Source organism: Mycobacterium sp. GA-1285 (genome assembly GCF_001499905.1).
Taxonomy (GTDB): Bacteria; Actinomycetota; Actinomycetes; order Mycobacteriales; family Mycobacteriaceae; genus Mycobacterium.
This window is the reverse complement of record NZ_LQIS01000053.1, coordinates 1-56,938: the sequence shown is the minus strand read 5'-3', so window position 1 is coordinate 56,938 and position 56,938 is coordinate 1. Positions and strand designations below refer to the sequence as shown.

Sequence of the window (56,938 nt, the reverse complement as noted above, 5' to 3'; positions counted from 1 at the left end):
CGCACGACCAGATCGCGGGCTGCCAACAATCCTTCCGCCAGAGGCGTCCTGCCGCCGGTGTCGAAGCGGGCGAGGCGCCGGCCTGCGATGTGCACCGACGACGTCGGGGGCAGCAGGACGTGCGCGTCGCGCTGGCGGAACGTGATGACGGCTACCTTGTCGCGCCGCTGATATGCATCGCGCAACAGCGACAGCGCCGCGCCGCCGACCGCGGACATCCGGTCGCGCGCGGCCATCGAACCCGACGCGTCGACGACGAAGATCACCAGATTTCCCTCGCGGCCCTCCCGGATCGCCCGGCGCACATCGCCGTGCCGCGGCCGGGGCGCCCCAGGCCTGCGTTGCCGTTCCACGGCCGCCAGCAGGGTGCCGAACACGTGCACGCCGTGACCGATCCGACCGTCGGACGTGGCCGAAATAGTCTTGCCGGTGCGGTTACGCGCCCGCGACCGGCGACCCGGCGACCCCTCCCCCACACCCGGCACCACCAGGGAGCGGGTGCGAAACACCGCCGAGGGCGCGGCGCTGGGACGCGAGGCGCCACCCGAATCCCGTTGCGACGGTTGCCCGTCACGGCCGTCTCCGTCCGGGGACGACGCGCCACCGCCGGGTGGGTCCGGCTCGGGTTCGGGGTCGGGGTTCTCCTCGCTGGCCTCGTCGGCCTGCGCCATCGCGTCGTCGAGTTGGCCGGGATCCAGGCCGGGGTCGTCGAACGGGTCGCGGCGTCGGCGGTGCGGCAGCGCGAGTTCGGCGGCCACCCGGATGTCCTCCTCGGACACCACCTCGACCCCGCGCCACGCGGCGTGCGCGACGGCGGTTCTGGCGACCACCAGGTCCGCACGCATACCGTCGACGTCGAACGCCGCGCACAGCGCCGCTATCCGACGTAATTCACTGTCGGGCAACGAAACCGAGTCGACCAAAGCACGGGCCGCCGCGACCCGACGCGCCAGCTCGGCATCGGCCTCGGCATAGCGCTGCGCGAACACGGCGGGATCGGCCTCGTACGCCATGCGCTGACGGATCACCTCGACGCGCACGTCGACGTCGCGTGACGCCCGCACGTCGACGGTCAGGCCGAACCGGTCGAGCAGCTGCGGACGCAGTTCACCCTCTTCGGGATTCATCGTGCCGATCAGAACGAAGCGTGCCTCGTGGCTGTGCGACACCCCGTCGCGCTCGACGTGGACCCGGCCCATCGCGGCGGCGTCGAGCAGCACGTCGACCAGATGGTCGTGCAGCAGGTTGACCTCGTCGACGTAGAGCACACCGCCGTGCGCACGGGCGAGCAGTCCCGGCGAGAACGCGTGCTCACCGTCGCGCAGCACCTTCTGCAGGTCCAGTGACCCGACCACCCGGTCCTCGGTGGCGCCTATGGGCAGTTCGACCAGCTGACCGACGGCGCCCGGCGGCCCGTCCGCAGCAGCGGCCGCTTCCAGCACCTTGGCCAGCCCGCGCACCGCCGTCGACTTCGCGGTGCCCTTCTCCCCGCGGATCAAGACCCCTCCGATATCGGGGCGGATCGCGCACAGCAGCAGCGCCAACCGCAGGCGGTCATGCCCGACGATGGCGCTGAAGGGATAGGTCACGGCTTCAGCATAGGGACGTGCGGAATGCCGTCCTGCATGAACTCCTGTCCGTCGCGGACGAAGCCGAGGCGGGCATACATATCGGCCAGGTACGTCTGCGCGTCGATGCGACAGGGGTAGTCGCCCACCTCGGCCAGCGCGGCCTGCAGCAGCCGGGTGCTGTGTCCCCGTCCGCGCACCTCACGCTTGGTGCACACCCGCCCGATGCGAAAACCCTTATGCCCGCCGGGATGCTCCTCCATCAGACGCAGCGTCGAAATGACTTCACCGGTGGAGGTTTCCAGCCAGAAATGCCGCGTCTCGGACAGAAGATCGCGACCGTCGAGTTCGGGGTACGGAATGGCCTGCTCCACAACGAAGACCTCGACCCGCAGCTTGAGCAGTTCGTAGAGCGTTGCGGCGTCGAGGTCTCGAGACCAACTGCGGCGCAGCGCAACCGTCATCCCGTGGCCACCGCCGAGGGCTCGTCCAGACGCAGGACCCGCGTTCCGTACGACCACACCTCGTCCAAGAGCGCCGGCTCGGAGGACAACTCGCGTCCCAGCGAAGGCACCATGTCCTTGATCTTGGACTCCCACGCCGGATAGCGCTCGGCGAAACAGCGTTGCAGCACGTCGATCATCGCGGGCACGGCGGTTGACGCACCCGGGGATGCGCCGAGCAGCCCGGCGATGGTGCCGTCGCCGGAGGTGAGCACGGTGGTGCCGAAGTCCAGCACGCCCTTGCCGCTCTTACCGCAGATGACCTGGACCCGCTGCCCCGCCACGTTGAGCTCCCAGTCCGATTCCCTTGCGCCGGGCACGAATTCGCGCAACGCGTCTATCCGCTCGGCGTCCGACAGCATCAGCTGGCCCACCAGGTACCTCAGCAGTCCGAACTGGGTGAGTGCGACGTTCGCCATCGACGCGACGTTGTTGAGCGTGATGGATTCGGGCAGGTCGAACACGTCGCCCTGTTTGAGGAATTTCGGTGACCAGCCCGCGAACGGCCCGAACAGCAACCAGGACCGGCCGTTGATGACGCGCGCGTCCAGGTGCGGAACCGACATCGGCGGCGCACCCACCGGAGGCTGTCCGTACACTTTGGCCCGATGCGCTTCGGTCAGGCGCGAGACATCTGTACGCAGGAACTTGCCGCTGACCGGAAAGCCGCCGAAGTTCTTGGCCTCCTTCATGCCTGCCTTCTGCAACAGATTCAACGCCCCGCCACCCGCGCCGACGAACACGAAACCGGCCCCGAGCTTGCTGGTGCGCCCGGTGCGGAGATTGACCACCTTCAAGGTCCACGAACCGTCGGACTCCTGGCGCAGATCGCGCGCCTCGTGCCCGAAGTATGTGGTCATACCGCGCTGGGCGACGTAGCCCAGCAGCTGGCGTGACAGGGCACCGAAGTCGACGTCGGTGCCCTGGTCGGTCCAGTTGAGCGCGACCGGTTCGGAGAAGTCGCGCTTCTCGGCCATCAGCGGCAGCCGCCGCGCGAACTCGTCCGCGTCCTCGATGTACTCCATCGAGGAGAAGAGCGGATTGACGACCAGCGTGTCGTAGCGGCGGCGCAGATACTTCACGCCGGCCTCGCCGTGCACAAAACTCACATGCGGAATCGGGTTGAGGAAGCTACGTGGATCGCTGATCAACCCGTTCTCCACCGCGTACGCCCAGAACTGGCGCGTCACCTGGAACTGCTCGTTGACGCGCACCGCCTTCGAGATGTCGATGGACCCGTCGGGCTGTTGCGGGGTGTAGTTCAGCTCGCACAGGGCCGAGTGACCGGTACCCGCGTTGTTCCACGCGTCGCTGCTCTCGGCGGCCGCCGCGTCGAGGCGCTCGATGAGGGTGATCGACCAGTCCGGCTCCAGCAGCCGCAGCAGTGCGCCCAACGTTGCGCTCATGATGCCGGCCCCGATGAGCACGACGTCTGTTTTTCTCGGTTCGTCAGACACTCTCAGTCCCCCGGGGCTGAACTCGGTTTCGGCGTGATCGCGCCATGGTCGATCATCAGAGTCGATCATCAGCGTCGATCATCAGGGTCGATCATCAGGTTAGCCCGCAGCGGGCGTTCTCAATCTCATGCGATCGCCGCGCGGAACCCTGTTCGGCCCCGCTTCACCCGGCGCCACGGGCTGTCGCGGCTATCGTTGCTGTCGTGCCCGACTGGAAGGCGGACGTGCTGCCGGGCTACTGGCAACACACGATGGCCCTCGGCTCGGACCCCGACGGGGAGGGTGAGCTCGTCGCCACCCTGGTGCGCCGCGGCGAACCGGATCGGTCGGCCACGCGCGCGGTGCTGTTGGTGCACGGATTCACCGACTACTTCTTCAACACCGAGCTCGCCGACCACTTCGCCGGCCGCGGATTCGCCTTTTACGCGATCGACCTGCACAAATGCGGACGTTCGTGGCGCGAGGGCCAGACCCCTCACTTCACCACCGACCTGGCCCGCTACGACGTCGAACTCGGCCGCGCCCTCGACATCATCGATTCGGTGGCCCCGACCGAGAACCTGGTGTACGGGCACTCGGCCGGTGGGCTCATCGTGTCGCTGTGGCTGGACCGGTTGCGTCGCCAAGGGCGTACCGGGCGCAGACGCGTCGGCGGCCTCGTGCTCAACAGCCCGTGGCTCGACCTGCAGGGACCGTCGATCCTGCGGGCCGCGCCGACGCGCGCCGCGCTGGGCGCCGTCTCGCGGGTGAGCAAGCGGCTGGTGGTGCGTCCGCCGACCGAGGGCGGATACGGGTCGTCACTGCACCGCGACTACCACGGCGACTTCGACTACGACCTGAGGTGGAAGCCTGTCGGCGGCTTCCCCGTCACGACCGGCTGGATCGCCGCGATCCGCCGGGGCCACGCCAGACTTCACCGCGGTCTCGACGTCGGTGTGCCCAACCTCATCCTGCGCTCGGACCGCAGCGTCCGTGAGGTGAATGACCCTGACGCGATTCAGCGGGGCGATGCAGTGCTCGACGTCAGGCAGATCGCCCGATGGGCCGGATGCATCGGGAACCGCACCACGATCGTGCCCATCGCCGATGCCAAGCACGACGTGTTCCTGTCGGTGCCCGACGCGCGGCAGGCTGCCTACGGCGAACTCGACCGGTGGCTGGACTGGTACCTCGACCCGGCCGCCCGCGGCTCCGCCGTCACCCGATCCCCAGGAGGCCGGTCATCATGACGCACTTCGACATCGCGATCATCGGGGCCGGTTCGGGCAACTCCATTCTCGACGAGCGCTACATCGACAAGAAGATCGCGATCTGCGAGCAGAGTGTGTTCGGCGGAACCTGCCTCAATGTCGGTTGCATCCCGACGAAGATGTTCGTCTACGCGGCGGGCATCGCCGACAACGTCAGGGAGGCGGCGCGATACGGCATTGACGCGCATATCGACGGGGTGCGGTGGCCCGACATCGTCTCACGAGTGTTCGGACGGATCGACCCGCTGGCCGTCGCGGGAGAGAACTACCGCCGCTCCTCACCGAATGTGCAGGTGTTCTCCGGCCACACCAGATTCGCGCCCACCAGACCCGACGGCCGGTACGCGTTGCGCACCGACGACGGCGACGAGTTCACCGCGGACCGGGTGGTCATCGCCGCCGGGTCCCGGGTGGTGGTTCCCGAGGCGGTCACCCAATGCGGTGCGCCGTATCACACCAGCGACACGATCATGCGGATCACCGATCTGCCCGAACACCTCATCATCGTCGGCGGCGGTTATGTCGCTTGCGAGTTCGCCCACATCTTCTCGTCGCTCGGCAGCCGGATCACGCTGCTGATCCGCGGCAGCACCCTGCTGCGCGGCCACGACGACGACATCGCGATGCGCTTCACCGACATCGCCGCAAAGAAGTGGGAAGTGCGCAACCACCACGAACTGGCCGACGCCCGCGAAGTCGGCGAGGGTGTCGAGATCACCTGTCACGACGGCTCACAACTGCGCGGCGACGCGCTGTTGGTGGCGACCGGGCGCGTCCCCAACGGTGACCTGCTCGACGCGGAGCACGCCGGTGTGAAGGTGACCTCGAGCGGACACGTCGTCGTCGACGAATACCAACGCACCACCGCCCGCGGCGTTTTCGCGCTCGGCGATGTGTCGTCGGACTTCCAACTCAAGCATGTGGCCAACCACGAAGCGCGCGTCGTCAAACACAACCTTGTTCAGGACTGGGATGACACGGACGCGCTGATGTCGGCCAACCACCGCCACGTGCCGTCGGCTGTCTTCACAGACCCCCAGATCGCCAGCGTCGGGCTGACCGAAAACGAGGCGCGCGCACAGGGTTTCCGGATCAAGGTCAAGATTCAGGACTACGCCGACGTGGCCTACGGATGGGCGATGGAGGACACCGCCGGTATCGCCAAACTCATCGTCGACGACGACACGGGACTGCTCCTCGGCGCACACATCATGGGCCATCAGGCGTCATCGCTGATCCAACCGGTCGTTCAGGCGATGGCGTTCGACCTGCCTGCACAGGAGATGGCGCGCGGCCAATACTGGATCCACCCCGCCCTGCCGGAGGTCATCGAGAACGCGTTGCTGGCGCTGTGCGGCGAGCCGCCGTGGCCGCCGTCGCGACGGCACTAGTTCCCGGCCGGGCCGGCACCTCGAAGCCCCAGGGCAGCTCCAGCCGGTGTGCGGCAAGCAGTTCGGTGTCGGCGAGGATGTCCCGGATGGGCCCGTCGGCCACGATCACGCCGCGGTCCATCACGACCGCCCGCTCGCACAGTTGAGCGGCGTAGGGCAGATCGTGGGTGACGATCAACATCGTGGAGCCCAACCTCGAGAGCGTTTCGGCCAGTTCGCGGCGCGCGACGGGATCGAGGTTGGCCGACGGTTCGTCGAGCACGAGGATGTCGGGCTGGCAGGCCAGCACGGTCGCCAGCGCCGCGCGGCGACGTTGGCCCGCCGACAGGTGGGTGGGGCTGCGGTCGGCCTCTTCGATGAGAGACACCGTCTCCAGCGCCTCTCGCACCCGTTTGGCCAGCTCGTCACCGCGCAACCCGAAGTTCGCCGGACCGAACGCCACGTCCTGGGCGACGGTCGGCATGAACAACTGGTCGTCGGGATCCTGAAAAACGAGACCCACCCGCCTGCGCACGTCGTGAAGTGTCTTGCGCGTCAACGCCACATCACCGATCCGTACCGTGCCGGAGGACGCGGTGAGCACACCGTTGAGATGCAGCATCAGCGTCGTCTTCCCCGCGCCGTTAGGGCCCAGCACGGCGATGCGTTCCCCGCGGCACACGGCCAGGTCGACACCGTCGAGGGCGACATGTCCGTCCGGGTAGACGTGGCGCAGGCCCTCGATCGTGATCGCGTTCATCGCGTCACCCACGCCGCCGCGGCGACCGCCACCGCGGCAACGGCCGGCGCCATCACGACCACCCACTGCGACGCGACGGCCCGTGGCGGCGCCCCGATCACAGCCAGATCCGGTGCGTCGCCGTCGAATCCGCGTGAGAGCATCGCGACGTAAACCCGCTCACCGCGTTCGTAGGATCGCAGGAACAGCGCACCGATACCTTTCGCGATGGCGCCGGCTTGATGTAGGGCGCGCGGCGAATCGCCACGCGATATGCGCGCCATGCGCATGCGGCTGGCCTCGGCGGTCAGCAGGTCGACGTACCGGATCATCAGCACCAGCACCGACGTCGCGACGGCGGGCACACCGAGCCGGCCGAGCGCGGTGGGCAATTCGGTTGTCGAGGTGGTGGCGGCCACCGTCAGTGCCGCCGCGACCCCGAGCGTTCCCTTGATCACGATGCCCCACGCCGCCCACAACCCGCTGACCGAAAGGTGCAGTCCCACCACGTCGATGCGTTCGCCGCCTTCGGCGAACGGCAACAGCACCGCGAGGACGAGAAACGGCGCCTCGATCAGCATCCGCGGCAGGATCCACCGCAGCGGGATGTGGGCCAGCCGCCAGATGCCGACGATGATCACGGCGTAGACGGCGAAGGGCCAGAACATCTCCCGCGGCGTCGCGACGACCGCGAGCACGAACACCAGGAGGCAGACGACCTTCACCTCGGCGGGGGCGCGGTGCACCGGGGAGTCGTCGTGCCGGTAGAGGGGGTGAGCGCCCGCGCCCATGGTTAGCCTGACCCGCCGTGGTCGGTCGCCCTGCGGCTGCGGGCGATCAGCCAGAACACCGATCCTGCGACGACGACCGTCGCCAGTACGCCGATGATCCCGGCGATGCCGCCGGTGCCGTCGCGTCCGCCGACCGTGTAGTCGGCGAGCGGGGAGGCCGCAAGGCTGTGCTCCTCGGCGTGCTGAGCTATGCACTCTCCGGTGAGTTCCTCGCCCTCGGGGGTCTCGACGACCTCGCACCCGCGCAGTGTCGTCGAGTCCAGCCCATCGGGGCTCGAGCTGGCGAAGTACGACACCGCCCCGGCGATCAGCAGCGTGACAACGGCGAAAACAGCGAGGAACTGCCGGCGCGACCTCATGCCGTAACCTCCTGCCGGGTCCGGCGCAACAGGTAGACCAGGTCGGGACGCGAACGCGCGACGGCTATCACGGTGACCGCGGTGATGAGGCCCTCTCCCACGCCGATCAGCGCGTGGGTGCCGAGCATGTAACCCGTCACCGCGCCCAGTGACGTGGTGGCCGCTCCCCCGATCGCGTATTCGACGACGAAGCCCATTGCCGCACATATCGTCCCCATCAGCGCGGCGACGAAAGCGATCGCGCCCAGACCGGCCGTCGGTACTTCTACGCGTTTCCGCACGACGGCATACAACAGGACGGCGGTGAGATATCCGGCCGCCACACCGATCACCGCCATGTTGACGATGTTCGTGCCCAGCGCCGTCACTCCGCCGTCGGCGAACAGCAGCGCCTGTACGACGAGCACGATCGCGATGCAGAGCGCCCCGGTGTACGGGCCGACCAGGATCGCGGCGAGCGCACCGCCGAGCAGGTGACCGCTGACGCCCGGGAGGATCGGGAAGTTGACCATCTGGACGGCGAAGATGAATGCGGCGACGAGGCCGGCCAGCGGCACCGTGCGCTCGTCGAGCTCGGTCCTGGCCTTGGCCGCGCACAGTGCGACAACGGCGACGGCGACGAGGCCGAAGACGACGGAGGTCGGGGCGTTGACGATGCCGTCGCTCATGTGCATCGCGACGTACGAAGAGGTCACCCCGCGAGCCTAGGACGCGTACCGAATACCTGTCTAGCTGAACAGGTATTCAGGCGTACAACCTGAACGCGATGAAGCCGAGCGGGAAACCTCGGCCCGCCCGGAGCGTCGCCAGTGATGCCGCCAGCAGCGCGGCGCCGACCGCCTTCTCGAGGACGGTGGCTCAAGGCTATCGCGCGAATCGCTGCAGCGTGGATCGCGCGAGTGCCACCGCCTGCGCGCCGGTCAGGCTGCCTTGCGCTGGGTCGATCCGGGCGTCTCTGAGGGGCGAGTCCTTTCCAGCAGCAACCAGCGCCTGATGGAGTGTCAACGCATCGCTGTCGGCTCCCACCCGGACGAAGAATCGCGTGACATAGCGCAGATTGAGCCACTGCTGGCTCCAATCCCCGACCCGGTCCCAATGGTCGAGCACTTCAATGAGAACCGTTGCGGCCTCCGCGGGTTCGCCATGCACGGCACGGGTCGCCGCGGCCTCCATGAGCGCGATGCCATGCCACCACAGGTTGCGCACCGACGCGGCCAAAGCGGCGGCATCATCGAACAATTGCAGCGCGCGATGGGGCTCGGACTTCTTGAGCACCAGACCGAGTGCGTAGCGACCCATCGACTGGGCGGTCGCATTGCCGGTCTCGTCCGCGACACGCACGGCTTCTTCCGCTGCGGCCACCCCTTCGGCCGGAACCCGCAGTGCCGCACGGCATATCGAGATGTAGAAGAGCGTCCACACCAGGCGAATCGGATCGGAATCACTCCTTGCCCGCCTCGCCTCGGCCTCATAGTGCAGCAGGGCCGCGCCGGCGTCACCTTCGTACAGCGCGACGTCGGCGAGCACATCCCCGGGATAGGCGACCCGGGCGGTGCCACGCGCGGGGGCACGCCCCTGCGCGAGGTTCGCGAGCGTGCGGGCCTTGTCGAATTCACCCCTGTTCCACGCTCCTCGCGCCGCGAAGCCGACGGCGGCGACATACAGGGGATGAGTGGCTTCGGCCATCTCGACGGCACGCTCGGCCCACCCAGCCGACTCGTAGCTGTGACGCAGATGGATGATTTCGGGCAGCGAGGTCACCAACCTGAGTGCGGTGTCGACGTCCTCAACCGAGATCGCGTACTCGAACGCGACCCGCAGGTTGTCGTGGTCGGGCAGCATTCTGTCCACCCACATCCGCTCGTCGGGACCGTGCATGCCGGCAGCGGCGCTTTCGGCCAGCGCGGTGTAGTACTGCGCATGCCGCGACGCCAGCAGCTTGTCGATGTCGTTGTCTCGCAGGCGGTCCCGCCCGTAAGCGCGGAGCATCTCCAGAACCGAGTACCGCGTCCGGTCGGCGGCCGACAGTCGGATCACCATTGATTTCTCGACGAGGCCGGTGATCGAATCGAGCGTGTCGTCCTCGTCGCCCACACCGCACACGCTGTGCGCGGCGTCGAGATCGAACCCGCCCGCGAACACCGACAGCTTCGAGAACAGTTGCTGCTCAGAGCCGGTCAACAGCTGGTAGGACCAGTCGATGGTCGCGACGAGGCTCTGTTGACGAAGACTTCCGCGCGCGCCTCCGCTGAGCAGTCGCAGACCGTCCAACCGGCGCGCGACGTCGAGACTGCTCATGGCGCGCATTCGGGCGGCGGCCAGTTCGATCGCCAGTGGCAGACCGTCGACGCGTCGACAAATTTCGGCGACGGCGCCCACCGGCTCGTGCTCCAGTGCGAAATCGGGCCTGCTGGCCTTGGCCCTGTCGGCGAACAAGCGGGTGGCTTCGCCGAGCGGCAGCGGCGACACCGGCCAGACGTGTTCCCCGTCAACGCCGATCGCTTCTCGGCTGGTGGCCAGGACCACGACGTCGGGGCAGCTGCCGACGATCGAGTCGGCTAGCGTCGCGGCCGCGTCGAGCAGGTGTTCGCAGTTGTCCAGAATCAGCAGCAGCTTCTTCGTTCGCAGGTAATCGATCACTGTTTCTTCGATGCCCAGCCCGTGGCGTTGCTGCAGTCGAAGCGCGGCGGCGACGGTATGGCCCACGGCCGCGGGGTCATCCAGCGGTGCCAGCTCGACGAGCGTGACGCCGTCGGCGAAGCGCGCTTCGGCTCTGGCCGCAGCTTCGAGGGCCAGGCGGGTTTTGCCCACGCCGCCCACCCCGGTCAACGTCACCAACGAACATTCACCCAGTACATCGACGACGTGTGCGACCTCGTCGTCGCGGCCGACGAAACTGGTGCTCCGTCGCGGCAGGTTCGCCCGAGGACGCCCGCTGACCGCGGCGGGCAGTCCCATTCGTCCCGGGTCGCCCTCCAAGAGCTGCATGTGCACCTGTTGCAGTGCTGGACTCGGATCTGCGCCCAGCTCGTCGACGAGTCGCTCACGCATCAAACGGAAGGTGTCGAGTGCGTCGGCCTGACGGCCACAACGGTACTGCGCGAGCATCAGTTGGCCCGCCAACCGCTCGTCCAACGGGTGCTCGCGCAGCATGGTGGCCAACTCGGGGAGCAACTCGGCGTGCCGGCCAGCCCGCAACCCTGCGTCGTTGCGATCCAGGACGACGGCCAGACGTTCGGCGTCCAGGGCGTTTCTGACCTCGTTCAGCCACGGGGTGTCCAGCGTGACGAATGGGCTGCCACGCCACAACTGCAGCGCCCTCACGAACAGGTCATCGGCTTCGACGGGATCCGTCGCGGCGCGCGCTTGACGGCAAAGCGACCGAAAGCGGTACAGGTCCACGGTCATCGGATCCGCGGCGAGGACGTAACCGCCTGACTCCCGCTTGATTTCCACATCTCCGCTGCGTCCGATGACCGCCCGCAACCGAGACAGGTAGGCGGACAGCGCGTTCCGCGTGCGAAAGGGTGGCTCGTCGGCCCACACGCGATAGATCAGCTGATCGGAGGGGACCGGCCGGTTCAAGTCGATTAGCATCGCGACGAGAACGGCGCGCTGGCGCGCGTGCCCGATGTCGACGCGTTCACCGTCGACGTCGGCTCCGATGTCGCCGAGCAGCCGGAACGCCACCGTCACGCTCACAGCTTTCATCAAGCCGGAGCGGATGTCCGGAGTATTGGCAAGTCCAGAGAATCAGCGCGCCGATGCCGCCTTCGTGGCAGTGATCAGCAGATATTCGGCGTCATAGGCGGTGCCCGTCGGACCCGGCGAGGTGTTCCAGTCGTCGAGGAACTGCAGGAAGTCGCGGTCGAGGTCGGCGATCCGCTGTGGCTCACCGGCGTTGAACGCATATGTGGCGATCGTCGGCCCGTAATTGCGTTTCCAATACTCCCGGAACTCGAGCGGGCTCGCGCAGTGATCCATGCGAACGGTTCGCCGCCGCATCCGCAGGTCCGTCACCCGGTCGGCGAGCAGCGCCTGCACATGCTCTTCGTTCCCCCACAGCGGTGCGGGGCTCGCCCCGGGCGGCGGGGGCGGCGCGTAGGGCTTCATCGTCTTGAACAGGTTTCCGATGAACCCCTCGGGAGTCCAGTTGATCATTCCGATGGTTCCGCCCGGCCGGAGCACTCGCACCAGCTCATCGGCGGCCGCCTGGTGGTGCGGTGCGAACATCACACCGACACACGACATGACGACGTCAAAGCTGTTGTCGGCGAACGGCATCGCTTCGGCGTCCGCTTCGACCCATTCGATCTGGACTCCTTGCCGCGCGGCTGTCGCGCGCCCCGCGGTGAACAGTTCGGGTGTGAGATCGCTCGCCGTCACGATCGCTCCGGCGGCGGCGGCCGGGATCGCAGCGTTGCCCGACCCCGCAGCGACGTCGAGCACACGATCACCCGGGCGCACTCCGCAGGCTCTGACCAGTTCAGGGCCCAGCGTCGGGATCAATTCGGCCGCGACGGCCGGGTAGTCCCCCGACGCCCACAGCGCCCGGTGTCTGATTTTCAGTGCGCGGTCATGCTCGGTCGCGTTCTCGAGGGTGTTTCTCATGGTCATGTACCTCGGCTCCCTGCCCGTCAATCGACGGGAATGTTCATCTGACGTCGTCGACGATCGGTCGAGGGTGTGAAGCGGCGATTCGGGAATCGTGAAATGCCCTGCTCAGCCTCAACCGTGCCGAGCACCGATCCAGTGCAGCAAGTCGTGCACGATCTCGTCGTCGAGGCGGTAGCTCACCGCGCGTCCGACTCGCGTGGCACTGACCCAGCCCTGCTGGCGCAGCACGCGAAGCGCTTGCGAGACGGCGTTTTCCGAGCGGCCCAGGGCGGCCGCGAGGTCTCCGACGCGGATCCCCGGCACTCGATGCAGCGTGAGCAGGATCTCCAGCCGATGCGGGTCCGACAACAGGTCGAACCGCTGTGTCCAGCTGGCGGTGTCGACGTCGGCCAGCGCCGACGCCGCGCGTTCGACATCCACCTGGCCGGCCGGCTCGTTCACGGGACTCAATGTAGCGCCGATGCGCACGTTCGCGGGCGCATGACCGTGCGCAGGTGTCGAGAAATCGGCGGTGTGTCCGCGGCAAACACGCGCGCTCGCGAAGGATATGGGCCGGCGCTAGTCGAGGAAGCCGTGCAGCAGCGCCGCGGACCCCTCGACGTGGGCCCGCATCGCCGACGCCGCACCGTCGCCGTCGCCGGCGAGGATCGCGAGCACGATCGCCTCGTGCTGCTCGTCGGAATGGGCGATGTTGCGCGGCAGCAGCGGTATCTGGTCGAGCAGGGCGTTGAGCAGCATCCTGTTCTCGGCTAGCAGCGGGACCAGCGACGGCGATCCGGCGGCCTCGGCGATCGCCAGGTGCAGGCGCGAGTCGAGACGGCGGTAGTCGTCGGGAGCGGCGGCGCGGACATCGGTCATCCGGGCCCACAGCACCTCACGTTCGGCGGCGGTGAGGGTCCGGGTGGCCGCCATCCGCGCGGCGCCGACTTCCAGGATCTCGCGCAGCCGCAAAGCGTCGTCGACCTCGGCACGGGTGACCGCATCGGCGTCATCGGTCGGTCTCGGCAGTTCGTCGGCGAGGAAGGTCCCGCCGTACCGTCCGCGCCGCGACACCAGATAACCCGCGTCGGACAACGATCTGATCGCCTCGCGCACGGTATCGCGGCTGACGCCGAGCCGCGCGGCGAGTTCGCGCTCTGGCGGTAGGCATTCGCCGGGCGCCAGCACACCGAGCCGGATGGTCTGCAGCAGCCGGGCCACGGTGTCATCGAAGGCGTGACCCGCACGCACCGGCCGCAGCAGCGCTTCGGCGACCGCCTCCGCGGTGAGCCCCGCGTGCGCCACTGGTACCTCCGACTCGGCAGACATGGCTACAGCGGTGTGACGTAGTGCCCGCTGATCCCGCCATCGACGAGGAACGACGAGGCGGTGATGAACGACGCGTCATCGCTGACGAGAAATGCCACCGCGGCCGCGACCTCGTCGGGTTCGGCGAACCGGCCCACCGGGATGTGCACCAGACGGCGTGCGGCCCGTTCGGGATCCTTGGCGAACAGGTCCTGCAGCAGCGGGGTGTTCACCGGCCCCGGACACAAGGCGTTGACCCGGATGCCCTGCCGCGCGTACTGCACGCCGAGTTCACGCGACATCGCCAGCACGCCGCCCTTGGACGCGGTGTAGGAGATCTGCGAGGTGGCCGAACCCATCACCGCCACAAACGAAGCGGTGTTGACGATCGAGCCCTTCTGCCGCGGCACCATGTGGCGCAGTGCCGCCTTGCAGCAGAAGAACACCGACTTGAGGTTGACGTCCTGCACCCGCTGCCACGCGTCGATGCCGGTGACCTCGATCAGGTCGTCCTCGGGCGGCCTGATGCCGGCGTTGTTGAACGCGATGTCGACCGACCCGTGCGTCTCGGCGGCGGTGTCGAACAGCTGATCCACGGCGACCTGATCGGAGATGTCGACCTGGACGAAGGTGCCGTTCAGGTCGTCGGCGACGGTTTTTCCCGCCGCCGGGTCGATGTCGCCGATCACGACGATCGCGCCCTCGGCCTTCATCCGCTTGGCGCTGGCCAGGCCGATGCCGCTGGCACCACCGGTGACGACCGCGACCTTGCCCGCCAATCGTTGCGTCAGATCCATCAGGCCTCCTGCACGGCAATGAACACGTTCTTGGTCTCGGTGAACGACAGCGGCGCGTCCGGGCCGAGTTCGCGTCCGAGGCCGGACTGTTTGAAGCCACCGAACGGCGTGTTGTACCGCACCGAGGAATGCGAATTGACCGACAGGTTGCCCGCTTCCACCGCCCGCGACACGCGCACCGCCCGCGACAGGTTCTCGGTCCAGATCGACCCGGACAACCCATACGGGGTGTCGTTGGCGAGCGCGATCGCGTCGGCCTCGTCGTCGAACGGCAGCACGGTGACCACCGGGCCGAAGATCTCCTCGCGCACGGCACGGTCGGTGCGCTGGGGCGTCAACACCGTTGGCGGGAACCAGTACCCGGGCGCCGAGGGAGTCGAGCCGCGGAAGGCGACGGGCGCATCGTCGGGCACGAAGGACGCAACTGAGTTCCAGTGCGCCTTGGACACCAGCGGGCCCATCTCGGTGTCCTTGGCGCGCGGATCACCGACCACGACGCCCTTGACAGCGGGCTCGAACAATTCCATGAAGCGGTCGTACACGTTGCGATGCACCAGGATTCGGCTACGCGCACAACAGTCCTGTCCCGCGTTGTCGAACACCCCGTACGGCGCGGTGGCCGCCGCCTGCTCCAGATCGCAGTCGTCGAAGACGATGTTGGCGCTCTTGCCGCCCAGTTCGAGGGTCACGCGTTTCACCTGTTTGGCCGCACCCGCCATGACCCGGGTCCCGACCTCGGTGGAGCCGGTGAACACGACCTTGCGCACGTCGGGGTGCGAGACGAACCGTTCGCCGACCACCGAACCCTTACCGGGCAGCACACAGAACAGATCGGCGGGGATCCCCGCCTCAACGGCCAACTCCCCCAGCCGGATCGTGGTGAGCGGCGTCCACTCCGCGGGTTTGATCAGCACCGCGTTGCCCGCCGCGAGCGCGGGCGCGAAACCCCACGAGGCGATCGTCATCGGGAAGTTCCACGGCGTGATCACGCCGACCACCCCGAGCGGCTCGTTGAAGGTCACGTCGATGCCGCCCGCGACCGGAATCTGCTTGCCGGACAGGCGTTCCGGGGCGGCGGCGTAGAACTGCAGCACGTCGCGGACGTGGCCGGCCTCCCACTCGGCGTTACCGATGGGGTGCCCGGAGTTGGCGACTTCGAGCGCCGCCAACTCGTCGATGTGCGCATCGACCGTCGCCGCGAACGCGCGCAGCGCCGCCGCCCGTTCGGCGGGCGCCTGCCGCACCCAGTCGCGTTGTGCCGCTTGCGCCCGGGCCACCGCGTCATCGACCGCGGCCTCGTCGGTCTGCTCGACGGTGCGCAGCAGCTCCTCGGTCGCCGGGTTGATCACCTCAGATGTGCTCAAGCGTTCGCCCTTTCTCTTGCGTATGCATCCGCCGCTTCGACGACGGCGGCGAACAGCCGCAGGTCGTCGAGGCGCTCCTCGGGATGCCACTGCACGGCCAACACGAAGTCGTCACCTGGTCGCTCGACCGCTTCGATGACGCCGTCGTCGTCCTGGGCGCTGATCACCAGGCCGTCGCCCAATCGGTCGATGGCCTGATGGTGGTAGCACTGCGCGTCCGACGACTCGCCGATGAGCTCGGCAAGCCGGGTGCCCGGCACCGTGCGGACCGCCGACGTGGTGAACACCGCGTTGCCCCGCTGATGGCGGGTGTGTCCGATGACGTCGGGCAGGTGCTGGTGCAGTGTGCCGCCCAGCGCGACATTGAGCACCTGGGCGCCGCGGCAGATGCCCAACACCGGCATGCCGCGCCGCATCGCGCCGCGCACCAACGCGAACTCGAACTGGTCTCGGCGCCGGTCGTCCTCGATGTCGGCGTCGGTCGCCGGGTGTGGTTCCTGGCCGTAGTGGGCGGGCACGACGTCGCGCCCGCCGGTGAAGACGACGCCGTCGAGTCCGTCGAGCACCCGGTCGGCGATGTGGTCGTCGACGGGCTGCGGCGGAAGCAGAACCGAGATCCCGCCTGCCAGCTCGACACCCTCGAAGTAGATCGCCGGCAGAAAGCCCGCCCGCACGTCCCATACCCCGGTCCGTGCCTGCTGCAGGTAGGTGGTCAACCCGAGTACGGGCCTGCGGTGCTTTCCGCCAGCGGAAACACTAGAGCCGCTCAAAGCCGCGAATCCTCTCCCAGTCCGTGACGGCCGCGTTGAACGCGGCCAGCTCGACGCGGGCGTTGTTGAGGTAGTGCTCGACCACCTCGTCGCCGAACGCGGTGCGCGCCACCTCGGACTTCTCGAACAGCGCCGCGGCCTCGGTGAGCGTGGTCGGAAGCCGTTCGACGCCACTGGTGTACGCATTACCCTCCATCGGTTCGGACAACTCGAGTTCGTGTTCGATGCCGTACAGCCCGCCGGCGATCAACGCCGAGACCGCGAGGTACTGGTTGACGTCACCGCCCGGGGCCCGGTTCTCCACCCGCATGCCGTGGCCGTGGCCTACGACGCGCAGCGCGCAGGTCCGGTTGTCCAGACCCCACGCGATCGCGGTCGGAGCGAAACTGCCGTCGACGAACCGCTTGTAGGAGTTGATGTTCGGCGCGTAGAACAACGTCATCTCCCGCAGAGTGGCCAGCTGCCCGGCCACGAAGCTGCGGAACATCGGCGACATCCCGAGCGGATCGGTCTCGTCGGCGAACACCGCTGAACCATCTGAACTGCCGTCGTCGCCTCGCAGCGAGATGTGCACATGGCAGCTGTTTCCTTCGCGCTCATCGAATTTCGCCATGAACGTCAGGCTCTTGCCGTGCTGGTCGGCGATCTCCTTGGCGCCGTTCTTGTAGATCGTATGGTTGTCACAGGTGACCCGGGCATGGTCGAAGCGGAACGCGATCTCCTGCTGGCCGAGATTGCATTCCCCCTTCACGCCCTCGCAGTACATGCCCGCACCGGTCATGCCGAGCCGAATGTCGCGCAGCAGCGGCTCCATCCGGGTCGAGCCGAGCATCGCGTAGTCGACGTTGTAATCCGAGGCCGGGGTCAATCCGCGGTAGCCCTTGGCCCACGCCTCGCGGAAGCCGTCGTCGAACACCATGAACTCGAGTTCGGTCCCGACATAGGGCACCAGACCGCGTTCGGCGAGCCGATCGATCTGCCGGTTGAGGATGCTTCTCGGGGCCTGCTCGACCGGGCTGCCGTCGTGCCATTCCAGGTCGGCCATCACCATCGCGGTGCCCGGCAGCCACGGAATCAGCCGCAGCGTCGAGAAGTCCGGCGTCATCACCATGTCGCCGTAGCCGGTGTCCCAACTCGACATCGAGTACCCGGCGACGGTGTTCATGTCGACGTCGACCGCCAGCAGATAGTTGCAGCATTCCGCGCCGTGCTCGGCGACCTCCTCGACGAACAGCCGGGCCGACACCCGCTTCCCGGTGAGCCTGCCCTGCATATCGCAGAACGCGACGATCACCGTGTCGATCTCGCCGTCGGCGACCATGCGCTCGAGATCGGCCTGCGACAACATGCCCGATGTGACGCTCATCCGTGGTGGGGCCTTTCCTTCGACAGCGCGAGATTGCGGGTAGTCAACCATTGGATGTGGCTCGCTCCGGCGTTCGCCCAAGTCTTTTACAGAAATGTCACTTCCAAAGGTAGGACACCAGACCTTTGCAAGTTTATTCTCCCTATGCCTCGTAACCGCAAGAAGGAGCCGAATCGGTGGCCCGAGAAATGGCACAGGACCAGATGAAGAGCTCGGGTGGAGTCACCTACAGCCAAGCGGGCGACGGCTACTTCGAGAAGCGGCAACTCAAACGCACCGCCGGCTTCTGGGGCCTGTGGGGAATCGGCGTCGCAGCGGTCATCTCCGGCGACTTCTCCGGCTGGAACTTCGGCATCGGCGCCGCCGGATGGGGCGGCTTGGCCATCGCCTCCGCCGTCATCGTGATCATGTACTTCGGCATGCTCTTCTCGATCGGGGAGATGTCGGCGGCCATGCCCCATACCGGCGGTGCCTACTCGTTCGCCCGCGCCGCGATGGGACCGTGGGGCGGCTTCGTCACCGGGTTCGCCGAGACCATCGAGTACGTGTTCACCACCGCGGTGATCGTCTACTTCTCGGCCTCCTACGCCAACGCCGTCACGACCGACCTGTTCAACCTCTCCCTGCCGATGTGGGTGTGGTGGATCATCCTGTACGCGATTTTCGTCGGGCTGAACTCGTGGGGCGCGGAGATCTCGTTCAAGTTCGCCCTCGTCGTCGCGATCATCTCGATCGGGATCCTGGTGTTGTTCGGCATCCTGGCCGTCGCGAACGGCGCCGTCGACTTCAGCAAGCTCTTCGACATCGCGCCGGATCCGGCCGCCGCGGGTTCCTCGACGTTCCTGCCGTTCGGCTGGGTCGCGATCCTGTACGCGATGCCTTTCGCGATGTGGTTCTTCCTGGGCATCGAGGAACTTCCACTGGCGGCCGAGGAAGCGCACGACCCGGCCCGCGACATTCCCCGCGCCGGTATCTGGGGACTGCTTTCGCTGATCGGTTGCGGTGCGATCGTGTTTTTCCTCAACCCGGCGGTGACCGGGTCCGAGGCACTGGGCACTTCGGACGAACCGCTGCTCGACGGCTTCCGGGCCTTTCTGCCTGGCAACCTCGCCGCGGTGTTGTCGGCGTTCGCGTTGATCGGCCTGTTGGCCAGCCTGCAGGGCATCATGTACGCCTACGGCCGCAACATGTACTCGCTGAGCCGGGCCGGCTACTACCCGAAGACGTTGTCGCTGACCGGTTCTCGGCAGACGCCGTACGTCGCGCTGCTGGCGGGCGCGGTCATCGGATTCGTGGCGCTGCTCATCGTCAACTACAACCAGGGCGCCGGAGCGGTGGTCCTCAACATCGCGGTGTGGGGTGCGGTGCTGGCGTACGGGTTGCAGATGATCTCGTTCATCCTGCTGCGCCGCAAGTTCCCCAACGCGCGGCGACCGTGGGTGAGCCCGACCGGCAACTGGGGTGCGGTCGTCGCTCTGGTCATCGCGGCGGTGACGTTCGTCGGCGTGCTCGTCAACCCCGACTACCGGCCCGCGGTCATCGCGATCGTCGTCTTCTACGTCTTGGGGCTGCTGGTGTTCGGCTTCTACGGCAGGCACCGCCTGGTGCTGTCGCCGGAAGAGGAGTACGCCGTAACCGGGGGCCTGCACGGCTACGACCCGGGGGCCGAGGGACTCGGCGGCACCATCGAGGACGAGATCCTCAAGGGCCACACCGAGTGAGCAGATCGGCGGGCTACAGGTAGCCCACACGGGGACCGGCCACGCCGCTTTTGCGGCGCGACCAGCGCCGATTAGACCCAGGTCACACCAGTAACAGGTTTCGCGGACGTCAACCGGGGTAAAGTCGAGGGCGTGTGTGGAGCCACCGGCGAGGTGCGTCTCGACGGCCGGGTACCTGATATTGCAGCTGTCTCGGCGATGGCCGAGGCGATGTCACCCAGGGGTCCGGACTCGGCGGGCGCGTGGTCTCAGGGCAGGGTCGCGCTCGGTCACCGTCGCCTGAAGATCATCGACTTGTCCGAAGCGGGCGGCCAGCCCATGCTCGACTCCGAACTGGGGTTGGCGATCGCGTGGAACGGCTGCATCTACAACTACAAGCAGTTACGCCGCGAGCTGAGCGAGCAGGGCTATAGGTTCTTCTCGCACAGCGACACCGAGGTGCTGCTCAAGGCGTACCACCACTGGGGCGACCGTTTCGTCGACCGTCTCTTCGGCATGTTCGCGTTCGCGATCGTCGAGCGCGACAGCGGCCGGGTCCTGCTCGGCCGGGACCGGCTCGGCATCAAACCGCTCTATTTGAGCGAGAATTCCGCCCGCATCCGGTTCGCGTCGTCGCTGCCGGCGCTGCTGGCCGGCGCCAGGGACGGATCGTTGGACACCCGCATCGATCCGATCGCGCTACATCACTACATGACGTTCCATTCGGTGGTGCCCGCACCGCGCACGATCCTGCGTGGGGTGTCCAAGGTGCCGCCGGCGTCGCTGGTGGCGATCGAGCCGGACGGCCGCCGCACGACCACGACCTACTGGGAGCCCGACTTCACCCGCCGGGCCGACCGGGCCGACTGGTCCGAACGGGACTGGGAGGACGCGGTTCTCGACGCGTTGCGGGTGGCCGTCGAACGACGCCTCGTCGCCGACGTTCCGGTGGGTTGTCTGCTCTCCGGCGGCGTCGACTCCAGCCTGATCGTCGGCCTGCTCGCCGAGGCGGGTCAGCACGGCCTGGCGACGTTCTCGATCGGCTTCGAGTCGGTCGGCGGTGTAGCCGGCGACGAATTCAAGTACTCCGACATCATCGCCGATCGCTTCGGCACCGACCATCACCAGATCCGCATCGGCACCGACCGCATGCTGCCCGCGCTCGACGGCGCGATCGACGCCATGAGCGAACCGATGGTCAGCCACGACTGCGTCGCGTTCTATCTGCTCAGCCAGGAGGTGGCCAAGCACGTCAAGGTCGTGCAGTCCGGCCAGGGCGCCGACGAGGTGTTCGCCGGCTACCACTGGTATCCGCCGCTGGGCGGACCGGACGCGGCCTCGGTCGACGGAGCGGTGGCCAGGTACCGCAAGGCGTTCTTCGACCGCGACCGCGCGGGCTACGACGCACTGGTGTCACCGGCGTTCGCCGTCGACGGCGACCCGAGTCTGGATTTCGTCACCGAGCACTTCGCACGGGCAGGCGCCGAGACCGGTATCGACCGCGGTTTGCGACTCGACACCACCGTGATGCTCGTCGACGATCCGGTCAAGCGCGTCGACAACATGACGATGGCGTGGGGTCTGGAGGGTCGCGTGCCGTTCCTCGACCACGAACTCGTCGAGCTTGCGGCCAGCTGCCCACCCGAACTGAAGATCGCCCACCAAGGCAAGGGCGTGCTGAAACAGGCCGCGCGCCAGGTGATTCCGTCCGAAGTCATCGACCGACCGAAGGGCTACTTCCCGGTGCCTGCGCTCACCCATCTGGAGGGGCCGTACCTGGACATGGTGCGCGACGCGCTGTACGCGCCCGCCGCCAAGGAACGCGACCTGTTCCGTCCCGCGGCGATCGACCGGTTGCTAGCCGACCCGAACGGCCGCCTCACGCCGCTGCGCGGCAACGAGCTGTGGCAACTGGCACTGCTCGAGTTGTGGTTGCAGCGACACGGCATCACGGGGCCCGCGGCATGACGGCGCTCGGCCCTGACGCAGAGCAGACCGAAGCGATCACCCTCGGTCTCCACCACGCGTCACCTCAGCATCTGGTCGACGCGATGGCCGACGATGTCGTCATCGAGATGGGTTGGGGCCGACTGATTTTCGGCCAGACATTCGCCGAACCCGAAAAGCTCGCCGAAGTGCTCAGGCACGAGGGACACGGCCGGCGTGACATCTGCATCTACGCCCGCGAACCCCACGTGCTGGTGTCGATGGCACCCGCCGAACTCTTCATCGATCCGAGCCACACCTATCGGCTCCGGTTCGCCGAGGACCACGATCCCGACAAACCGCCGACCGGGTTCTCGGTCCGCGGGTTGCAGAACGCCGACGACGCCGACGAGATGAACCGCGTCTACGTGCGCTGCGGCATGGTGCCGGCGCCCGTCGAAGTGTTGTGGGAGAACCACAAGACCCAGGACGCGCTCGATTACCTGGTGGCTGTGCGTGACGACGACGGGTCGGTGCTGGGCACCGTGACCGGCGTCGACCACAAGCGGCTGTTCTCCGATCCGGAGAACGGTTCGAGCCTGTGGACGCTGGCGGTCGACCCGACGACGAGTCTTCCCGGTGTCGGCGCCGCGCTCACCCGGGCGCTGGCCGCGATCTACCGCGAGCGCGGCCGGGCCTACATGGACCTGTCGGTGAGCCACGACAACGCCGCGGCCATCTCGCTCTACGAAAAGCTCGGTTTCGAGCGCGTGCCCGTCATGGCCGTCAAGCGCAAGAACGCGATCAACGAACCGCTGTTCACGCACCCGCCCGAAACCGTCGAAGACCTCAACCCGTACGCGCGGATCATCGCCGACGAGGCCATGCGCCGGGGCATCTGGGTCGAAGTGCTCGACGCCGAGGCCGGTGAGATGCGGCTCTCCCACGGGGGGCGCAGCGTCATCACCCGGGAATCGTTGTCGGAGTACACCTCCGCGGTGGCGATGGCGCGCTGCGACGACAAGCGGCTCACCCGTCGCCTGGTGGCCGAGGCCGGCATCGCGGTGCCGCGCGGCAGGCTGGCGACTTTCGACGAGAAGGACCACGCATTCCTCGACGAAGTCGGTGAGGCCGTGGTCAAACCAACCCGCGGCGAACAGGGTAAGGGCATCACGGTCGGCATCAAATCCGCCGATGAGCTGGAGGCCGCGCTGACCCGCGCCCGCGAGGAGCATCCGCACGTGCTGATCGAGCAGTGCGCGCCCGGCGACGACCTCCGGCTGGTGGTGATCGACGGCAAGGTGGTGGCCGCGGCGTTGCGCAGGCCGGCCGAAGTCGTCGGGACCGGCCATCACACCGTGCGGGAGCTGATCGAGGCGCAGAGCCGCAGGCGAGCGGCGGCCACGGGCGGCGAGTCGCGCATACCGATCGACGCGGTCACCGAGGCGACGGTCACCGAAGCGGGCTGGTCCTTCGACGACGTGCTGCCCGAAGGGCAGCGGCTGCGGGTGCGCCGGACCGCGAATCTGCACCAGGGCGGCACGATTCACGACGTGACGGCGAAGGTGAACCCCCATCTGTGTGAGGTCGGGGTCAAGGCGGCCCACGCGATCGGCATCCCGGTGACCGGAATCGACCTGCTGGTGCCCGACGTCACCAAATCGGACTACGTGTTCATCGAGGCCAACGAGCGGCCCGGGTTGGCCAATCACGAACCACAGCCCACCGCAAAGGCATTCGTCGATTTCCTGTTCCCGGGAAGCCCGGCGCTGCCGCAGGCCTGGACGCCCGAAGAGGCCCCCGGCTGAGCTACCAGGTGCTGGTGCGCATCACGATCTCGGCAGCCAGCTGCGCGGTGGACTCCGCGGCGTTTCGCCTGCCGAGCAGATCGACCATCCGATAGTCGCCGTACACGTAACGCTGACTGGCTTTGGCGACCGCGCGGGCCGCGGGTGTGCTGACCAACGCGGTGGTGTTCATCTCGACCGGCGGGCAGTGCTCGTCGCGGATCACGCCTGCGGCGTCGGCGACGCGCGGATGCCCGCGGTCGATCACCACCAAGCCGATGAACCGGTCGAGCCGGGTGGCGGCCAGTTCCCAGGCCAACTCGCCGCCGATGCGGTCCCCTACCAACAGTGCCCATTTCACGTCGAGAGCGTCGAGGATGCTGACGACCGACTTGGCAGTCAGCCGAGGGTCGGGAGGGACGACGACGGTCCGCAACGACGCGGTGTGCAGCCGTTGACACACGGCGTCATAGGCCGCGGCCGGTTGATGACCCGCCCCGAGCACCACTACCACCGACCCCTTGTCGGGACCGGAGACGTCGACGGGCACGCTGAGCCCCTCGACGGTGACCGTGGTGGAGGGCATTGGGCCACGCTACAGCGGTCGACGCAGCCACGCGGTCGTTTCGCCGGGAGTGAACGTGCGATTCAGAGCGCCGCGACGCGCTCGGCCTGTTCGGCCGCGATGTCCAGAAAGGTCTGCGGCAGCGCGGCTTTGACCGGAATCGTCGGGTTCGGAGTCGGGAACGCGACGCCGTACACCGCCATGGTTCCGATGTTCTCGAAGGTGAAGTAGACGCGGCTGTCCACTCCGCCGAGTTGCATGGTCTGTTCGTAGACAAGTGCATCGGCGCGGGATGTATCCATCCTGTTCGTCGTCATCGGGATGCCCGGCGAGGACTCGTCGAAGAACGTCTCGAAGCGCGAGCACCGCGCGGCTGTGGCGGCCAGCTCGTCGAGGTCCAGGCGCCATGTCAGCACAGTCATCACGATGCGGGCGCCGTCGTACCCCACGACGTATTCGGCAGCGCTGCCCGGCCCGCGCTCTGCCGACTGGGCGATCACCCTGGTGAGTCCCTCCGAGCAGCCCGGCGGGCGCGACAGCATCGCCGGCGGAGCGCCCGCCCCGTCGCCGGCGCGGCCCGGCTCCCGCACGACGCGGTCGAACTGCACCCCCTCCGGAAAGTCGGCCGCGGTGAGCAGCGCTTTGTCCAGGCGGGCGCCGGGCCAGGTCGGGGAGCCCTCGGTCGACTGCGCGCATCCGGTCAACGTCGCCGCGGTGAGAACGGCCGCCACGGCGAGTCGCCCGATCATCGCCGTAACCCCGTCACGACGACGGGCCGGGTCGGGGCGCCGTCGTCGAGGAGTGTCAGCACCGCGTCCACATCGAGGTGGCTGGTCAGCAGGTCGGCCATCAGATCGAGTTGCGCGTCGCGCCGGGCACCGACGTCGACATCGTCGGCGACGACGAACCCGCTGCGGCCGGCGGCCTGTGCGACCTCGGCCAGCCACGAGCGCCGGACGTCGTCGTTGTCGAGCACACCGTGCCAGTGGGTGCCGTACACCGCCGCGCGCCGCAGGCCCACGCCGAGCCACTGCTCCTCGCTCGAACGGATGATCTGACCGTGATGAATCTCATAGCCGCACAATGGTTCTTCGTGACGACGCAGGGTTTTCTCAGGTGCGAAGACGACGTCTGCGTCGAGCAGGTCGAGGCCCGGCACGACGCCCGTGCGGGACTCCATCGGGTCGTCGATGCGCGAGCACAGCATCTGGAAGCCGCCGCACACGCCGAGCACGGGCAGGCCGCGGGCGGCGTGGGTGCACAGCGCGTCGGCAAGCCCGCTGCGGCGCAACCAGTCGAGGTCCGCGACGGTGGCCTTGCTGCCCGGGATCACGACCACGTCGACGTCGACCAGATCGGCGGGTTCGCTGGCCCAGCGCACGAGCACGCCCGGTTCGCACGCGAGGGCCTCGACGTCGGTCGAATTGGAGATGCGGGGCAACCGGATCGCGGCCACCCGCAACCACTGCTCCCCCCGCGGGGGTTGCGGTTCGCCCACCACGCGACGGGCCACCACCGAGACGGAGTCCTCGGTGTCCAGCCACAGTCCCTCGGCATACGGGATGACGCCGTAGGTCGGCCGTCCCGACAGCTCCTCCAGGTGCGCCAGGCCGGGCGCGAGCAGCGACGGGTCACCGCGGAACTTGTTGACGACGAACCCGGCGATCAACCGTTGGTCCTCGGGGTCGAGCACTGCGACGGTGCCGTACAGATGCGCGAGCACGCCGCCGCGATCGATGTCGCCGACGACGATCACCGGAAGGCCCGCCGCGCGCGCCAACCCCATGTTCGCCAGATCGGTTGCTCTCAAATTGGTTTCGGCGGGTGAGCCGGCGCCCTCGCAGATGACCGCGTCGAACTCCGCGCACAGTTGTTCCAGTTCGTCGGCGACCACAGCGCTCAGTCGATCACGGTGGTCGATGTAGTCGCGCGCACTGACGGTGTCGACCACCCGGCCGCGCACCACCAGCTGCGAGGTGCGGTCGCTGCCGGGTTTGAGCAGGATCGGGTTGAACCGCGTGTGGGGCGCCAGACCGGCGGCGCGGGCCTGCATCGCCTGCGCGCGGCCGATTTCGCCGCCATCGACGGTGACAGCGGAGTTGTTCGACATGTTCTGGGCCTTGAACGGTGCGACGCGAATACCCTTGCGCGCCAACAGCCGGCACAGGCCGGCCACCACCATCGATTTGCCAGCGTCCGAGGTGGTGCCGGCCACCAGGAGTGCGCCGGTCATCCGCGCACCGCCCGCACCCGCGCCGATTGTGCATCCGGCGACGGAAATCCGCGTCCGGGCGTCGTCGGTTTCACAATCGAGCGCTCTCAGTCCGCGAGGGTCAGGATCTCGGCGCCGTCGTCGGTGACCACCAGCGTGTGCTCGAATTGCGCGGTCCACTTCTTGTCGGTGGTGGCGACGGTCCAACCGTCGTCCCAGATCTCGTAGTCCAGGCCGCCGAGGTTGATCATCGGCTCGATGGTGAACGTCATGCCCGGCTGCAGTACGGTCTCCACCGCCGGTTGGTCGTAGTGCAACACGACGAGGCCGTTGTGGAAGGTGGTGCCGATGCCGTGGCCGGTGAAGTCGCGAACCACGTTGTAGCCGAACCGGTTCGCGTACGACTCGATGACTCTGCCGACGACGGACAGCTGCCGTCCGGGCTTGACGGCCTTGATCGCGCGCATGGTCGCCTCCCGCGTCCGCTCGACGAGTAGGCGGTGTTCCTCGGAGACGTCACCGGCGAGGAATGTCGCGTTGGTGTCGCCGTGCACACCGTCGATGTAGGCGGTCACGTCGATGTTGACGATGTCGCCGTCTTCGACGACCGTCGAGTCCGGGATGCCGTGGCAGATGATCTCGTTGAGCGATGTGCAGCAGGACTTCGGGAAACCCTTGTAGCCGAGGGTGGATGGATAGGCGCCGTGATCGATCATGTACACGTGCGCGATGCGGTCCAACTCGTCGGTCGTGACGCCCGGTGCGACGGCCTTGCCGGCCTCGGCCAAAGCGCCCGCCGCGATCCGGCCTGCCACGCGCATCTTGTCGATCACCTCGGGTGTCTGCACCCACGGCTCGCTGCCCTCGTCGACGGTCTGCTTCCACGCATACTCCGGCCGCGGGATCGACGCGGGCACCGGCAGTGTCGGCGACACCACGCCGGGGCGGAGAGCGGTACGAACGGGCATGTCAACAGGGTAGACGAGGTCAGCGGCGGTCGAACGGGCTGAGCCGCCACGACCGGCGCGGCCCGCGGATGTCCACCGAACCGCAGACCACCTTGCCGGTCAGGATCACATGCGGGTTGCCGTCGGCCGGTGCGTCCCTGCGGTGATCGCGGGCGCTGCCCACGTTGACCTCGACGTCGTCGATCGAGGCACTGGCCCCGTCAGGCAGCCGCAGGTCGAGCCCGCCGAACTTCAGGTCGAGCTCGATGACGACCATCGGTCCGGCGAAGCGCGCCCGCGTCAGGTCCAAGTCCACGGAACCCATCCGCCGGTGCAGGGCCAGGCGGCTCGGTACCGTCCATTCGCCCTGCCGCTTGAGAGAACCGAGCACGCCGCGCAGCTCGACGCGGTCGGCGGCCGAGGTGACGATCGCGCCCGGGCCGGGCAGGTCGCCCACGAGCGCGTCCAGGTCCGAATGCAGCCGCGCCCGCGCCACCGCCGCCGAGCGCTCCTCGAACTCGTCGATGTCGATCAGGCCAAGTGCGACGGCGTTGTGCAGTCGCCGCAGCGTGCCGTTGCGGTCGGCGTCGGAGACGCGCATGGCGTCGTGGTTGGTCTCGGTCATCGCACGCTCTACGGTACGGCGACGACGGAGGATCAGGCCAGGTAGTCCGGCGGCAGCCCGTCGAGCATGCCCTTGAGCATCCGCACCGCATACTCCGAGGAGCCGCCCCCGACGATCATCGCCGCGAACGCCATGTCGCCGCGGTACCCGGCGAACCAGGAGTGCGAACCGCCCGCGAACTCCGCCTCACCGGTCTTGCCCCGCACGTCGCCCGCGCCCTGCAGGTCTTCGGCGGTGCCGTTGGTCACCACCAGCCGCATCATCGGCCGCAGCCCCTCGACGATCCTCGGGTCCATCGGCGCCGGGCTCTCGGCGATCTCGGTTTCCTTACCTTGAATCAGTTGGGGCACAGGGGTTTTCCCTGCCGCAACGGTTGCCGCCGCCAACGCCATACCGAACGGGCTGGCCAGTACCTTGCCCTGACCGAAGCCGTCCTCGGTGCGCTCGGCCAGGTCGACGGTGGGCGGCACGGAACCGGTCACGGTCCGCAAGCCCGGGATGTCGTAGTCGGCGCCGAGGCCGTATTTGGCCGCGGCCATCGTCAACCCGCGCGGCGGCATCCGGCTGGCCAGCTCGGCGAAGGTGGTGTTGCAGGAACTGGCGAACGCCCGCGACATCGGCACGGTGCCGAGGTCGAAGCCGCCGTAGTTGGGAACCGTCCGGTGGCCGATGTCCATGGTGCCCGGGCAGGGGAGCATCGTGTTGGGAGTGGCCATGTCGCGTTCGATGGCCGCCCCGGCGGTCACCATCTTGAACGTCGAACCGGGTGGGTACAGGCCGGTGGTGGCGATGAGGCCCTCGGTGTCGGCGGCCGTGTTCTGGGCGACGGCCAGGATCTCCCCGGTCGACGGTTTGATCACGACGATCATCGCCTTCTTGCCGGTGAAGTTGACCGCGTTCTGCGCGGCGTCCTGGACCGCGCGGTCGAGGCTGATCCGGATCGAGGGTGCGGGCGTGCCCGGCACCTCGTTGAGCACGTCGACGTCTACGCCGTTCTGGTTGACGGTGACCACCCGCCAACCCGCCTGCCCGACGATTTCGCCTGCGACCGCCCTCTTCACCTCGCCGATGATCGCCGGCGCGAAATTTTCGTCGGCGGGCAGCATTTCGGCGAGCGGCGTGATGACCACCCCGGGTTGCGCACCGATCGCGGCGGCCACCCGGTCGTGGTCGGACTTGCGCAGCGTGATCAGGTGCAGTGGCTGCTTGGACGAGCTGGTCTGCTCTGCGAGCCGCTGCGGGTCGAGCGTGTTGTCGAAGGGCCGCAATGCGTCGACGACGGCGCGCGCGGTCTGCATCAGCGACTCGCCGGCCGCCTGCGCGTCCAGCGAGTAGCTGTACAGGTATCCCGGTACCAGCACCTCGGTTCCGCCCCGCTCGATCACCGATGCCCGCGGGGGCGCGTCGGCGCGCAGCGCGAAGGTCTGGTTCTCGCCGAGGCGCGGGTGCAACCCGGTGGCGCTCCAGCGCACGATCCATCGGCCCTCGTCGCGGACCATGTTCAGCTGTCCGTCGTAGGTCCAGGTCCGGTCCTTGGGCAGATGCCACGTATAGCGGTAGGTGACGCTGCCGGTGTCCATCGCGTACTTGGAGCCCAGAATCTGGGTGTCCAGATGGGTGGCCTGGAGCCCGGCCCATGCCTCGTTCAGGTCTTCGCGTGCATCGGCGGGCCGGTCGCTGAGTTCGGCCGCGCCCGCGGTGTCACCGGTCGCGAGCGCCGCGAAGAACTTCTCGGCGGCGGTCTCGGGTCCGGCGGGTTTGGGCGTACAGGCGCCGTTGATGCCGACGACGACGATTGCGACCGCGGCCAGACTCGCGATGCGTGTTACTGAAGATGCCATTGGGGCAGATGTTACGAAGTCGAGACCCGCAATCCGGGTAGGCGCACCGAATTTGTGGTCGGTTTGCGCGATTGGACGGCTTAACTGGTTGATCGCACTCACGTGGTGCGTGGGATATACCCCTTAAGGCCCCAGTCGCAGCGGCGGGCCCAGTCGCAGCGGCGGCCCGCGGCATGCAGCGTCGAGCGCCGAACGTCAGCCCGCGGCCGGCGCCCGCACCACCAACGGCACGCCGGGAAAGTAGGCGGCCATCTCCGAGCGCGACTTGCGCAGCGCCGCGGTGCCGTAGCCCTGCTTGCGGTGGTCGGGGTGGATCCAGATCCGCACGTTGACCTCGCCGGCGACCAGGTCGCCGAACACCATCCCGATCCGCTCGGTACCGTGCACCGCGACCAGCCACGCCGCCTCCTCGGCGTCGACGCGTCGCAGGCCCGCGCGGATCTCCTCGTCCAGATCGCCCGCCGGGGCGCGCGACCCGTCGCCCGACTCGCGCACGTCCTGGGTGCGCGCGGCGAAGATGTCACGATCGGCATCAGCGAGGAACGGGCGCAGCGTCAAACTGTCCGCGCTGCGTGCTGGTTCTCTCATGGTGAAGCTGAGCTGGGCGTTGAGGTCCTCGAGTTCGGCGGCGATCCGACGTCGCGACACCTTGGTCAGCCGATCGAAGGACAGTCGCAGCACCGCCTCGGCGGCCGTGGGCGACGCGCCGAGCATCGTCGCGATCGACTCGATCGCGGCGTCGTAGTCCTCGGAATCGACGATGACGTCGAGCAGTTCGTGCCGCCGTTCCAGGGCGCGCACCATCGTGTCGGCGATCTCCCTGCGCGCGATTGTGCGGTCGTCGTCAGCCATGCCGTGAGCGTAAATCAGTCGGGCGGCCGCAACCGTCAGTCGAGCAGAACCGTCGCGAACGTTCCCACCTGTTGGAAGCCGACGCGGTCATAGGTGGCCCGCGCGACGGTGTTGAAGTCGTTGACGTACAGGCTCGCCGTGCGCCCCGACCGCACCACCGCCTCCGCCAGCGTGGCGGTGCCCGCGGTGCCCAAACCGTGGCCGCGCCAGTCGGGGTGCACCCACACCCCCTGGATCTGCCCGACCGCGGGCGACTGCGAGCCGACCTCGGCCTTGAACACCACCTCACCGCGCTCGAAGCGGGCCCACGCCCGACCCGCGGCGATCAACCCGGCGACCCGTCTGCGGTATCCCCTGCCTCCGTCGCCGAGTCGCGGGTCGATACCGACCTCACCGATGAACATGTCGATCGACGCGACGAGGTAGGCGTCGAGCTCGTCAGCACGCACCTGGCGCACGGCGGGATCGGGTGCACAGGACGGCGACGTGCTCAGCGCCAGTAGCGGCTGATGCTCGCGCACGTCGCGGGCGGCGCCCCAGGCGTTTTCGAGGCGACGCCACATCGGCAGCACCAACTCGGCCCGGCCGACCAGGGACGAGCAGCGGCGCGCGGTGCTCATCGCCTTCTCGGCGAACGCATGCAGGTCAATCATGTCGCCGCGCAACGGAATCAGGTTCGCGCCGGCGTAGCACAGCGAGTCGGTGGGCAGGCGCCGCGTCCACAGTTCCCCGCCGATAGCCGAAGGCTCCACACCGTACTCGGCCACCCGGCAGGCCACCATGCACGACCCGACCGGATCCTCGTCGAGCACCCGCATCACGGCGCCGACGTCGCGCACCACCGAAACCCGTCGTTCGTCGACGTGACGAAACAGCGGCGGTGCCGACATGGGATCTCTTTCTAACGACACCGGGGCGGCTCGACCCGGTGTTTGGGATCACATTCAGCTTACGGTCACGACCGGCGAACCGCTCGCATCTGTCCCGCGCTCTGCGTTGATTTCTGAAGCCAATCGCATGGCCTCTTCGATCAGGGTCTCGACGATCTGGGCCTCGGGGACGGTCTTGATGACCTCACCCTTGACGAAGATCTGGCCCTTGCCGTTTCCGGACGCCACCCCGAGGTCGGCTTCGCGCGCCTCGCCCGGACCGTTGACCACACAACCCATCACGGCGACGCGCAGCGGGACGTCCATCCCCTCCAGTCCGGCGGTGACCTCGTTGGCCAACGAGTAGACGTCGACCTGGGCGCGCCCACACGACGGGCACGACACGATCTCCAGCGACCGCGGACGCAGGTTCAGCGATTCGAGAATCTGGTTGCCGACCTTGACCTCTTCGGCCGGGGGCGCGGACAGCGAGACGCGGATGGTGTCGCCGATGCCCTTGGACAGCAGCGCGCCGAACGCGACCGCCGACTTGATGGTGCCCTGGAACGCCGGGCCGGCCTCGGTGACGCCGAGATGCAGTGGGTAGTCGCATTGCGCGGCCAGCTGTTCGTAAGCGGCCACCATCACCACGGGGTCGTTGTGCTTGACGCTGATTTTGATGTCGCCGAAGCCGTGCTCCTCGAACAGCGACGCCTCCCACAGCGCGGACTCGACCAGCGCCTCGGGCGTGGCCTTGCCGTACTTCTCCATGAAGCGTTTGTCCAGTGATCCGGCGTTGACGCCGATGCGGATCGGGATACCCGCAGCGCCCGCGGCCTTGGCGACCTCGCCGACGCGGCCGTCGAACTCCTTGATGTTGCCCGGGTTGACGCGCACGGCCGCGCAGCCGGCGTCGATGGCGGCGAAGATGTACTTCGGTTGGAAGTGGATGTCGGCGATCACGGGAATCTGGCTGTGCCTGGCGATCTCGGCCAGCGCGTCGGCGTCCTCCTGGCGCGGGCATGCCACCCGCACGATGTCGCAGCCGGACGCCGTCAACTCGGCGATCTGCTGCAACGTGGCGTTGACGTCATGGGTCTTGGTGGTGCACATGGACTGCACTGCGATCGGATGATCGCTGCCGATGCCGACATCGCCGACCATCAACTGGCGGGTTTTGCGGCGGGGCGCCAGAACCGGTGCCGGTGGCGCCGGCATGCCCAGTCCTATTTGTTGAGGTCCTATTTGTTGAGGTCCTATTTGTTGAGATCCGATCTGTTGGCCGGAGGCCATTTACTCTCCTACTGCTCACTGGAAGATTCTGATGGGGTTGACGAAGTCGGCGGTCACCGTCAACAGCATGTAGCCGGCCACCACGACGAGGATGACGTAGGTGGCGGGCATCAGCCGCAGGTAGTTGACCGGAGCCGCGGCGACTTTGCCGCGTGCCGACCGAATCGAGTTGCGGATCTTCTCGTAGATCGCGATCGCGATGTGGCCGCCGTCGAACGGCAGCAGCGGTACGAGGTTGATCGCGCCGAGCACGAAGTTCAGCTGCGCCAAGAAGAACCAGAACGCGACCCACAGCCCCTGGTCCACGGCGTCACCGCCGATGATGCTGGCGCCGACGACGCTGATCGGGGTTTCGGGGTCGCGCTCCTCACCGCCGATGGAGCGCACCAGCGCGCCCATCTTGGTCGGCAGCTTGGCCAGCGCCTTGCCGATCTCCACGGCGAGGTCGCCGGTGAACGCGACCGTCGCGGGCGCCGCCGACAGCGCGTTGTATTGCGTGGGCCCGAACTGCGCCGCGGTGATGCCGACCGTGCCGACGGGAGCCGGCTCGGCGAGGTCACCCTTGGCGACCCAACGCTGGGCGGGAACGACGTCGACGACGGTGGTGAACTCCTCGCCGTCGCGCTGCACGGTGAACTGGGTCGGACCGTCGAGCGCGCGAACGGCGGTGACCATCTCATCGAAGTTCGCCACGGGCGTCTCGCCGACCTTGACCACCGTGTCCCCGGACCGGATGCCCGCGGCCGCAGCCGGTGAGGGCGCCATGCAGTCGCCGAGCTGACCCCTGCTGACTTCGGCCTTCACACACGACGTCTCGCCGACGATCGCGGTGGTCGGCGCGTGCAGGTTGGGCAGCCCCCACACCACGGCGATGCCGTAGATCAGCAGCAACCCGATGACGAAGTTCATGCCGGGGCCGGCGGCCAGCACCGCGACGCGCTTCCACGTCTTCTGCTTGAACATCGCGCGGTCCTGCTCGTCGGGCGCGAGTTCTTCCACCGAGGTCATGCCCGCGATGTCGCAGAATCCGCCGAGCGGCACAGCTTTGACGCCGTACTCGGTGCGGTCGCCCAGCCTGTTCGCGCGCCAGGTCGCCCACAGCGTCGGACCGAAGCCCACGAAGTAACGACGCACCTTCATTCCCGTGGCGCGCGCCACCCACATGTGGCCGCATTCATGCAGGGCCACCGAGACCAGGATGGCCAGTGCGAACAGTACGACACCGGTGAGCCACATCATCTGGTGGTGATTACCTCCCGCTCGACCGCGCGCGCGGCACGGTCACGCGCCCACTGCTGGGCGTCAAGTACGTCATCCACGGTAGCTGGTTCGGCGGCCCACTGGTCGGCAGCGCGCAGCACGTCGTCGATGGTGCGCACGATCGCCGGGAAGCGGATGCGCCCGTCGAGGAACGCCGCCGCCGCCTCCTCGTTGGCGGCGTTGTACACCGCCGTCAGGCAGCCGCCTCCTTCTCCGGCCTGGCGCGCCAGCGCCACGGCGGGGAACACCTCATCGTCGAGCGGCTCGAAATCCCAGGTGGACGCGGTGGTGAAGTCGCAGGCGAGCGCCGCTGCGGGAACCCGTTCGGGCCAGCCGAGCGCCAGCGCGATCGGCAGCTTCATATCGGGGGGACTGGCCTGAGCCAGCGTGGAACCGTCGGTGAACGTGACCATCGAGTGCACGATCGACTGCGGGTGCACGACCACCTCGATGCGGTCGTAGGGCACGCCGAACAGTAGGTGCGTCTCGATCAGCTCCAGCCCCTTGTTGACCAGCGACGCCGAGTTGAGCGTGTTCATCGGCCCCATCGACCAGGTCGGGTGGGCACCGGCCTCTTTCGGGGTGGCCGACTCCAGTCGCTCGGCGCTCCACCCGCGGAAGGGGCCGCCCGAGGCGGTCAGCACGATCTTGGCGACCTCGTCCGGGGTGCCTCCCCGAAGACACTGCGCCATCGCCGAGTGTTCGGAGTCGACGGGCACGATCTGGCCTGGTCCAGCCGCCTTGAGCACCAGCGGACCGCCGGCGACCAGCGACTCCTTGTTCGCCAGCGCCAGGCGGGCGCCGGTGTTGAGCGCGGCCAGTGTCGGTTCGAGCCCCAACGCACCGACAAGCGCGTTGAGCACCACGTCGGCCTCGGTGTTCTCGACGAGCCTGGTGACGGCGTCGGTTCCTGCGTATGTGACGTCGCCGACGCGAGCGGCGGCAGCCTCGTCGGCGACGGCGATGTTCGTCACACCCGTTGCGGCGCACTGCCGCGCGAGCAAGTCCGGATTACCGCCGCCTGCGGCCAGGCCGACGACCTCGAAGCGGTCGGGGTTGGCGGCGATGACGTCGAGCGCCTGCGTTCCGATCGACCCGGTGCTGCCGAGGATCAGCACGCGTCGCGGACGCGCGGCCCCGTCGCTGCGCCGCGCTCCACCGGAAGTACTCACCGAACCATTGTGCCGCCTTCCGGTGCCGGGCCGGCGAGCGCGCGCTCACCGGCCGTCGAAATGTGACGCGAATCTGACGCGATCCATCCGGGTCCGGCACCGATCCGAATTCCTGATGTCACGACACAGGGACGGGCACCGACCCGTCCACGACAAGGGAGCAGCGCATGAAGATCGAGTTCCGTAAGACGGCGACCGCGGCAGGTGTGGCCGCGGCCGCGATCCTGACCCTCTCGGCGTGTTCTAACGACGCCACGACCGCGACGCCCATGGCGGGAGCCGAGTCCAGTTCGACCAGCGTCGCACCCGCCCCGATGGAGCGGACCATGGAGCCGGCCGGGAACCTGGTGGGCGCCGGTTGTGCCGCGTATGCCTCGCAGGTCCCGTCAGGCCCCGGATCGGTCGCCGGGATGGCCCAGGATCCCGTGACCGTTGCCGCATCGAACAACCCGATGCTCAAGACGCTGACGCAGGCGCTCTCGGGGCAGCTCAACCCGAACGTCGATCTCGTCGACACGTTGAACGGCGGTGAGTTCACCGTCTTCGCGCCGACCGACGACGCGTTCGCCAAGATCGACCCGGCGACCATCGAGACGCTCAAGACCGACTCCGAGCTGCTGACCAGCATCCTGACCTACCACGTGGTGCCGGGGCAGGCGAGCCCGGCGCAGGTCGCCGGTGACCACAAGACCGTGCAAGGCGCGAACGTCACGGTGACCGGCGAGGGCGACAACCTGAAGGTCAATGACGCCGGTCTGGTGTGCGGCGGAGTCCGCACCGCCAACGCGACGGTCTACATGATCGACACCGTCCTGATGCCCCCGGCGGCCTCCTAGGCGCGCCCCGCGGAGGGCCCGGAATCACAAGCGGGTTCCGGGCCCGCCGCCCACCCATCCGACACGTCGTCGGCACCGAATCAAGAGTGCAGAACAATCCGGCGGCACAAGCCGTCCCGTCCCCGAATGGAGTACGAGTGATGAACGCCAAGAAGAGATTGGCCGGCGCAGGGCTGGCCGCGTTGGGAGCCACCGGCCTGATGCTGGCCACAACCACAACGGCGCAGGCCGAAATGGTCGGACCCGGTTGCGCCGCCTACGCCCAGCAGGTGCCGATCGGCCCAGGGTCCGTGATGGGCATGGCCCAGGATCCCGTCGCGGTGGCGGCAGCCAACAACCCGATGCTGACCACGCTGACGAAAGCCCTTTCCGGACAACTCAATCCGCAGGTGAACCTCGTCGACACCCTCAACGGCGGCCAGTTCACGGTCTTCGCGCCGACCGACGAGGCGTTCGCCAAGATCGACCCGGCCACCATCGAGACGCTCAAGACCGACTCCGAGCTGCTGACGAGCATCCTGACCTACCACGTGGTGCCTGGACAGGCCGGCCCCGCACAGGTCGTCGGCACGCACAAGACCGTGCAGGGCGCCGACGTCACCGTCACCGGCCACGGGACCGACCTTCAGGTCAATGACGCCTCGGTGGTGTGCGGTGGGGTGCAGACGGCCAACGCGACCGTCTACCTCATCGACTCGGTGCTCATGCCGCCGAACTGACCGGTCTACACCCGAATCGGAGGGCAGCCCGCGCATCCCCCATGCCGGGCTGCCCTCCCCTGTGCGGTTCTATTCGCCGAGTTGTTGCAGCAATCCGTGGAGATCGAGTTGGCCGCGGTGCGCGACCAGCATGTCCCCTTGGAAGCGGTCGATGTGAATCCCGGTGACCGCCACCCGGGTTCCGGTGGGCGCGATCCCGCGGAATTCGCCGTCGTGGGTGCCGGTGAACCTGAATCGTGTGATGCCGTGCGACCCGTCGACGAGCACCTCCTCGATCACATGCCGGCCGTCGGGGAACGCGCGGGTGAACTCCTCCAGATGCGTCCGCCACTCCTGCCACGCCATCGGGGGCGAGCCTGCGACCTCGGCGACCAACCGGGGCGAGACCAGCGTCTCCACCGTGGCCCAGTCCCGCCGGTCGATCGACGTGTAGAGGGATTCCACCAAGTCGCGGATCTCGTCGGCGGAGAAGCTCATCGGCGCACCTTGGCGATGACGTTCTCGGCGAACCGCTCGATCGGCTCCCGATACCACTGCACCCCAACGGGTTCGGAGTCCATACCCATCCACGGACTGCACATCACCGCGGTGATGCCGACGTCCTCGGCCCGCTTGTACAGGTCCGGAGACGGCGGCTCGAGCAGCGCCAGCATGATGTCGAAGCGTTCGTTCTCACGGCCGTATTCACGCAGCAGCGCGCGCAACCGCTGCGCGTAGCCCACGGCATCGTCCCACCGGTAGGCGTAGCCCACCCAGCCGTCACACAGCCGCGCGGCGCGGCGCAGGGCGGCCTCGGACTCACCTCCGCACAGGATCGGCACCGGAGCGACCGGATGGGGTTCGATCATCATCTCCGGCACCTGGTAGTACTCGCCGCTCCACGACACCCAACCGCCGCGCCACAGTTCACGCAAGGCGGGGATCATCTCGTCAAGCCGCTTGCCGCGGGTGCCGAAATCCTGGCCCATCAACTCGTATTCCTCGCGCATCCACCCGACGCCCGCGGCCAGCGACACCCGGCCGTCGGACAGCACCGACGCCGTCGCGACCAGCTTGGCCACCTCCAGCAGCGGACGGGCCGGCGCGATGTACACGGCGTTGGAGAACCGCAGCCGGGTCGTCACCGCGGCCATCGCACCGATCTGCACCCAGCAGTCCGGCCAGGCTGTCTCGGGAGACCACATCGGCTTGCCGGTCGGCGAATCCGGATACGGCGACTTGAGTTCGCGGGGATAGATCATGTGGTCCGAGCACACCATCCCGTCGAAGCCGGCGTCGTCGAAGGCGCGCGCGAGCCCGAGAATCTCTGACGTTTTCATGAACGCGGTGCCCGACCAGAACTCCATCCTGTTTCTCTATCGCGAAATGGGGGCAGCATCAATGCCATGCCCACATTGTTGTGGTTTCGTCGCGATTTGCGGCTGCACGATCTGCCGTCGCTACTGGCTGCGGCCGCCGGCGGCGACGAGGTGCTCGCCTGCTACGTGCTCGACCCCCGGCTCGAAAGATCGGCGGGCGGCAGACGACTGCAGTACCTCTACGACGCGCTGCGTGATCTGCGGGACGGCCTCGGCGGCAAGCTGTTCGTCACGCGAGGCCGGCCCGACAAGCGAATACCCGCTGTCGCCAAGGCAATCGGTGCTTCCGCGGTGCACATCTCGGCGGACTATGCGCCGTTCGGACGTCGACGTGACGAGGCCGTGCAGGCCGCTCTGGGCGACATCCCCCTCGAAGCGTCCGGCTCGCCGTACCTCGTCTCTCCCGGCCGGGTGACCAAACCCGACGGCAGCCCGTACAAGGTGTTCACACCGTTTCACCGGGCCTGGCGCGAACACGGCTGGCGTGCACCCGCCACGTCGGACCCGGAATCGGCGCATTGGCTCGACCCGTCCGATGTGCCCGGCTCGGTGGACATCCCCGATGCCGAGGCCGACCTCGACCTGCCGGCGGGCGAGACGGGGGCCCGCACGCAGTGGAAGTCGTTCGTTGCCAACGGACTGCGCACCTATGCCGACGACCGCAACCGTCCCGATCTCGAGGGCACCAGCCGCATGTCGGCGCACCTGAAGTTCGGCACCATCCATCCGCGGACCATGGCCGCCGACCTCGGCCGAGGCCGGGGAGCGCAGGCATACCTGCGGGAGTTGGCATTTCGCGACTTCTACGCCGCGGTGCTCCACGAATGGCCGCGCAGCCTCTGGTGGAACTTCAACCCGTCGTTCGACGGGATGAAACACGACGACGGCCCCGACGCGCACGAGCGGTTCGAGGCATGGAAAGCTGGCAGGACGGGCTATCCCATTGTCGACGCCGGCATGAGACAGCTCGCCGAGACCGGCTGGATGCACAACCGCGTCCGCATGATCGTCGCCTCCTTCCTCGTCAAGGACCTGCACCTGCCGTGGCAGTGGGGCGCGCGCTGGTTCCTCGAGCAGCTGGTCGACGGCGACATGGCCAACAACCAGCACGGCTGGCAGTGGGTCGCGGGCACCGGGACGGACGCCGCGCCGTTCTTCCGCGTCTTCAATCCGGTCACACAGGGCGAGAAGTTCGATCCCGACGGCAGTTACGTGCGGCGCTGGGTGCCCGACGTCGACGACGACAGCTACCCGGCGCCGATCGTCGACCACGCCGCCGAACGCAAGGAGGCGCTGCGGCGCTACGCCGAGATCACTTGATGATCTGGCCCCCGTCGACGGGCAGCGCCACCCCGGTCAGGTATCTGCCGGATGCGCCGCACAGGTACACCATCGCGTCGCTGATCGCCTCCGGCTCGACCGGTGGGACGTTGAGCAGCGGCTGCTGGGAGGCGCTGAACGCCGGATGCTCCCCCGACCATTCGGCCAACGCCTCGTTGTAGATCATCGGGGTGGCCACCCCGCCGGGGTGGACGGAGTTGACGCGAATGTTCTTCTCCGCCAACGCCCGTGCGAAGTGCCGCATCACACCGATGACACCGTGCTTGGCGACCGTGTATCCGGCCGCGCCGTGATTCATCGTGCCGAAGTCGACGGTGACGGGCTTGAACGCGGCCGCGGAACTGGTGATCACGATCGCGCCGCCGTCGCCGTGGGCGAGCAGGGCCGGCAGCGTCGCGGTGATCGTGTAGTAGACGCCGTTGAGCATGACGTTCACCGCGTCGACGAACGCAGAGATCTCGCGTCCCTGCTGTCCGGCGGCGGGCAGGATCCCCGCATTGGCGAGCACGAAGTCGATGCGGCCGAGCTCCGCAGCCCCCTTGGCAGCGATCTCCTGCAGCCGCTCCAGGTCGCGGACGTCGCCGCGTTCGGCGATGATCCTGCGGCCCGTCTTCTCGACCAGGTTGACGGTTTCCTCGAGATCCTCGGGAGTGGCCATGGGATAGGCGACGCTGTCGATCTGCTCGCACAGGTCGACGGCGACGATGTCGGCGCCCTCCTCGGCGAACCGGACGGCGTGCGCCCGGCCCTGGCCCCGCGCGGCACCGGTGATGAACGCGACCTTGCCTTCGAACTGCATGTGCCCTTCTGCTCCTCGCGTCCGCGGCGTCATGACGCCTCACCCTACGGCCCGCGTAGGAGGCCTGCTGTTTTGGGCATATGCCAGAATGTCGGCATCACCGAGCCCGACGATGAGGAGCAGCCGTGGCCAACACCGAGGTGCAGCGACACACCGGGGTCGACGTCGAAGACGTGCCGTCCGCCGAGTGGGGCTGGTCGAAGGAGAACCCCAAGGTCTTCCACATCGGCGGCCTCCTCGCGGCGGCTTTTCTGCTGTTCATGATCCACGGCAACCACACCGGACGCGTCGAGGACCTCTTCCTGATCGGGTTCGCCGTGCTGATTCTCGCCGCGGTCGGGCGCGACTGGTGGCTGCGCAAGCGCGGCTGGATCCGCTAGACCGGGTTCAGCGGCCGAAAGGAATCGATTCCCAGGTCGAACAGCGTCTCGCTGGCGCCGACGCAATGCGTCAATCCGGCCGCCACAAGGGCGTGGGCCTTGAACGCGCGGGCCGCGACACTGAGCCGATGCTCGATCATGTCGGTGCGGTCACCGAGTTCACCCGGCCAGTCGCCACTCCAGGTCATCACCTCGGTGCCGCGCCTCGCCAGCGCGAAGACGCCGGCGCGCACCCGCGGATCGTCACGCAGCAGCCTCCCGCTGACCGCGAGCGCACCGCTGCGGGGCACGTCGCGTAGAACGGCCTGCGGGGTCTCGCCGACGGCGTTGACGCCCAGGATCGTCAGCGGCCGCTCGTCAGGGCAGTGCTCGACCCAGACGTCGACATCCCACCCGGCCCGTGCCCGGTCGAACAGCCAGCCACCGGCAGGCCCGATCAGGTCGGCCAGATCCGCCGCCAGGACCGTCAGGTGATGCTGGTTGGCCGGGCCGTCGGCAGCCGGAGCACCGTCGACCGACACGACGTCGCCGGGGAAGGGTCGAGTTGCCATAGTTCCTATCCGATCGGGTCATCAAGGCCTGCCGAGGGGCTGTCGCGGCGTCTCTAGAGCGTGACACTATTGTCGCGATCTGTAAAGGTTCGAGGTCGCGATGTCGGTCAGTGCGATGCGGCGGCCAGTGGGAGGGTCGCTGCCACGGTGGCCAACTCACCGGAGAACCCCGCCGCGCGTCGGATCTCGGCGAAGGATTCGAGCAGCGCGTCGGTGGCCTCATGCGGATCGTCGAGCGTGCGGTCGTCGGTCAGCACCGAGATGGCGAGTTGGTCGACGTAGCTCCACACCGTGATGTTCATCCCGCTGCCCGTGACGACAGGCCCCACCGAGTAGATCTCGGTGAGCACACCGCCCGCGACGTGCCCACGCTCGCGTGGTCCCGCCACATTGGAGATGGTCAGGTTCATCACCGCGCCGGACTCCATCCGACGGGCCTGCATCCGAAAGAACCTGGGCGCCAACGCCGGTGGCAGATACGACATCCATGCCGGCAGCACGGTCGGTCCGAGGAGCTGGTGGCTCTCCTTGGCGATCTTGGTCGCCACCGCGGTGAGCCGGACCCGTTCCAGCGGATCGGCGATGTGCACCGGCAGCGAAGGCATCATGTAGGTGAATTCGTTGCCGGTCAACCGGTCCCGCGAGGGATTGGTGCTGACCGGGACTCCGGCGATCAGCGGGGCGTCGGCCTTCCCGTCGTAGCGCAGCAGCAGCGTGCGTAGCGCCCCGGCCGCGGTGGCCAACACGACGTCGTTGAGCGTCACACCCAGGTGCCTGCCCGTCTCCTTGACCTCCGCCAACGACAGCGGCGCCGTCGCGAAGCGCCGCCCGGCAGACACGACGTGGTTGAGGAAGGTCGGCGGCGGGGCGAAGTTACGGGCCAGATCGGGATGGTGGCCCCGCTCCTTGGCGCGCTTGCGTACCCGCGCGACACCGGACGCCGTCTCGCTGACGAGCCTGGGCAGTCGGCCGATGAGATGCGCCTGGTCGCGGCCCGCCGCTTTGAGCAGCTGTACGGTGGTCCGCATCGCGGGATCGGCGACGGCCCGGACAGGCGTCGGCGGCTCGGGTTCCAACGCCTTGGCCAGTTGGTTGGCCGAGGCGACGCCGTCGGCCAGCACGTGATGCACCTTGTGGATGATCGCGACGCGGCCGTCGGCCAGCCCCTCGGCGACGTACATCTCCCACAACGGGCGGCTGCGGTCCAGCGGCGTGCTGGCGATCCGGCCGATCAGGTCGTCGAGTTCGCGCCGCCCGCCCGGCGGTGCGACGTGCGCTCGACGGAGGTGATAGTCGAGGTCGATGTCGTGGTTCTCCCACCACATCGGATGATGCAGTCGCAGCGGGATGTCGACGAGCTGGTAGCGCAGTGCGGACAGGGCCAGCAAGCGCGGATACGCCACCTCCCGGAACATCTCGAAGCTGTAGTTCTCGACGCCCGACACGTCGAGGATGCCGATCTTGAGCGTGTGCATGTGAACCTCTGGCGTCTCGCTGTACAGCATCAACGCGTCCACGCCGTTGAGTCGCTTCATTCCCTCCGCATCCCACCTCACTCAGCCGACGCCTACCGGATAACCAATCGTGCTCTTCATCAAGCGCGTTTGGTCAAGAGGTGACGATGTGCGCGAGATTTGTCAGGCTGACGGCATGACCCTCGTCGCCGGCCGCGGACCATTGAGCAACGATCCGGCCGGCTGGTTCACCCCACCGCTGCCCGCCGACGTGGTGTTCATCGAGCCGCATCCGCGCCGCGTGCAGGCCTTACGCGGCGGACGCACGGTCCTCGACACCGAGCGGGCGCTGCTGGTGCACCGCCGCGACCATCCGCTCAGCTATGCCTTTCCCGTCGACGAGGTCGGCGACCTTCCCAGCGAGCCGGTCGCCGAGGCGCCCGGATACGTCCGCGTGCCGTGGGATGCCGCCGACAGCTGGCGGGAGGAAGGCCGCACGCTCGTGCACTACCCGCCCAACCCGTATCACCGCGTGGACTGTCGGCCGACTCATCGCGCGCTACGGGTGACCGTGGCCGGCGAACCACTGGTCGATACGGCAGAGACGGTGATCGTCTTCGAGACGTCGCTGGAGCCTCGCCTCTACGTCGACCCGTCGCACGTGCGAACCGACCTGCTGCGGCCCTCGCAGACCACCACCTACTGCAACTACAAGGGCTACGCGTCGTACTGGTCGGCCGTCGTCGGTGACACGGTCGTCGAGGACGTCGCATGGAGCTATGCGGACCCGCCGCCCGAGACGCTGCCGATCGCGGGATGTTTCAGCTTCGATCCCGCACTCGCACAGGTGTCGGCGGAACTACCGTCGCCCGACCCCCGCCAAAGCTGAGCTTGTGCGCGAGTTCGGTCGGAATCTCGCGCACAAGCTCAGTTTCGGCGTCAGGACTTGGCGATCACCGACTCGCCGAACCGCTCGATGGTTTCGAGGACGTGCGACAGGCTGTCGCCCGGGAGCCCGACCTGAACCCACGTCACCCCGATCTTGGCCAGCTTCTCCAACCCGGATAGGTAGGCGTCTGGGTTGAAGTCGTCGCCGCCGAGGCTGCCGCCGTCGGGGTTGGTGAACGTGATGTCGATGCGCGACCAGTCGCGCCCGGCTTCGTCGAAGCGGCGGCGGAGATCCTCGACTCCGGATGCGAGCGCGTCGACGTCCATCGGCGCCGTACGCGCGGTCTGGGCCAGCATTGCCGGAGCGGGGAACGGGCACCACCCGTCGCCGTAGGCGACGACGCGCTTGCGGGCGGCGACGGTGTTGCCGCCGATCCAGAGGGGTGGATGAGGGTCACTGAGGGGTCGGGGGTGCGCGGTGATCCCGCTGGCGGTGAAATGGCGACCCTGATACGAGAAGTCGTCGGTGGTCCAGATGCCGCGGATGACCTCCAGCGCCTCCTCGAACAGGGCCGCACGCTCTTCGAAATCGACTCCCAGCGCGGCGAATTCGCGTTTCAGGTAGCCGACACCCACGCCGAGTGTGAACCGTCCCTCCGACAACAGGTCCAGGGTGGCGCCCGACTTGGCGACGACGAACGGGTTGCGGTACGGCAGCACGACGATGTTGGGGATCAGGCGCAGCGTGCTCGTCGTCGCGGCCGCGTACCCCATGGCCACGAACGGGTCCAGCGCATCATGGCCGCCGGCCTGCAGCCAGCGCTCGGTCGGCGCCGGGTGGTCGGTGAACCCGAAGCCGTGAAAGCCAGCGGCCTCTGCGGCGGCCGCGACGGTCGCGATCCCCCTGCCGGTGACCAACTCCGGGTTGTACGGGTGGCTGTGCATCGGGTGGGTGAAGGTGAACCGCATGTCGGTGTATCCCGTCTAGAACATTCTTCTCGTATTACGAGAATGTCGTTACCATGCGAACCGCGGAAAGTACAGCCTCGACGGTGAAGGGAATTGCGGACATGGAGAAGCCCGAGATCGGCGTCTATCTGCCTCAGATGGGCTTCACCTACCAGCAGATGCTGGACCGCACCCGGCGCTGCGAGGAACTCGGCATCGAATCGCTGTGGCTCTACGACCATCTCTACGGTCCGGGCGTGCCGGAGTATCCGTCGCTGGAGGCGTGGACGCTGGCGACTGCGTTGCTCAGCAACACCGAGCGCATCCGGGTCGGACATATGGTGCTGTGCAACCAGTTTCGCCACCCCGCCCTTCTGGCGAAGATGGCCACCACGCTCGACCAGATCTCCGCGGGCCGACTGCGGCTGGGGCTCGGCAGCGGCTCGATCGAGGACGAACACGACCGGGTCGGGTTGCCCTGGGGAACCTTTCGGGAGCGTTCCGAACGCCTCGGCGAGACGCTGGAGATCCTGACCCAGGCCTTCGCCGACGAACGAATCGACTTCCGCGGCAAGCATTTCACCGTCACGGACTTCCCCGTCAAACCCGGTCCTGCGCAGCAGCCCAGGCCGCCGATCGTGGTCGGCGGCGTCGGCGAGAAGTACACGCTGCCGTTGGTCGCCCGGTACGCCGACGTGTGGAACGTGCCGACGTACGCGCTGGGCGAACTGCAGCAGAAAGTGTCGGTGCTGCGGGCCATGTGTGAGGACGCCGGCCGTGATCCGTCGAGCATCGTGCTGTCGGTCGAGGCGGTGATGGCGCTGGCGCCCGACGACGCGTCGCTGCCGGACGTCCGGCGGCTAGCCGAGAAGCGCTTCGGCGCACCGGCATTCGGATTACGCGAGGGCGGCCTGATCGGGACGCCGTCCGCCGTCGTCGACCGGCTGCACGAACTTCACGAACTCGGTTTCGGCCAGATCGTGCTGTTCACCCACGATCGCGCATCCGACCAGACGTTGGATCTGCTGGCCTCCGAGGTGATCGCGCGCCTCTAGGTGTCTCGGTACATCTAGGCGGGACGCTTCGCCGGCGGTGAGTAGTTCGGCCGGCCGAGCCCCAGCGCGTGCTGGGCGATCATGTTGCGGAACACCTCCAGCGTGCCGCCGTAGATGCCCGCGGGCCCGGCCAGGCGGAAGGCGTACTCGACTCCCCCGTCGTCCGCGGCGCCCTCGACGCTGGTCGGCAGGCTGGCGGCCGTGCCCAGAAGATCCATCAGATCCGGTGCGACGTCGCGCATCGTCTGTGCATTCGCCACCCGGCCGAACATCTCCGGCGTGCTCATCGCCGCCTCGATCCTGGCGATCGCGCGGCCGAGGCGATACCGGACCGAATCCTCTTCGCTGGCAACGGCTGCGGCGTGGTCGACCGCCTCGGCCAGCAGCAACAGGTGCTCGGTCATCGTCGCCAGCTTCTGCAGACCCTGGTCGTCGCGTTCGACGGTTCCGTGCTCGGCGTTGAGCGCCTCGCGCAACACCGACCAGCCGCCGTTGAGGGCGCCGACACGGTACCTGTCGTCGACGCGGACGTCGCTGTAGTAGGTGATGTTGGTGCGGTCGCCGTCGACGGTGCGGATCGGCTGGATCTCGATGCCCGGCGAGGACAGCGGTACCAGAAACATCGTCAGGCTCTGGTGTTTCGGCGCATCGGGGTCGGTGTTGGTGATCAGGAACGCGTAGTGCGCGTTGTGCGCATTGGACGTGAACATCTTGGAGCCGTTGATCACCCAGGCGTCGCCGTCGCGCACCGCGCGGGTTTTGCACGTGGCGACGTCCGAGCCGCCCTCGGGCTCGGTGTAGCCCAGGCACAATCGGTAGTGCCCCGAGAGCACCTTCGGGAGTATTTCGTGCTGAAGTTCCGCCGAGCCGAACTGCTGAAGGCTACGCGCCACCATCATCGTCGTGGGCCAGTGGAACCACGGTGTGTGGGCGCGGCCGATCTCCAGCTCCCATATCCGGCGGCGAACGGCGTTGAACCCGCCTTCGCCCTCGGAATTGAAGTCCGCCGCGAGGTATCCGCGCGCGGCGAGCGCAAGATGGACGCCCTCGTCGAAGTTCTCGCCTGTTTCGCGATCACGCCGGATGACCTCATCGGTGACGACGGAGCGTAGGAAGTCCCGGAGCTCGTCCTGGAACGCCCGGTCGTCCTCGCTCAGCTGTACGCGCGAGAAGTCCACCCGGACACCGTGACACTATTGCAGTTAGTTGTAAAGTCTCAAGCGGTTCATCCACGGAAGGCAGCACATTGGGCATCGTTACCACCAGTTCGGAGACAGCGTTTCGACAACCGGCGGAGGCGATCTACGACTTCGTCACCAACCCGGCGAACTGGCCCAAGACGTATCCCACCAGCGCCCACATCGGCGGATTACCCGACCACCTGCCGTTGCGCGTCGGCGACACCTGGACCGAGACCGGTCCCGACGGCGACCGCATCTTCACGTGGCACCTGGCCGTCGCCGTGCGTCCGACCATCTGGGTGTTCACCTCGGTCGGTCCGCTCGGCCACGACCGCGACGGCAACGGGGGTATGCAGGGCCGTATCACGGTCGAGTACCACTTCACCCGGCCAGGCGAGGACATCACGCTGTTCACCCGCACGATGACGGTCGAGGCGTACAAGCATGCTCCGCTGCCGGACGGGTTCTTTCGAGCGGTCAACCCGGCACACATCGACGCCTACCACGCCGCGATCGCCCGCGAACTCGCCAGTTCCTGACTCCAGCCCAGTTACCCGCGAGCGTGCGCGCCTGCACACGACACGCCGCCGCATCGCAGCACCTTACGCACGCTCACGCCCGGCGAGCGTGCGTCAACTAGCCTCCGTGCAACGCGCGCCGCAACGCCGCACCTTGGAGCTCGAACAGCCGAACGCTGGTGTCCCACTCCGGAAGCAGCGAGTCGAACCCGTGGCAGGTGCCCGGAAACACGTGCAGTTCGGTCGCGACGCCGGCCCGCATGAGCCGCAGCGCATACTCCACCGCTTCATCACGCAGCGGATCGAGCTCGGAGCAGCTGATGAATGCGTTTGCGACCCCGGATAATTCGGCGGCCCGAGCCGGAACCGCAGACGCGTCGGCGGCGGCTTCACCGACGTAGTGCCGCCACATCATCTCGGTGGCGGGCCCGTCGAAACCCGGCGTCGTGGTGAACTCCATCTTCGATTCGGTGGGCCGGTCGTCGAGCACCGGTTGGTGCAGCAGCTGGAACACCACCGGCGGCGCCGACGAAGCCGCCGAGCGTTGCGCGAGTCCCGCCGCGAGCGCGCCGCCTGCGCTGCTCCCCGCAACCGCCAGCCTGGTGGAGTCGAGTCCGAGTTCGGTCGCACACTCGTCCGCCCAATTCAGAACGGTCAGCCCGTCATCGAGCGCTGCCGGGAACGGGTGTTCGGGCGCCAGCCGGTAGTCGACCGAGAGCACGGTACAACCGCCGCGCCTGGCCAGTTCGACGCACTGCAGGTGGTCGGTGTCGAGGTTGCCCAACACGAACGCGCCCGCATGGCAATAGATCACCGCGGGAGACGGTGCGGCCGCGCCGCGATAGATCCGCACCGGAACCGAGTGTGCGACCCGCTCCTCGATCTCCACGACGATGTCGTTGAGCGTCCTGGCGGTTTCGGCGCGGCGCTGATTGAGCGAGTCACGCACGACGCCGAGCAACCCGGGCGACAGGTCGGTGCGGGCCTCCGCAAGGTGGCACAGCGCGGGGTCGAGTCGGTCGACGACGGTCACGACGTCACCGCCTCGCAGCGGTCGGGGTCTCCGCCTTCGCCGCGCGGTCCTGCCGTGGCGGGTCGAACGTGTAGTCGGACGCCTTGAACCATCTCGTCATACCCCAGAAAGCGCGGGCACTGCGCGGCCACTGCGTGACGACCCGGCCGTTGGCGGCGCGGAAGTAGTTGCTGCAGCGCGTCAGCCAGACGGTGCCCTCCATCCAGCGGTCGATCTTGGCCAGGAACGCCGCCATGGTGCGCGGCCGGACCGCGATGTACGACCCGCCCTTGCGCCGGAGGTACTTCAGTGCCCGCACGACGTAACGCGCCTGCGCCTCGAGCATGAAGATCACGCTGTTGGACCCGACGTTGGTATTGGGGCCGTAGAGCATGAAGAAGTTGGGGAACCGCGGCACCGCCATACCGAGGTAGGCGTAAGCCCCGTCGCTCCAGGTCTCGCGCAGCGTGACCCCGCCCTCGCCGACGACGTCGATCTGCCCCAGGTAGTCGGCGGCGGCGTAACCGGTCGCGCAGAGCACCACGTCGACGTCGAGTTCGGTGCCGTCCTCGGTCACCAGCGACCGCGCCCGCAACGCTCGCGCCGGGCTCGCGACGACCTCCACGTGCGGTTGTGTCAGCGACTGCAGGTAATCGGTGGCGAACACCAACCGCTTACAGCCGAAACGATGGTCGGGGGTCAGCTTGTCACGTAACTCGTCGTCGGGGATCGTCGCCTCGAGCACCTTGAGCGCGATGCCCTTGAACTCCTGCGTTTTGTCGCTGCCGTTCTCGATGACCGCGATGTTCGACTCGCTCCGCAGCCACAACCGGGACCGGTAGATCCTCTTGGCCAGCGGGATGTTGCGGAACATCCACTTCTCGCGCTCGGTGTAGGGGCGGTCGGGTTTGGGCAGTATCCACGTCGGTGAGCGCTGTACCGAGTAGACCCGCTCAGCCACCCGGGCGACTTCCGGAACCAGTTGCGCTGCAGTGGATCCCGTGCCGAGCACCGCCACCCGCTTGCCGTTGAGGTCGACGCCGTGGTCCCACCGCGCGGTGTGCATCACTGTGCCGGTGAACGGTTCCTCTTCCACCAGGTCGGGCATGACGGGCCGGGTGAACAGGCCGACCGCGGAGACCACCACGTCGAAGACGAACCGCTCGCCGGTGCCAGTGGTCAGCTCCCATTCGTCGCCTGACCACCGCGCCGAGGTGATTTCGGTGTTGAGCCGCAGGTGCGGGGCGAGTTCGTAGCGCTGCGCGCAGCGTTCAAAGTATTCGAGGATCTCTTTCTGCCCAGACCACAACCGCGACCAGTCCGCGTTCAGGTCGAACGAGTAGGAATAAAGATGTGACTTCACATCACAGGCCAGACCGGGATAGGTGTTGATGCGCCACGTACCACCGACGCCGTCCTCGCGGTCGAAGATCGTGAAGTCGTGAAATCCTGCCTTGCGCAGAAAGATCCCCAGAGCCAGCCCGCCGGGCCCGGCACCGATGATCCCGACGGAGAGGCTCGTCTTGCCTGTCACATTCGGACGCATTGGCCACCGTCCACGACGAGTTCGGCGCCGGTGATGAACGACGCGTGATCCGACACCAGGTAGGCGACCGCGTCGGCCACCTCCATCGGCCGGCCGAGCCGGCCGAATTGCGCGGTCAACCTGCTCTGCGTCGCGTCGTCGAGCATCGGCGTCGCGATCGGTCCGGGAAACACCGCGTTGACCCGAATGCCCGCGGGCGCCAGTTCGGCCGCGCAGATCTGGGTGAGCCCGCGCAGCGCCCACTTCGACGATCCATAGGCGGCGTGCGCCGGAAACGCTCGCATGGCACCGGTACTACAGGTGTTGACGATCGCCGCACCGTCGGCCTGACGCAGGTGCTCGAGCGTGGCCTGGATACCGAGGAAGGGACCCAGACAGTTGACGCGCCAGCTGGATTCGAATCCTGCCGCGGTCTCATCGGCCAGCGCCGCACGGTGCAGCACCCCGGCGTTGTTCACCAGCGTCGTCACCGGACCGAACATCTCACCGACGGTCTTTACCGCGGCGGCCCACTGCGCGGCCGACGTCACGTCCAGACCGACAGCGATCACGCCGTCGTCGCCGAACTCGCCCCCCGACTGCTTCAACTCGTCGAACAGCAGATCGCATGCGGCGACGCGAAAGCCGTCTGCACGCAGCCGCTGTACGATCGCCGCGCCCTGCCCCTGGGCGGCGCCCGTCACCAGCGCGACGCGTTCCGTCATTGGGCCTCCCGCAGGATTTCGGACGCACCGTGACGCAGCGCCTGCGACTCCGATGCTAGTGTCAGCATGCGAAAGCCCAACTCGGACACTTTCTTTCCGTTCTCGGCTCCACCGGCATGGATGCCCGCGACCAGCCCCGCGGACGTCGCGGTGGCAGCGACACGGGCGATCGCGTCCAGCATGGTCGAGGCGCTCCATGCCTCTGCGGGCGTGTGGCCGAGGGCGATGGCCAGATCCGCCGGCCCGACATAGACACCGGTCAGGCCCGGTACGGCGCAGATCTCGTCGACAGCGGCCAATCCGGGCGCGCTTTCGATCATCACGAAGACGCTCACCCGCGCTTCGTGTTCGGCGGGGTCGCGGCCGAGGCCGGCGCGCAGGGGCCCGTAACTGCGCACTCCCGCAGGCGCGTAGCGGGTGGCCGACACCGATGCCGCTGCCTGCTCGGCCGATTCGACCATCGCCACGATCACTGCGTCGGCACCCGCGTCGAGCACCCTGCCGATGGGCGCGGGATCGGTCGACGGGACACGCACCGCGGTAGCGATCGGCACATGCTCCAACCTCCGCAGCAGCAATGCGACGTCGGCGTCGTCGAGGTAGCCGTGCTGAATGTCGAATCCGACGTAGTCGTAACCGGCCCGGGCGAATTCCTCCGGGCCGATGATGGTAGGGCCGACGACCCAACCGCCCCACACCTGCTCCTTGGCCGCGAGCGCGTCCTGCAACCTGCTGGGGGTCACTGCACGATCGCGATCTTGATGCGGTCGGGCGCCGGGCGGCACGCCAGTTCGAAGGCCGCCTGGGTGTCCTCGACGCCGAATGTGTGCGTCACGTAGGCCGGCAGCAGGTCGCGGCGGTGCCGGACGAACTCGTTGGCCGCGGCCAGCATCCGTCGCCGGTCCAGGGTCACACCGGACTTGAGCGTCAGGTTGTTGCGCAGCATGGTGCGCATGCTGATCGGATAGCTGTCGTCGTCCGGCACACCGAAATAGAACACGGTGCCGCCAGGGGCGACCGCCTCGATCGCGTGACCCAGCGTGGCGACCTGGTGTCCGACGGCTTCGATCACCACATCGGGTCGATCGCCGGGTTCCAGGTGGCTCACCCACCGGTCGCTGGTGGCACGCACGATCGTGTCGACACCGAACTCCTTGGCCACCGCGTCGCGGTCGACCGGGTCGACGCCCGTTACGCGACGCGCACCGAAAGCCTTTGCCGCATAGGAGAACAACAGGCCGATCGATCCCTGTCCGATCACCGCGACATGCAGGCCCTTGAGTTTGGGCAACTGTTCGACCGCATACAGCACGCACGCCAGTGGCTGCAGTGCGACGGCGTACTGCGGGCTCAGGTTGTGGTCGTAATACGCCAGCCCGTCACCGTCGGCGACGACGTGCTGCATCAGGCCGTCGAAGCCGGACGCCCAGCCGACGACCCAGTCCCCCACACCGTGGCTGCGATGCCTGCTGGCGATCACCTCGCCGACGACCTCGTGGATCGGGAAGCCCGGCATCTCGGCCGCGCTGAGTCCGCGATCGCCGGCGATCTTGCCGCGAACGCCCCGGAACGGGGGTAGGTCGCTGCCGCAGACGCCCGCCGCACGGAAGCGCAGCAGCACCTGCCGATCCGCCAGCGACTCCGGCGTCGTCTCCGGAATGTCTTGCCGCTCGAACGTATACGGCGCGACCAGTCGATAGGACCACATCTCACACCTCCACGTGGACCTCGACGGGAACACTGTTCCAGCCCCACTGGAAACTCGACGGCGGGCGGGACACGGCCTCGCCGTCGACGCGCCAGTCACCGACCCGGTTGAGCCATTCGGTCACCATGATGCCGATCTCCAGCCGCGCGAGGTGCACCCCGAGGCAGAAGTGTTGCCCGCGACCGAAGGCCAACAGGTGCTCGATGGGACGGTCCCAGATGAACGCGTCCGGATCGGAGTACTCGCGTTCGTCGCGGTTGGCCGACGCCAGCAGCGTGATGACCCGCTGACCCGGCGCCAGCGTGGTGTCGTGGAGGGTGAACGGCTTGCGGACGGTGCGCGCAAACCATTGCGCCGGCGCGCAATACCGGATCATCTCCTCGCGCGCGACTCGTACGTGGGCGTCGAGGTCGCTGCGCACGGCGCACAGCTGGTCGGGCCGAATCCCGAGCTCCCACACCCCGTGCGCGACGATCTTCGGCACCGTTTCGGTTCCGCCGATGAAGATCCCGAGCAGCTGGGTCGCGGCCTCGACGTCGTTGAACGCCGAGCCGTCCGGCAATCGGTACTCGATCAGGTTGTCGGCGATCGGGTTCTCGCCGGGATTGGCCCTACTGCGCTGGATGATCGGAACGAGATACTCTAGGTAACCGGGCCGCGCGTTGGCGACCTCCACGCCACTGCCCGGCTGCGCGAGGCTGCCGGCGTTGACGGTCGACAGGACATCGGCCGCCAATTCGATTGGCAGGCCGAGCAATTCGCACACCACCGACGCGGCGACGATGCCGCCGTAGTCCTGCGTGAGGTCGAAGGTGCCGCGCGGCAGCAGCTCGTCGAGGCGCTCGTTGGCCAGGGCGCGAATGCGGTCGGCCAATCTTCCGACCGATCTCGGCCGGAACGGAGCCGACGTGCACCTCCGCACGGTGTCGTAGATCGGCGCGTCGAAGTTCGCGTGGAAGGGCATCGGATGCAGTGCCGGGTCAGGCACCGGGCCGTCGTTGTGCATCGCGAGAACGGTTGCCGCGGGCAGGGTTCCCTCGGAGGCGACGAATGTGCCGTCGTTGACCTCCAGCACTCGCCAGATGTCCTCGAAACGAGACAGCGCGTAGGTGTCCCATTTCTCGACGTAGTACACGGGATGCCGATCGCGCAGTGTTCGGTAGAACTGCAGTGGATCGGCCATCACCGCCGGATCGAACGGATCGTAGGAAAAGTCCTGCAGCACTTCGGACTTCTGAGTGTTCATTGCAGCGGTGACGGTGGTAGGGCCTGCAGAATGGAGTCTTCCCAGCCGTCGCGCAACGCGGGCGCGACGCTCATCCAAGTGACGATCTCGGCGGGTGGGCTGTCCTTCCACGACGGGTAATGGTTGGCGAAACAGTCCCAGTCGCCGTCGAGAGCCCAGTAGTGGATGACCTCGTTGAAGCGGAACGTCGTGATGAACGAACCGAGCCAACGCTTTCCGGTGCGTTCCGACCACGGCACATAAAGGCGTTCCAGTTCGCGGATGTAGTCGTCCTGGCGGCCGGGTTTGGTCTGCATGATCTCCTGAATCACCAGGCCGGCACCGAAGTTCGCCTCCTGCAGCTGCGCAAGTGTCCGATTGTATTTGCCCGCGTACATGATGCGACCCTCCCCCGAGGCGCCGATCTCGGCCAGAAACGTCGACCACTTCTTCGCGGCTTCCTCATGGGTGCCGCCCCGCGCCTGGGCCTTGCCGATGCGCGCATAGTCGGCGAACTCGTCGATCTCCCAGATGATCGTGACCTGCGGCCAGTGGCCGTTGTACGGCGTCGTCTCCCAGATCGCGAACAACCGCGCGCCCAGGTCGGCCATCATCGGATGGTAGACGTCGCCGAAAACCTCAATGAAATTCTCTTCGCGCGAGCGCTCATCGCCGATGAACCGGTCGGCGCACTCCGAACCGAGCGCAATGGTCTCGTGGAGATAGAGCAGGGTATGACCGTAGTACTTCTTCATGACCTGCACCCAGTTGACAGTGACACCTTGCGAGCGTGACACTTGTCGCGTGTTTTGTAAAGGTGTGCCCGGATGGCGCTGACGCCGCTGGCGAACGGGTTCTGCTTCGGCGAGGGGCCACGCTGGTTCGAAGGTCTGCTCTGGTTCTCCGACATGCTCGGCGAAGCGGTGCACACCGTCGACCTCAACGGTGACCTGACGACCCTGCCGTTGCCCGGGCACGCGCCGGCCGGCCTCGGGTTCCGGCCCGACGGCTCGTTGCTGATCTCCTCTACCGAGTTGCGCCACGTGCTGCGCTACGACGGCGAAAACGTCACGACGATCGCCGACCTGTCCGCGATCGTCCCGGCCCCCCTTGGCGACATGGTCGTCGACAGGGACGGCCGCGCCTACGTCGGCTCCCAGGCCCGCGACGGCGGTGTGATCGTGCGACTCGATCTCGACGACACCTTCACCGTCGTCGCCGACGGGCTCGATTTCCCCAACGGAATGGTGATCACTCCCGACCGCACGACGCTGATCGTCGCGGAGTCGACCGGACGGCGCCTGAGCGCATACTCGATAACGCCCGACGGTGCCCTGACTGAGCGTCGAACCTTCGCCGACGGGCTGGACGGGCCACCGGACGGCATCTGCCTCGACGCCGAGGGCGGCGTGTGGGCGGCGATGACGCTGGCCCATCAGTTCGAGCGGATCGCCGAGGGCGGCATCGTCACCGATCGCATCGACATCGGTGAGCGAACCGCGATCGCCTGCGCGCTCGGCGGTTCCGAGCGTCGCACTTTGTTCCTGGTGTCCAGCACCGACGCGTACCCGCAACGGCTGAAAGGCACCAAGCTGTCGCGCGTCGATGCGATCACGGTCGACATACCGGGAGCGGGCCTGCCGTGAGCGATTCCTACTACGAGCTCATCGACGACGCCGATCCGCTCGGCGAGAAGATCCGCGCGACCGATCTGGTTCGCAGCACCTGGTCGGCGGCGATCCAGCACGGAGCTCCGGTGTCCGCCATCCTGGTTCGCGCGCTCGAACGCTGCCAGGCCCGCGACGACACCCGCTTGAGCCGGGTGCTGATCGACCTGCTCGGCGCTGTTCCCGCCGAGGGCGATCTGTGGGTACGGTCGCGAATCGAACGCTCCGGCAAGCAGATCGAGCTCGTCAGTTCCGAGCTCCTCGCGTCGCGGCCGGACGCAGAACCGCGGCCCGTCGCGCGGGCCAGCGGGTGGCGGTTCAAGACCGTCGACACCCACGCCGTGCAACATGCGCCACAACCTCCGCTGCGTCCACTGTCAGAGGCGAAAAGCCGTGACATGAAGAAGGACTGGGATCGCAACTACGTGCACAGCCTCGACTGGCGATGGTTGACCGAACCGCTCTGCGAGGGCCCCGGTGAGTCGTGGATCCGCCCAGAGGTCGATCTGGTCAAGGGTGAGACCATGACACCGATGGAGCGGCTGTTCGCGGTGGCCGACGACGCAAACGGTATCGGGACCAAACTCGACATCGGCCGCTGGACGTTCATGAACACCGACCTCGTCGTGCACGTACACCGAATCCCGGAGGGCGAGTGGATCGGCATCCGCGCGGAGACCAGCTACGGACCCGACGGCATCGGTACGACGCTCGGCACGCTGTTCGACGAGACCGGCGCGGTCGGCGCCATACAGCAGTCAGTGCTCGTTCGTCCGATGCCTCAGCGCTGATCAGGGTGTGCAGGGGCCGGTTGCGACGGGCATGTGGGCGCGCACGCCGTCCGCCACCATCGCGGCGACCTGCTTGGCGGTCACCACGAAACCGGTCTCCGGGTCGTCGATAGCGGCCCCGAAGCTGATGCCGAGCATGTGGCCGTTCAGGTCGATCAGTGGTCCACCGGAGCCGCCGTGCCGGATCGGTCCCCTGATGACGTAGACCTCGCGATTCACCGTCGTGGTGCGGTAGATGTCGGCCACCAGAAGCTCCATCACCTTGCGGATTCGCGCGGGGGTGGCCACGAACGGCCCTCCGCCGGGATATCCGAGCACGACGGCGTCGGTTCCGGTGACGGCGGTGTCCTGTTCCATCGAGAGTGTGGGCGCCCTCAGATCGGGCACGTCGAGCACGGCGACGTCCATCGCCGAGTCGTAAACCACGACGGTGGCGGGTATTTCCCGATCACCGACCCAGACGTTGACGATGTCCGCGCCCGCGACGGTGTGCGCGGCTGACATCACTCTGTTCGGCGCGACGACAACCCCGCTGCCGTCCACCGTTCTCGCACACTGGAGAGCTTGGGTGTGAATCCTGACCACGCTGCGGGCCGCCTCCGCGACAACCGCGCGCTCGGCCAGCGTGGCTTCGGGGGCGGCGACGTTGGTGATCGCGACCGGAGTCGGCTCCTCCGGGATGAGGTCGAACGATCCCCCGATGGCGCCGCAGCCGGTCACGCCGATCGCGACCAGGCATACCGCAAGCAATCTCGACCTCATTGCCGAAACGATAACTCCGCGGAAGGCGATCGGAGGTCAAGCTCTCGAGCCAGTCGACTAGGGCGTGTCTGACAAAGGTTTCGGGTGTTGTGCCTGAGGCTTGAGGGATGTCGCGATTTGAGTCGTTGTCGGATGCCCAGTGGGCATTGATCGAGGATCTGTTGCCGGTGCGGACAGGCAAGCGGGGCAGGCCTTTCCAGAATGCCCG

General features: G+C 67.7%; 55 protein-coding genes (1 of these 55 cut by a window edge). 14 read left to right on the top strand and 41 right to left on the bottom strand.

All coding sequences use genetic code 11. The features are described from left to right. The 3 genes in view from AU193_RS20020 to mqo are tightly spaced (each overlapping or abutting the next) and all read right to left on the bottom strand, a layout consistent with a single transcriptional unit that may run on beyond the window. Positions 1 to 1,589, bottom strand: the 5' portion of a protein-coding gene (locus AU193_RS20020; protein ID WP_064424126.1) for a magnesium chelatase subunit D family protein. It extends 271 nt beyond the left edge of the window; the window shows 1,589 of its 1,860 coding nt (coding positions 1-1,589); the start codon lies at positions 1,587 to 1,589; the stop codon falls past the left edge of the window. Further along, the gene (locus tag AU193_RS20015; protein ID WP_064424125.1) at positions 1,586 to 2,032 is read right to left on the bottom strand and encodes a GNAT family N-acetyltransferase; all 447 of its coding nucleotides are present in this window, start codon (positions 2,030 to 2,032) and stop codon (positions 1,586 to 1,588) included. The genes AU193_RS20020 and AU193_RS20015 overlap by 4 nt, the downstream gene beginning before the upstream one ends. Continuing rightward, positions 2,029 to 3,528: a malate dehydrogenase (quinone) gene (gene mqo / locus AU193_RS20010; RefSeq protein WP_064424259.1), complete on the bottom strand. Its 1,500-nt coding sequence runs from the start codon at positions 3,526 to 3,528 to the stop codon at positions 2,029 to 2,031. The genes AU193_RS20015 and mqo overlap by 4 nt, the downstream gene beginning before the upstream one ends. Before the next feature lie 251 nt (positions 3,529 to 3,779). Here mqo and AU193_RS20005 point away from each other — a divergent pair, with 251 nt between their 5' ends. Then, positions 3,780 to 4,757, top strand: a complete 978-nt coding sequence (locus tag AU193_RS20005; RefSeq protein WP_064424258.1) for an alpha/beta hydrolase — start codon at positions 3,780 to 3,782, stop codon at positions 4,755 to 4,757. Then, positions 4,754 to 6,169, top strand: coding sequence for a mycothione reductase (gene mtr, locus AU193_RS20000; RefSeq protein WP_064424124.1), 1,416 nt, complete (start codon positions 4,754 to 4,756; stop codon positions 6,167 to 6,169). The genes AU193_RS20005 and mtr overlap by 4 nt, the downstream gene beginning before the upstream one ends. Here mtr and AU193_RS19995 read toward each other — a convergent pair. The 12 genes from AU193_RS19995 to AU193_RS23690 form a co-directional block, all read right to left on the bottom strand. Beyond that, positions 6,105 to 6,908 carry an energy-coupling factor ABC transporter ATP-binding protein gene (locus AU193_RS19995; protein WP_082683087.1) on the bottom strand — a complete coding sequence of 268 codons (804 nt, stop codon included), beginning with the start codon at positions 6,906 to 6,908 and terminating at the stop codon, positions 6,105 to 6,107. The genes mtr and AU193_RS19995 overlap by 65 nt on opposite strands. Continuing rightward, positions 6,905 to 7,678, bottom strand: coding sequence for a cobalt ECF transporter T component CbiQ (gene cbiQ, locus AU193_RS19990; RefSeq protein WP_064424123.1), 774 nt, complete (start codon positions 7,676 to 7,678; stop codon positions 6,905 to 6,907). Before cbiQ ends, AU193_RS19995 begins: the two co-directional genes overlap by 4 nt. A 2-nt stretch (positions 7,679 to 7,680) precedes the next feature. After that, positions 7,681 to 8,037, bottom strand: coding sequence for a PDGLE domain-containing protein (locus AU193_RS19985; RefSeq protein ID WP_064424122.1), 357 nt, complete (start codon positions 8,035 to 8,037; stop codon positions 7,681 to 7,683). Continuing rightward, positions 8,034 to 8,711 (bottom strand): energy-coupling factor ABC transporter permease, encoded by a 678-nt coding sequence (locus tag AU193_RS19980; RefSeq protein ID WP_064424257.1) that lies wholly within the window; start codon positions 8,709 to 8,711, stop codon positions 8,034 to 8,036. Before AU193_RS19980 ends, AU193_RS19985 begins: the two co-directional genes overlap by 4 nt. Positions 8,712 to 8,901: 190 nt before the next feature. Next, positions 8,902 to 11,733: a BTAD domain-containing putative transcriptional regulator gene (locus AU193_RS19975; protein WP_082683086.1), complete on the bottom strand. Its 2,832-nt coding sequence runs from the start codon at positions 11,731 to 11,733 to the stop codon at positions 8,902 to 8,904. Positions 11,734 to 11,790: 57 nt separating this feature from the next. Next, a complete protein-coding gene (locus AU193_RS19970; RefSeq protein WP_064424120.1) occupies positions 11,791 to 12,654 on the bottom strand; it encodes a class I SAM-dependent methyltransferase in 864 nt (287 codons plus the stop codon). A 111-nt stretch (positions 12,655 to 12,765) separates the two neighbouring features. Further along, entirely contained in the window at positions 12,766 to 13,095 is a 330-nt protein-coding gene (locus tag AU193_RS19965; protein WP_156425306.1) for a helix-turn-helix transcriptional regulator, read from the bottom strand. Positions 13,096 to 13,212: 117 nt separating this feature from the next. Then, positions 13,213 to 13,962 carry a FadR/GntR family transcriptional regulator gene (locus tag AU193_RS19960; protein WP_064424119.1) on the bottom strand — a complete coding sequence of 250 codons (750 nt, stop codon included), beginning with the start codon at positions 13,960 to 13,962 and terminating at the stop codon, positions 13,213 to 13,215. A gap of 2 nt (positions 13,963 to 13,964) precedes the next feature. Further along, the gene (locus tag AU193_RS19955) at positions 13,965 to 14,741 is read right to left on the bottom strand and encodes a 3-oxoacyl-ACP reductase (protein ID WP_172798376.1); all 777 of its coding nucleotides are present in this window, start codon (positions 14,739 to 14,741) and stop codon (positions 13,965 to 13,967) included. After that, positions 14,738 to 16,102: an aldehyde dehydrogenase gene (locus AU193_RS19950; protein WP_064424117.1), complete on the bottom strand. Its 1,365-nt coding sequence runs from the start codon at positions 16,100 to 16,102 to the stop codon at positions 14,738 to 14,740. Before AU193_RS19950 ends, AU193_RS19955 begins: the two co-directional genes overlap by 4 nt. Then, positions 16,099 to 16,872 carry a gamma-glutamyl-gamma-aminobutyrate hydrolase family protein gene (locus tag AU193_RS19945; protein WP_253867973.1) on the bottom strand — a complete coding sequence of 258 codons (774 nt, stop codon included), beginning with the start codon at positions 16,870 to 16,872 and terminating at the stop codon, positions 16,099 to 16,101. Before AU193_RS19945 ends, AU193_RS19950 begins: the two co-directional genes overlap by 4 nt. Beyond that, on the bottom strand, positions 16,859 to 18,238 hold the full coding sequence (locus AU193_RS23690; RefSeq protein WP_064424115.1) for a glutamine synthetase family protein: 1,380 nt from the start codon (positions 18,236 to 18,238) through the stop codon (positions 16,859 to 16,861). Before AU193_RS23690 ends, AU193_RS19945 begins: the two co-directional genes overlap by 14 nt. 188 nt (positions 18,239 to 18,426) lie before the next feature. Here AU193_RS23690 and AU193_RS19935 point away from each other — a divergent pair, with 188 nt between their 5' ends. The 3 genes from AU193_RS19935 (at position 18,427) to ngg (ending at position 23,672) form a co-directional block, all read left to right on the top strand. Beyond that, positions 18,427 to 19,959 (top strand): amino acid permease, encoded by a 1,533-nt coding sequence (locus tag AU193_RS19935; protein WP_064424114.1) that lies wholly within the window; start codon positions 18,427 to 18,429, stop codon positions 19,957 to 19,959. 132 nt (positions 19,960 to 20,091) lie between these two features. After that, entirely contained in the window at positions 20,092 to 21,906 is a 1,815-nt protein-coding gene (locus AU193_RS19930) for an N-acetylglutaminylglutamine amidotransferase (protein ID WP_064424113.1), read from the top strand. Then, a complete protein-coding gene (gene ngg, locus AU193_RS19925) occupies positions 21,903 to 23,672 on the top strand; it encodes an N-acetylglutaminylglutamine synthetase (protein ID WP_064424112.1) in 1,770 nt (589 codons plus the stop codon). Before AU193_RS19930 ends, ngg begins: the two co-directional genes overlap by 4 nt. Before the next feature lies 1 nt (position 23,673). Here the strand turns inward: ngg and AU193_RS19920 are convergent, their stop codons facing one another. The 11 genes from AU193_RS19920 to dxr all read right to left on the bottom strand — a co-directional run bounded on the left by AU193_RS19920 (position 23,674) and on the right by dxr (position 35,287). Then, on the bottom strand, positions 23,674 to 24,237 hold the full coding sequence (locus AU193_RS19920) for an alpha/beta fold hydrolase (protein WP_064424111.1): 564 nt from the start codon (positions 24,235 to 24,237) through the stop codon (positions 23,674 to 23,676). Between the two features lie 62 nt (positions 24,238 to 24,299). Next, positions 24,300 to 24,965, bottom strand: coding sequence for a hypothetical protein (locus tag AU193_RS19915; RefSeq protein WP_064424110.1), 666 nt, complete (start codon positions 24,963 to 24,965; stop codon positions 24,300 to 24,302). After that, positions 24,962 to 26,449: a cobyric acid synthase gene (locus AU193_RS19910; RefSeq protein WP_064424109.1), complete on the bottom strand. Its 1,488-nt coding sequence runs from the start codon at positions 26,447 to 26,449 to the stop codon at positions 24,962 to 24,964. The genes AU193_RS19915 and AU193_RS19910 overlap by 4 nt, the downstream gene beginning before the upstream one ends. 86 nt (positions 26,450 to 26,535) lie before the next feature. Continuing rightward, a complete protein-coding gene (gene map, locus AU193_RS19905) occupies positions 26,536 to 27,396 on the bottom strand; it encodes a type I methionyl aminopeptidase (protein WP_064424108.1) in 861 nt (286 codons plus the stop codon). 19 nt (positions 27,397 to 27,415) lie between these two features. After that, a complete protein-coding gene (locus tag AU193_RS19900; protein WP_064424107.1) occupies positions 27,416 to 28,000 on the bottom strand; it encodes a DUF1707 domain-containing protein in 585 nt (194 codons plus the stop codon). Positions 28,001 to 28,032: 32 nt separating this feature from the next. Then, the gene (locus AU193_RS19895; RefSeq protein WP_064424106.1) at positions 28,033 to 29,841 is read right to left on the bottom strand and encodes a penicillin-binding transpeptidase domain-containing protein; all 1,809 of its coding nucleotides are present in this window, start codon (positions 29,839 to 29,841) and stop codon (positions 28,033 to 28,035) included. Positions 29,842 to 30,036: 195 nt separating this feature from the next. Beyond that, the gene (locus AU193_RS19890) at positions 30,037 to 30,693 is read right to left on the bottom strand and encodes a GNAT family N-acetyltransferase (RefSeq protein WP_064424105.1); all 657 of its coding nucleotides are present in this window, start codon (positions 30,691 to 30,693) and stop codon (positions 30,037 to 30,039) included. A gap of 35 nt (positions 30,694 to 30,728) precedes the next feature. Then, positions 30,729 to 31,583: a GNAT family N-acetyltransferase gene (locus AU193_RS19885; protein WP_064424104.1), complete on the bottom strand. Its 855-nt coding sequence runs from the start codon at positions 31,581 to 31,583 to the stop codon at positions 30,729 to 30,731. Positions 31,584 to 31,637: 54 nt separating this feature from the next. Beyond that, the gene (ispG, locus tag AU193_RS19880; protein ID WP_064424103.1) at positions 31,638 to 32,780 is read right to left on the bottom strand and encodes a flavodoxin-dependent (E)-4-hydroxy-3-methylbut-2-enyl-diphosphate synthase; all 1,143 of its coding nucleotides are present in this window, start codon (positions 32,778 to 32,780) and stop codon (positions 31,638 to 31,640) included. Positions 32,781 to 32,870: 90 nt separating this feature from the next. Beyond that, positions 32,871 to 34,094, bottom strand: a complete 1,224-nt coding sequence (locus AU193_RS19875; RefSeq protein WP_064424102.1) for an RIP metalloprotease — start codon at positions 34,092 to 34,094, stop codon at positions 32,871 to 32,873. Beyond that, entirely contained in the window at positions 34,091 to 35,287 is a 1,197-nt protein-coding gene (dxr, locus tag AU193_RS19870) for a 1-deoxy-D-xylulose-5-phosphate reductoisomerase (protein ID WP_064424101.1), read from the bottom strand. Before dxr ends, AU193_RS19875 begins: the two co-directional genes overlap by 4 nt. 167 nt (positions 35,288 to 35,454) lie before the next feature. On the opposite strand from dxr, the gene AU193_RS19865 reads away from it, so the two are divergent. Further along, complete coding sequence (locus tag AU193_RS19865) at positions 35,455 to 36,123, top strand: fasciclin domain-containing protein (RefSeq protein WP_064424100.1); 669 nt, start codon at positions 35,455 to 35,457, stop codon at positions 36,121 to 36,123. A 140-nt stretch (positions 36,124 to 36,263) separates the two neighbouring features. Continuing rightward, on the top strand, positions 36,264 to 36,842 hold the full coding sequence (locus tag AU193_RS19860; RefSeq protein WP_064424099.1) for a fasciclin domain-containing protein: 579 nt from the start codon (positions 36,264 to 36,266) through the stop codon (positions 36,840 to 36,842). Between the two features lie 69 nt (positions 36,843 to 36,911). Here AU193_RS19860 and AU193_RS19855 read toward each other — a convergent pair whose 3' ends face one another. Further along, positions 36,912 to 37,319, bottom strand: coding sequence for an ester cyclase (locus tag AU193_RS19855; RefSeq protein ID WP_064424098.1), 408 nt, complete (start codon positions 37,317 to 37,319; stop codon positions 36,912 to 36,914). Continuing rightward, a complete protein-coding gene (locus tag AU193_RS19850) occupies positions 37,316 to 38,188 on the bottom strand; it encodes a TIGR03619 family F420-dependent LLM class oxidoreductase (protein ID WP_064424097.1) in 873 nt (290 codons plus the stop codon). The genes AU193_RS19855 and AU193_RS19850 overlap by 4 nt, the downstream gene beginning before the upstream one ends. 39 nt (positions 38,189 to 38,227) lie before the next feature. On the opposite strand from AU193_RS19850, the gene AU193_RS19845 reads away from it, so the two are divergent. After that, on the top strand, positions 38,228 to 39,520 hold the full coding sequence (locus AU193_RS19845) for a deoxyribodipyrimidine photo-lyase (protein ID WP_064424096.1): 1,293 nt from the start codon (positions 38,228 to 38,230) through the stop codon (positions 39,518 to 39,520). On the opposite strand, the gene AU193_RS19840 is transcribed toward AU193_RS19845, so the two are convergent. Further along, on the bottom strand, positions 39,513 to 40,373 hold the full coding sequence (locus AU193_RS19840) for a mycofactocin-coupled SDR family oxidoreductase (protein WP_253867969.1): 861 nt from the start codon (positions 40,371 to 40,373) through the stop codon (positions 39,513 to 39,515). The genes AU193_RS19845 and AU193_RS19840 overlap by 8 nt on opposite strands. A 92-nt stretch (positions 40,374 to 40,465) precedes the next feature. Here AU193_RS19840 and AU193_RS19835 point away from each other — a divergent pair, with 92 nt between their 5' ends. Continuing rightward, positions 40,466 to 40,720, top strand: coding sequence for a DUF2631 domain-containing protein (locus tag AU193_RS19835; RefSeq protein ID WP_064424094.1), 255 nt, complete (start codon positions 40,466 to 40,468; stop codon positions 40,718 to 40,720). Here AU193_RS19835 and AU193_RS19830 read toward each other — a convergent pair. Further along, positions 40,717 to 41,271 (bottom strand): hypothetical protein, encoded by a 555-nt coding sequence (locus tag AU193_RS19830; protein ID WP_253867967.1) that lies wholly within the window; start codon positions 41,269 to 41,271, stop codon positions 40,717 to 40,719. The genes AU193_RS19835 and AU193_RS19830 overlap by 4 nt on opposite strands. A gap of 107 nt (positions 41,272 to 41,378) precedes the next feature. Further along, a complete protein-coding gene (locus AU193_RS19825; RefSeq protein ID WP_082683071.1) occupies positions 41,379 to 42,806 on the bottom strand; it encodes a wax ester/triacylglycerol synthase family O-acyltransferase in 1,428 nt (475 codons plus the stop codon). A gap of 115 nt (positions 42,807 to 42,921) precedes the next feature. Between AU193_RS19825 and AU193_RS19820 the strand changes: the two genes are divergently transcribed. Further along, positions 42,922 to 43,614, top strand: a complete 693-nt coding sequence (locus tag AU193_RS19820; protein ID WP_064424092.1) for a DUF427 domain-containing protein — start codon at positions 42,922 to 42,924, stop codon at positions 43,612 to 43,614. Positions 43,615 to 43,664: 50 nt separating this feature from the next. Here the strand turns inward: AU193_RS19820 and AU193_RS19815 are convergent, their stop codons facing one another. Then, entirely contained in the window at positions 43,665 to 44,582 is a 918-nt protein-coding gene (locus AU193_RS19815) for an LLM class F420-dependent oxidoreductase (RefSeq protein WP_064424091.1), read from the bottom strand. Between the two features lie 101 nt (positions 44,583 to 44,683). Between AU193_RS19815 and AU193_RS19810 the strand changes: the two genes are divergently transcribed. Continuing rightward, positions 44,684 to 45,616, top strand: coding sequence for an LLM class flavin-dependent oxidoreductase (locus AU193_RS19810; protein ID WP_064424090.1), 933 nt, complete (start codon positions 44,684 to 44,686; stop codon positions 45,614 to 45,616). A 14-nt stretch (positions 45,617 to 45,630) separates the two neighbouring features. Here the strand turns inward: AU193_RS19810 and AU193_RS19805 are convergent, their stop codons facing one another. Continuing rightward, positions 45,631 to 46,794, bottom strand: coding sequence for an acyl-CoA dehydrogenase family protein (locus AU193_RS19805; RefSeq protein WP_064424089.1), 1,164 nt, complete (start codon positions 46,792 to 46,794; stop codon positions 45,631 to 45,633). Positions 46,795 to 46,862: 68 nt separating this feature from the next. Between AU193_RS19805 and AU193_RS19800 the strand changes: the two genes are divergently transcribed. Continuing rightward, on the top strand, positions 46,863 to 47,336 hold the full coding sequence (locus tag AU193_RS19800) for an SRPBCC family protein (RefSeq protein ID WP_064424088.1): 474 nt from the start codon (positions 46,863 to 46,865) through the stop codon (positions 47,334 to 47,336). A gap of 97 nt (positions 47,337 to 47,433) precedes the next feature. Here the strand turns inward: AU193_RS19800 and AU193_RS19795 are convergent, their stop codons facing one another. Genes AU193_RS19795 through AU193_RS19765 form a run of 7 tightly spaced genes read right to left on the bottom strand, consistent with a single transcriptional unit; the run spans position 47,434 to position 54,265 of the window. After that, complete coding sequence (locus AU193_RS19795; protein WP_064424087.1) at positions 47,434 to 48,348, bottom strand: alpha/beta hydrolase; 915 nt, start codon at positions 48,346 to 48,348, stop codon at positions 47,434 to 47,436. Between the two features lie 4 nt (positions 48,349 to 48,352). Continuing rightward, complete coding sequence (locus tag AU193_RS19790) at positions 48,353 to 49,861, bottom strand: NAD(P)/FAD-dependent oxidoreductase (protein WP_253867965.1); 1,509 nt, start codon at positions 49,859 to 49,861, stop codon at positions 48,353 to 48,355. Beyond that, positions 49,858 to 50,577: an SDR family NAD(P)-dependent oxidoreductase gene (locus tag AU193_RS19785; RefSeq protein WP_064424085.1), complete on the bottom strand. Its 720-nt coding sequence runs from the start codon at positions 50,575 to 50,577 to the stop codon at positions 49,858 to 49,860. Before AU193_RS19785 ends, AU193_RS19790 begins: the two co-directional genes overlap by 4 nt. Beyond that, positions 50,574 to 51,320 carry an HpcH/HpaI aldolase/citrate lyase family protein gene (locus AU193_RS19780; protein ID WP_064424084.1) on the bottom strand — a complete coding sequence of 249 codons (747 nt, stop codon included), beginning with the start codon at positions 51,318 to 51,320 and terminating at the stop codon, positions 50,574 to 50,576. Before AU193_RS19780 ends, AU193_RS19785 begins: the two co-directional genes overlap by 4 nt. After that, positions 51,317 to 52,285: a zinc-binding dehydrogenase gene (locus tag AU193_RS19775; RefSeq protein ID WP_064424083.1), complete on the bottom strand. Its 969-nt coding sequence runs from the start codon at positions 52,283 to 52,285 to the stop codon at positions 51,317 to 51,319. The genes AU193_RS19780 and AU193_RS19775 overlap by 4 nt, the downstream gene beginning before the upstream one ends. 1 nt (position 52,286) lies before the next feature. Further along, positions 52,287 to 53,531, bottom strand: coding sequence for a cytochrome P450 (locus AU193_RS19770; protein WP_064424082.1), 1,245 nt, complete (start codon positions 53,529 to 53,531; stop codon positions 52,287 to 52,289). Next, on the bottom strand, positions 53,528 to 54,265 hold the full coding sequence (locus AU193_RS19765; protein WP_064424254.1) for a hypothetical protein: 738 nt from the start codon (positions 54,263 to 54,265) through the stop codon (positions 53,528 to 53,530). The genes AU193_RS19770 and AU193_RS19765 overlap by 4 nt, the downstream gene beginning before the upstream one ends. Before the next feature lie 72 nt (positions 54,266 to 54,337). Here AU193_RS19765 and AU193_RS19760 point away from each other — a divergent pair, with 72 nt between their 5' ends. Both AU193_RS19760 and AU193_RS19755 read left to right on the top strand, forming a co-directional pair. Continuing rightward, positions 54,338 to 55,156: an SMP-30/gluconolactonase/LRE family protein gene (locus tag AU193_RS19760; protein WP_064424081.1), complete on the top strand. Its 819-nt coding sequence runs from the start codon at positions 54,338 to 54,340 to the stop codon at positions 55,154 to 55,156. Continuing rightward, positions 55,153 to 55,968: a thioesterase family protein gene (locus tag AU193_RS19755; protein WP_064424080.1), complete on the top strand. Its 816-nt coding sequence runs from the start codon at positions 55,153 to 55,155 to the stop codon at positions 55,966 to 55,968. Before AU193_RS19760 ends, AU193_RS19755 begins: the two co-directional genes overlap by 4 nt. On the opposite strand, the gene AU193_RS19750 is transcribed toward AU193_RS19755, so the two are convergent. Then, the gene (locus AU193_RS19750; RefSeq protein ID WP_064424079.1) at positions 55,969 to 56,730 is read right to left on the bottom strand and encodes a MarP family serine protease; all 762 of its coding nucleotides are present in this window, start codon (positions 56,728 to 56,730) and stop codon (positions 55,969 to 55,971) included. Between the last annotated feature and the right edge of the window lie 208 nt (positions 56,731 to 56,938).

Coding starts and splice junctions, on each gene's coding strand:
- AU193_RS19850 (WP_064424097.1), bottom strand. CDS start 38,188: ATGGAGTTCTGGTCGGGCACCGCGTTCATGAAAACGTCAGAGATTCTC.
- AU193_RS19815 (WP_064424091.1), bottom strand. CDS start 44,582: ATGCGGTTCACCTTCACCCACCCGATGCACAGCCACCCGTACAACCCG.
- AU193_RS19900 (WP_064424107.1), bottom strand. CDS start 28,000: ATGACCGAGACCAACCACGACGCCATGCGCGTCTCCGACGCCGACCGC.
- ispG (WP_064424103.1), bottom strand. CDS start 32,780: ATGCCGGCGCCACCGGCACCGGTTCTGGCGCCCCGCCGCAAAACCCGC.
- AU193_RS19820 (WP_064424092.1), top strand. CDS start 42,922: ATGACCCTCGTCGCCGGCCGCGGACCATTGAGCAACGATCCGGCCGGC.
- mtr (WP_064424124.1), top strand. CDS start 4,754: ATGACGCACTTCGACATCGCGATCATCGGGGCCGGTTCGGGCAACTCC.
- map (WP_064424108.1), bottom strand. CDS start 27,396: ATGCCCGTTCGTACCGCTCTCCGCCCCGGCGTGGTGTCGCCGACACTG.
- AU193_RS19985 (WP_064424122.1), bottom strand. CDS start 8,037: ATGAGGTCGCGCCGGCAGTTCCTCGCTGTTTTCGCCGTTGTCACGCTG.
- AU193_RS20005 (WP_064424258.1), top strand. CDS start 3,780: ATGGCCCTCGGCTCGGACCCCGACGGGGAGGGTGAGCTCGTCGCCACC.
- AU193_RS23690 (WP_064424115.1), bottom strand. CDS start 18,238: ATGAGCGTCACATCGGGCATGTTGTCGCAGGCCGATCTCGAGCGCATG.
- AU193_RS19760 (WP_064424081.1), top strand. CDS start 54,338: ATGGCGCTGACGCCGCTGGCGAACGGGTTCTGCTTCGGCGAGGGGCCA.
- AU193_RS19845 (WP_064424096.1), top strand. CDS start 38,228: ATGCCCACATTGTTGTGGTTTCGTCGCGATTTGCGGCTGCACGATCTG.
- AU193_RS19810 (WP_064424090.1), top strand. CDS start 44,684: ATGGAGAAGCCCGAGATCGGCGTCTATCTGCCTCAGATGGGCTTCACC.
- AU193_RS19785 (WP_064424085.1), bottom strand. CDS start 50,577: ATGACGGAACGCGTCGCGCTGGTGACGGGCGCCGCCCAGGGGCAGGGC.
- AU193_RS19960 (WP_064424119.1), bottom strand. CDS start 13,962: ATGTCTGCCGAGTCGGAGGTACCAGTGGCGCACGCGGGGCTCACCGCG.
- AU193_RS19825 (WP_082683071.1), bottom strand. CDS start 42,806: ATGAAGCGACTCAACGGCGTGGACGCGTTGATGCTGTACAGCGAGACG.
- ngg (WP_064424112.1), top strand. CDS start 21,903: ATGACGGCGCTCGGCCCTGACGCAGAGCAGACCGAAGCGATCACCCTC.
- AU193_RS19750 (WP_064424079.1), bottom strand. CDS start 56,730: ATGAGGTCGAGATTGCTTGCGGTATGCCTGGTCGCGATCGGCGTGACC.
- AU193_RS19935 (WP_064424114.1), top strand. CDS start 18,427: ATGGCACAGGACCAGATGAAGAGCTCGGGTGGAGTCACCTACAGCCAA.
- AU193_RS19840 (WP_253867969.1), bottom strand. CDS start 40,373: ATGACGCCGCGGACGCGAGGAGCAGAAGGGCACATGCAGTTCGAAGGC.
- AU193_RS19890 (WP_064424105.1), bottom strand. CDS start 30,693: ATGGCTGACGACGACCGCACAATCGCGCGCAGGGAGATCGCCGACACG.
- AU193_RS19855 (WP_064424098.1), bottom strand. CDS start 37,319: ATGAGCTTCTCCGCCGACGAGATCCGCGACTTGGTGGAATCCCTCTAC.
- AU193_RS19995 (WP_082683087.1), bottom strand. CDS start 6,908: ATGAACGCGATCACGATCGAGGGCCTGCGCCACGTCTACCCGGACGGA.
- AU193_RS19860 (WP_064424099.1), top strand. CDS start 36,264: ATGAACGCCAAGAAGAGATTGGCCGGCGCAGGGCTGGCCGCGTTGGGA.
- AU193_RS19865 (WP_064424100.1), top strand. CDS start 35,455: ATGAAGATCGAGTTCCGTAAGACGGCGACCGCGGCAGGTGTGGCCGCG.
- AU193_RS19920 (WP_064424111.1), bottom strand. CDS start 24,237: ATGCCCTCCACCACGGTCACCGTCGAGGGGCTCAGCGTGCCCGTCGAC.
- cbiQ (WP_064424123.1), bottom strand. CDS start 7,678: ATGGGCGCGGGCGCTCACCCCCTCTACCGGCACGACGACTCCCCGGTG.
- AU193_RS19895 (WP_064424106.1), bottom strand. CDS start 29,841: ATGGCATCTTCAGTAACACGCATCGCGAGTCTGGCCGCGGTCGCAATC.
- AU193_RS19970 (WP_064424120.1), bottom strand. CDS start 12,654: ATGACCATGAGAAACACCCTCGAGAACGCGACCGAGCATGACCGCGCA.
- AU193_RS19830 (WP_253867967.1), bottom strand. CDS start 41,271: ATGGCAACTCGACCCTTCCCCGGCGACGTCGTGTCGGTCGACGGTGCT.
- AU193_RS19885 (WP_064424104.1), bottom strand. CDS start 31,583: ATGTCGGCACCGCCGCTGTTTCGTCACGTCGACGAACGACGGGTTTCG.
- AU193_RS19980 (WP_064424257.1), bottom strand. CDS start 8,711: ATGCACATGAGCGACGGCATCGTCAACGCCCCGACCTCCGTCGTCTTC.
- AU193_RS19765 (WP_064424254.1), bottom strand. CDS start 54,265: ATGAAGAAGTACTACGGTCATACCCTGCTCTATCTCCACGAGACCATT.
- AU193_RS19875 (WP_064424102.1), bottom strand. CDS start 34,094: ATGATGTGGCTCACCGGTGTCGTACTGTTCGCACTGGCCATCCTGGTC.
- AU193_RS19910 (WP_064424109.1), bottom strand. CDS start 26,449: ATGACCGGCGCACTCCTGGTGGCCGGCACCACCTCGGACGCTGGCAAA.
- AU193_RS19775 (WP_064424083.1), bottom strand. CDS start 52,285: ATGTGGTCCTATCGACTGGTCGCGCCGTATACGTTCGAGCGGCAAGAC.
- AU193_RS20015 (WP_064424125.1), bottom strand. CDS start 2,032: ATGACGGTTGCGCTGCGCCGCAGTTGGTCTCGAGACCTCGACGCCGCA.
- AU193_RS19770 (WP_064424082.1), bottom strand. CDS start 53,531: ATGAACACTCAGAAGTCCGAAGTGCTGCAGGACTTTTCCTACGATCCG.
- AU193_RS19915 (WP_064424110.1), bottom strand. CDS start 24,965: ATGATCGGGCGACTCGCCGTGGCGGCCGTTCTCACCGCGGCGACGTTG.